A 53,543-nucleotide genomic window follows, 5' to 3' on the forward strand; every position below is an offset into this window, starting at 1 on the left:
ACTCGCCCCGCGCGACCGCCAGTTGGTGACGCTCGGCATGCTCACCGCGCTCGGCGGCTGCGAGGCCCAGCTCGACGTGCAGCCCTTCGGGCCTCCGCACGGTCGCGCTCTCGACACCGGCGCGCCCCTTCGGCTCACTCGCCGACAGCCGGACAACGTTGTCAGTGCTGCTGCGCAAGGACCAGTAGGGAGTCAAGTTGTCAGTGATGTCAAGGCTGTTGGATGTGGTGTCCGGGTTGAATGTCGGGCGACTATCTGCGCATTACTCCCGACGCGGGAGGTGACGCCCCGTTGATCTTCTCCGGGGGAACGTGCGAACGCCTCACATTTCCGCGAGGTCTCAACTCGGAAAAGACCCACGGGCAAACCAGCATTCGATCTTGCTCAGCCGACCAGAAATGGACTATACCTGTCGGCACCTGCCTGGCCGAGCGACGGCTGCGGACAGGTACGTATCGGGGGGGAATCGGGCGGGGGTGGCCAGTGTCATCGGCCGTGATCGCCGTGTCGTCCCGCTGAATCCCTCATGCACGACCCCAGCTTGACCTAACCGCGGTGCCGGGGAGGATCCGGTTCACCGCCTGAGTCCTGGAGAAGGCGAGGACTTGAGCATGGGATCCACTTCCGCCGAGAACAGCAACCCCGAGGGTGTCGGCCGCCGTGATCTGATCAAGCGGTCGGCGGCACTAGGTCTGATCTCCGTGCCGACGATGAGCTTCCTGTCCGCGTGTGCGAGCAGTGACAGTGGTTCGGAGGACAAGGCCGAGGCCGGCAAGAAGACGACCAAGAATCCGCTGGGCGTCAACGAGACCGCCCCGCTCGCGGTCGTCATCTTCGACGGCGGTTTCGGTACGAAGTACGCGACCGACGCCAACGCCGAGTACAAGAAGGCGTACCCCAAGGTCAAGATCGATTTCCATAAGACCCAGAAGATCCAGTCCGAGCTTCAGCCCAAGTTCAACGGCGGCACGCCGCCCGACCTGATCGACAACTCCGGTGCCCAGCAGATGGACATGGGCGTCCTCGTCGGCAAGAAGCAGCTCGCCGACCTGACCCCGCTCCTCGACGCCCCGTCGGTCGACGACCCGGCGAAGAAGGTCCGCGACACGCTGCGCCCCGGCATCGTCGAGATGGGCCAGTTCGACGGCGACCCGGTGTGGATCATGTACTACGCGTACACGGTCTACGGCGTGTGGTACTCGCAGACCGCCCTCGACAAGCTCGACGCGACGTACCCCGAGGACTGGGACGCGATGCTCGCGCTGTGCGCGAAGGCAAAGAAGCAGGGCATCGCCGGCTGGACGTACGCGGGCAAGTACCCGTACTACCTGCCCTTCTCGCTCTCCCCCTTCATCGCCAAGATCGGCGGCCGGGAGGTACTCGACAAGATCGACAACCTGGAGCCCAACGCCTGGAAGGACCCGGCCGTCAAGGCCGCGTTCGAGGCCTACTACGAGCTCTACAAGAAGGGTTACATCCTCAAGGGCACCCCGGGTATCGACCACATCCAGTCGCAGACCGCCTGGGCCAAGGGCGAGGCGCTCTTCATCCCGAACGGGTCCTGGGTCGAGAACGAGTCCGCGAGTGTGATCCCGAAGGACTTCAACCTGGCCGTCAGCGGTCCGTCCAGCCTCGACAGTTCCGACAAGATGCCGTTCGGCACCATCTGGGCCTGCGGCGGCGAGCCCTTCATCGTCCCGACCAAGGCGGCCAACCCCACGGGCGGCATGGAGCAGCTGCGCATCATGCTCAGCGAGGCCTCGTCCAAGAACTTCACCAGCCAGGTGAAGTCACTGACCGCCTTCAACGGTGGCACCGACGGCATCACCCTGACCCCGGGTCTCAAGTCCGGTGTCGCGGCGCTGGAGAAGGCGGGCGACAACGTGGTCAACCCGCGGATGCAGGACTGGTACGTGAAGCTCCAGAAGGAGCAGATCGGTGTGTCCGGACTCGGCGAGATGATGGCAGGGCGACTGACCCCGGCCGAGGCCATCAAGAAGATCCAGGGCTACGCGGACGCGGCGGCCAAGGACCAGTCCATCAAGCACTACAAGCACCAGTAGCGGCGCGTGCCCATGCGTCATCAGCGGCGGCGGCATCCGCGAATCGATCGGGGTCGGTAACCATGCAACACGGCAAGTACCGGTTCATCGTGGGGTTCTTGGTGGCCCCCCTGGCGTTGTACGCGATCTTCGTGATCTGGCCCTTCATCCAGGCGATCTACTACTCGTTCACGGACTGGACCGGTCTGAGCCCCGACTTCAAGATGGTCGGATTCGCCAACTACACCAGAATGCTGAAGGACGACATCTTCTGGAAGTCGTTGCAGCACAGCCTGCTGTTCGCGGTGTTGCTGCCGCTGGTGACGCTGGGCCTCGCACTGTTCTTCGCCTTCATGCTCAATGTCGGTGGGCGGCGCGGAAAGGGCGCCTCCATCACCGGGGTGCGGGGCTCGGGTTTCTACAAGATCGCCTATTTCTTCCCGCAGGTGCTGTCGATCGCGATCGTCGCCCTGCTTTTCCAGTTCGCGTACAACCCGAACGACGGTGTGTTCAACGGGACGTTGAAGGCCGTCGGCCTCGGAAGCATTCAGCCGGACTGGCTGGGGGACCCGAATCTGGCCCTCTGGTGCGTCATGACGGTGCTCCTGTGGAGCACGGTCGGATTCTTCGTCGTGCTGTTCTCGGCGGGAATGGCATCGATTCCGAAGGATTTCTACGAGGCCGCTCTCCTCGACGGAGCCAGCCGATTCACCACCTTCTTCAAAATCACCCTTCCGCTGCTCTGGGACACCGTGCAGTCGGGATGGGTCTACATGGGAATCCTGGCCCTCGGCGCCGAGGCGTTCGCCGCCGTGCAGATCATGACCGTGGGCCCCGGCGGTCCCGACTACTCGACCACGGTCCTTCCGCTGTACGTGTACCAATCGGCGTTCCGTGACGCGAACGCCGCCTATGCGACAACGATCGGTGTCGCGCTCCTCGTCGTCACGCTGCTGTTCGCGGCGGTCGTGATGCGACTGGGCCGGCGCGAGCGGCTGGAGTTCTGATGCTGTGTCTTCCCGGGGGCCGACCCCCGCACCCCCGGCCGAAACGCACGTCGGACCTGGCGCCCGGCGCTCCCTTGCGAGGTGAACAGCGGTGAAGACGACCGACACCCCTCCGTCCGCCGACCCGGTCGAGGACCGCCCCCGGGTGATGAAGACGAAGGCCGCGCCGGAGAAGGCGAAGAGCAGTGAGGGCGGTGTCCTCAACGCCTTCTCGCACGGCATTCTCATCATCTGGGCGATCATGGTCGTCCTGCCGCTCCTGTGGGCGGTGATGACGTCCTTCAAGGACGACGACTCCATCTTCAGCTCGCCCTGGTCGCTGCCGGACAAGCTGCACTTCGACAACTGGTCGCGTGCCTGGTCGCAGGCGCACATGAGCGACTACTTCGGCAACACGCTCATCGTGGTCGGCTTCTCGCTGGCCGGCACGCTCGCACTCGGCTCGATGGCGGCCTACGTACTCGCCCGCTTCGACTTCCCGGGCAACCGCTTCATCTACTTCCTCTTCGTCGGAGGGATGAGCTTCCCGGTCATGCTGGCCCTGGTGCCCCTGTTCTATGTGCTGAACAACATGCGCCTGCTGAACACGCTCCCGGGCCTGATCCTCGTCTACATCGCCTACTCGCTGCCCTTCACGGTCTTCTTCCTGACCTCGTTCTTCAGGACACTGCCGACCTCCATAGCCGAGGCGGCATTCGTCGACGGGGCCTCGCACACCAGGACGTTCTTCCAGATCATGCTGCCGATGGCCAAACCGGGTCTGATCAGCGTCGGCATCTTCAACTTCCTGGGCCAGTGGAACCAGTACATGCTCCCGACGGTGCTGAACACCGACCCGGACAAGAAGGTGCTCTCCCAGGGCCTCGTGGAGCTGGCGACCAGCCAGGGGTACAAGGGCGACTGGTCGGGTCTGTTCGCCGGCCTGGTGATGGCGATGCTCCCGGTGCTGGCCGCGTACATCATCTTCCAGCGGCAGGTCGTGCAGGGGTTGACCGCGGGCGCGCTGAAGTAACGACCGGGCCCGTTGGTAACAACTTGTGAGTGATCCGGTGTGACGTGGACCACGGGGCGGCTCCGCGGGCCTGGGCCCGAAAACGGGCAACTGCCCGTGCGGGGTGCCGGTGACAGCGGGCTCCGGCAGGCCACGACCCCGGTTCACGCCATGCGCGGGTCCCCTGCACGTGTGTTCATCCACGCCGGATGCAGCTCAACCTCTTGACGGGAGCTAACCCAAACGGCTCAGCTTAGAGTTCACTAGTTGGACATAGGCGGGGCCTCGCCGTGGCGGCCTCGCGCGGGAGGTCGTCGTGGAGACTCCGGGGTCGCAGTCGTCGCTGCACAGAGCCAATCTGGAGCGCGTCGTGCGTGCGGTGCGCCTTGCCGGTTCGCTCACGCAGGCGGAGATCGCGAGGACGACGGGCCTGTCGGCCGCGACCGTCTCCAATATCGTCCGGGAACTCAAGGACCGCGGGACGGTCGAGGTCACACCCACTTCGGCGGGCGGCCGAAGAGCCCGCAGCGTGTCCCTGAGCGGTGACGCCGGGATCGTCATCGGAGTCGACTTCGGGCATACGCATTTGCGCGTCGCGGTCGGAAACCTCGCCCACCAGGTGCTGGCCGAGGAGGCGGAACCGCTGGATGTGGACGCCTCCGCCGCACAGGGCTTCGACCGGGCGGAGGAGCTGGTCAGCCGCCTGATCGCGGCGACCGGAGTGGACCGTTCCAAGATCGCGGGCGTGGGGCTCGGCGTGCCGGGTCCGATCGACGTCGAGTCGGGCACCCTCGGGTCCACCGCGATCCTGCCGGGCTGGACCGGCGCGAAACCCGCCGAGGAGCTGCGGGGGCGCCTCGGAGTGCCCGTACACGTGGACAACGACGCGAATCTGGGCGCGCTCGGCGAGCTGGTCTGGGGGAGTGGGCGCGGGGTCAAGGACCTGGCGTACATCAAGGTCGCGAGCGGCGTCGGTGCCGGGCTGGTGATCAGCGGCAAGATCTATCGCGGCCCCGGCGGCACGGCGGGGGAGATCGGCCACATCACCCTGGATGAATCCGGCCCCGTCTGCCGTTGCGGCAACCGGGGCTGTCTGGAGACCTTCGCGGCGGCGCGCTATGTGCTGCCGCTGCTCCAGTCCAGTCACGGCACCGATCTGACCATGGAGGGTGTCGTCAGACTGGCACGGGACGGGGATCCGGGCTGCCGTCGGGTGATCGCCGACGTAGGCCGTCACATCGGGAGCGGGGTGGCGAATCTTTGCAATCTGTTGAACCCGAGCCGGGTGGTTCTCGGTGGTGATCTGGCCGAGGCCGGAGAGCTCGTTCTGGGGCCCATCAGAGAGTCGGTGGGCAGGTATGCGATCCCCAGCGCGGCACGCCAACTCTCGGTGCTGCCAGGGGCACTTGGGGGTCGTGCGGAAGTGCTCGGTGCGCTTGCTCTCGCGCTGAGCGAGATGGGCGATTCGACCCTCTTGGACGGCTCGCTGTCCGGGGCCACCCCTGTCTTCACTTAGAGAACGCAAGGCGCCGTTGCCATCTCGTTAAGTATTTACTTCTTGACGTCGCACGCGTGGCCGAGTTGACTCCAAACCACCTCGGCCGCAGCGTTGCGGCCCTGTCAGGGAGGCACCCCTCAATGAACGCAATGATGCGTAGAGTCGTGATCGGTACCGCGGCGGTTTCCATGGCCCTTTCCGTGGCTGCCTGCGGCAAGGCCGGCGATGACAGCAGCGACTCCGGCAGCGACTCCAGCAGCAGCTCCGACAGCAAGACCATCGGCCTGCTGCTCCCCGACAGCGTGACCGCGCGCTACGAGAAGTTCGACAAGCCGTTCTTCCAGGCCAAGGTCGAGGAGCTGTGTGCCGACTGCAAGGTCGAGTACGCGAACGCGGCGGGCGACGCGGCCAAGCAGGCCCAGCAGGTCAGCAGCATGATCACCAAGGGTGTCAAGGTGATCGTGGTCAGCGCCCAGGACTCTGCCGCCATCAAGTCCTCCATCCAGACCGCTGTCGACAAGGGCATCAAGGTCATCGCGTACGACCGTCTCGCCCAGGGCCCGGTCTCCGCGTACATCTCCTTCGACAACGTCAAGGTCGGCGAGCTCCAGGGTGAGGCGCTCCTCGCCTCCCTCGGCTCCAAGGCCACCGCGAAGTCCAAGGTCGTCATGATCAACGGTGACGACGCCGACCCGAACGCCGGGCAGTTCAAGAAGGGCGCGCACAACGCCCTCGACGGCAAGGTCGACATCGCCTACGAGCAGTCCGGCCTCTGGAAGGACACCGTCGCCTCGCAGAAGATGTCGGCGGCCATCACCCAGCTCGGCGCCAAGAAGATCGCGGGCGTCTACGCCGCCAACGACGGCATGGCCGGTGGCATCGCCACCACCCTCAAGGGCGCCGGTATCAGCGGTATCCCGCTGACCGGTCAGGACGCCGAACTGGCGGGCATCCAGCGCATCGTCGCCGGCACCCAGTCCAGCACCGTCTACAAGGCCTTCAAGCCGGAGGCGGACGCCGCCGCCCAGCTCGCGGTCAACCTGCTCGAGGGCAAGGACATCAAGTCCCTGGCCAACCAGACGCAGACCAGCGGCTCCGGCGACAAGGTCCCCTCGCAGCTGCTGACCCCGGTGTCGGTCACCACGGACAACATCATGGACACGGTGGTCAAGGACAAGCTCTACACCGTCGCGGAGATCTGCGCCGGCGACTACGCCAAGGCCTGCAAGGAAGCCGGCATCGAGTAGCAGTACTCGAGCGACGACCGCCCGGCGGTCCCGCCAGACCCCTCCGACGTCCGCCCCGGCCTTCATACCCCGCTGTCGGGGCGGGCGTCGGACGGAACCCGTTGCCAAGTGCAGCGGATTCCCCCATGTTCTCTTGTACATCTGTGCACTTAGCACACCCCTCCGCGCCTGTCCCCAAGCGCGGCATCCCCGCCGGTCAGGCGGCGAAGGAGATGGTTCACGTGTCCGCTACGCCCGTGTTGGCGTTGCGCGGAGTCTCCAAGCGATTCGGTGCGGTCCAAGCACTCACCGATGTCGAGTTGGAGGTTCACGCCGGAGAAGTGGTCGCCCTGGTGGGCGACAACGGCGCAGGTAAGTCGACCCTGGTCAAAACGATCGCGGGTGTGCATCCCATCGATGAGGGCGTCATCGAGTGGGAGGGCAACCCGGTCAGCATCAACAAGCCCAACGACGCTCAGGGACTCGGCGTCGCGACGGTGTACCAGGACCTCGCCCTGTGCGACAACCTGGACGTGGTCGGAAACCTTTACCTCGGGCGCGAGTTGCTGCGCCGCGGCGTCATCGACGAGGTGTCGATGGAGAAGAACGCTCGGGAACTCCTGAACACGCTCTCCATCCGCATCCCGAGCGTGCGCATCCCGATCGCGAGCCTCTCCGGTGGCCAGCGCCAGGTCGTCGCGATCGCGCGCGCCCTGATCGGTGACCCGAAGGTCGTCATCCTCGACGAGCCCACCGCCGCCCTGGGTGTCGAGCAGACCGCGCAGGTCCTCGACCTGGTCGAGCGGCTGCGCGAGCGGAACCTCGGCGTCATCCTCATCAGCCACAACATGGCCGACGTGAAGGCGGTCGCGGACACCGTCGCCGTCCTGCGCCTGGGCAAGAACAACGGCTCCTTCCCGGTGAAGGACACCAGCCACGAAGAGATCATCGCCGCGATCACGGGAGCCACCGACAACGCGGTGACCCGTCGTGCGGGGCGTCGCAGCACGGAGGCGGCAAAGTGAGTGACACGTCCAAGACCGTGAAGCCGGACCCCGAGGTGGAGCACCAGAACACCGTGGCTCCCGCCGACGACCCCACGGCCGCACCGGTGTCCGTCGTCGATCCGCGACTGCTGGTCCGCGACGAGGGCCTGAAGGGCTACTTCACCGAGTTCAAGCGCAAGGTGAAGGGCGGTGAGCTGGGCTCACTGCCGGTCTTCATAGGCCTGATCGTCATCTGGACGATCTTCCAGCTCCAGAACGACCGGTTCCTCAGCGCCGACAACCTTTCCAACATCAGCTACTACCTGTCGGCCACCGGCATGCTCGCCATCGGCCTGGTGTTCGTGCTGCTGCTCGGAGAGATCGACCTCTCCGTCGGATCGGTCAGCGGCTTCGCGTCGACGCTCTTCGCCGTGTTCGTGGTCACCCACGGCATGAACGCCTGGCTGGCGCTGCTCCTGACCATCGTGACCGGTGTCGGTATCGGCGCCCTGCACGGCTGGTTCTTCGCCAGGATCGGTGTACCGGCCTTCGTCGTGACACTGGCGGGCTTCCTCGGCTGGAACGGCCTGATGCTGTGGCTGCTCGGCTCGAGCGGCACCATCAACATCCCGTCCGAAGAGGGCCCGGTGCACATCCTGGGCCAGAGCTCCTTCTTCATGGACCAGGCCATCATCGGCGCCTACGTGCTGGCCGGCCTCGGCGTCCTCTCCATGCTCGTCGGCTCGTTCGGCGAGCAGCGTCGCCGCCGTGCCGCCGGAGTCCCCTTCCGGCCCACCAGCGAGATCGTGCTGCGGGTCGGCGCGCTCGCCGTGGCGTCCTTCGCCGCCGCGGCCGTGCTGAACAACGCCGCCGGTGTCTCCAACGCGCTGGTGATCTTCCTCGCGGCGCTGGTGATCGTCGACTTCGTGCTGCGGCGCACCCCGTACGGCCGCAAGGTCTTCGCGGTCGGTGGTGGCATCGAGGCGGCTCGCAGGGCCGGTATCAACGTGTCCATGATCCGCATCACCGTGTTCGCCATCTCGGGCGGATTCGCGGCGGTCGGCGGCATGTTCTTCGCCGGGCAGACGGCGAGCGCGACCCTGAACGCCGGTGGCGGCAACACCCTGATGCTGGCCATCGCGGCCGCGGTCATCGGTGGCACCAGCCTCTTCGGCGGCCGGGGCAACGTGTGGTCCGCCTTGCTGGGCATGCTGGTCATCCAGTCCATCCAGACCGGCCTGGACCTGCTCAACATGAACACGTCCATCCAGTACATGATCACTGGTGCGGTTCTTCTCGGTGCGGTGGTCATCGACTCGGTGTCCCGCAAGAGCCAGAAGGCCTCCGGGCGCGCCTGACCGCGTCGTAGGGGTGCGGGTCGTTCTGTTGGCGCCGGTCCGTTGTGGCTGGTCGCGCCCACGCGGCGCAGCCGCATGATGAACACAGCCCCGCGCCCCTGTGGGCCGGCCGCAGCGCCGCCCCTCTGATCCTGTGCCCGGTACCAATGGCGGTACCGGGCACAGTCATGTCCTGGTGTGTTTCTTGTTGCGCCGAACGTGTGGCGTGGATCGCCGGGCCCGGGACTTGATCGCACAGGCGGAACATTAGACTCGACAAGCCCGCCAAGCTCGAACAGCTCTACTGCAAGGAGGCACGGGTGCCGCTGCTGACCCGCATCAGGGGACCGCGCGATCTGGACCGGCTCAGCCTGGAGCAGCTGGACCAGCTGGCCGACGAGATCAGGACCTTTCTCGTCGACGCGGTCTCCAAGACAGGCGGCCACCTCGGCCCCAACCTCGGTGTCGTGGAGCTCACCATCGCGCTGCACCGCGTCTTCGAGTCGCCCAAGGACAGGGTGCTGTGGGACACGGGCCACCAGTCCTACGTCCACAAGCTCCTCACCGGCCGCCAGGACTTCTCGCAGCTGAAGATGAAGGGGGGCCTGTCCGGCTACCCCTCGCAGTCCGAGTCCGAGCACGACGTGATCGAGAACTCGCACGCCTCCACCGTCCTCGGCTGGGCCGACGGCCTGGCGAAGGCCAACGAGGTCCTCGAGAAGGACGACCACGTGGTGGCCGTCATCGGTGACGGCGCTCTCACCGGCGGCATGGCCTGGGAGGCGCTCAACAACATCGCGGACGCCAAGGACCGTCCCCTGGTGATCGTCGTCAACGACAACGAGCGCTCGTACGCCCCCACGATCGGTGGCCTCGCGAACCACCTGGCGACCCTGCGCACCACGGACGGCTACGAGCGTTTCCTGGCCCGGGGCAAGGACCTGCTGGAACGCACGCCCGTCGTCGGCAAGCCGCTCTACGAGACCCTGCACGGCGCCAAGAAGGGCCTCAAGGACTTCATCGCCCCGCAGGGCATGTTCGAGGACCTCGGCCTCAAGTACGTCGGCCCGATCGACGGCCACGACATCGAGGCCCTGGAGTCGGCGCTCGCCCGCGCCAAGCGTTTCGGCGGCCCGGTGATCGTGCACTGCCTCACCGAGAAGGGCCGCGGCTACCAGCCCGCCCTCCAGGACGAGGCGGACCGCTTCCACGCCGTCGGCAAGATCCACCCCGACACGGGCCTGCCGATCGCCTCCTCCGGCGCCGACTGGACCTCCGTCTTCGGCGAGGAGATGGTCAAGCTCGGCCAGGAGCGCAAGGACGTCGTCGCCATCACGGCCGCGATGCTCCAGCCGGTCGGCCTCGACAAGTTCGCCAAGGCCTTCCCCAAACGGGTGTACGACGTCGGCATCGCCGAGCAGCACGCCGCCGTCTCCGCGGCCGGCCTCGCCACCGGCGGACTGCACCCCGTCTTCGCCGTCTACGCGACCTTCCTCAACCGCGCCTTCGACCAGGTGCTGATGGACGTGGCCCTGCACAAGTGCGGCGTCACCTTCGTGCTGGACCGTGCGGGCGTCACCGGCACCGACGGCGCCTCGCACAACGGTATGTGGGACATGTCGATCCTCCAGGTCGTCCCCGGCCTCAGGCTGGCCGCGCCGCGCGACGCCGACCAGGTCCGCGCCCAGCTGCGCGAGGCCGTCGACGTCGACGACGCGCCGACCGTGGTCCGCTTCTCCAAGGGTGCGGTCGGCCCGGCCGTGCCCGCGGTGGGCCGGATCGGCGGTATGGACGTGCTGCGCGCACCGCACTCCGCCGTGCCCGACGTGCTGCTGGTCTCCGTCGGCGCGCTCGCGCCGATGTGCCTGGAGATCGCCGACCTCCTCGACAAGCAGGGCATCTCCACGACCGTCGTCGACCCGCGCTGGGTCAAGCCCGTCGACGAGGCCATGGCCCCGCTCGCCGAGCAGCACCGGGTGGTCGTCACCGTGGAGGACAACTCCCGCGTCGGCGGCGTCGGATCGACGATCGCGCAAGCCCTGCGCGACGCGGGCGTGGACGTTCCGCTGCGTGACTTCGGTATCCCGCCGCGTTTCCTCGACCACGCCTCCCGTGCCGAGGTCATGACGGAGATCGGTCTGACGGCGCCGGACATCGCCCGCCAGGTCACCGGGCTCGTCGCCAAGCTCGACGGCCGGTTCGACCGTACGACCCCGCAGATCGTGGACTCGGTGGAGCCCGCGCGCGACTGACGTACTCCCCGCAGGTCCAATGGGCCGGTTTTTCCACCCCCTACGGGTGGAGGAACCGGCCCATTCGCGTGAACCCGTACATGTCGGGGCGGACGGAGCGCCGGTCGTCTCGATCATGTCGAGGACGACAAGCGTGGGAGGTACCCGTGAGCAGCACCCTCTTCAGAACGAAGAAGGTCGAACAGTCGATCTTGGACACTGAGGAGCCGGAGCACGCACTCAAGAAGTCGCTGTCCGCTCTGGATCTCACCGTCTTCGGCGTCGGTGTGATCATCGGCACCGGCATCTTCGTCCTCACCGGCAAGGTCGCCAAGCAGAACGCGGGCCCGGCGGTGTCGCTGGCGTTCATCGCCGCGGGCATCGCTTGTGGCCTGGCCGCGCTCTGCTACGCGGAGTTCGCCTCCACGGTCCCGGTGGCGGGATCCGCGTACACCTTCGCCTACGCCTCGCTCGGCGAGCTGCCCGCCTGGATCATCGGCTGGGACCTGGTCCTGGAGTTCGCGCTCGGCACGGCGGTGGTGGCCGTCGGCTGGTCGGGGTACGTGCGCTCGCTGATGGACAACGTCGGCTGGCATCTGCCGGCGGAGCTCGGCGGACGGGAACACGCCACGGGGTTCGGCTTCGACATCCTCGCCTTTCTGCTGGTGCTGGTGCTCACCGCCATCCTGGTCGTCGGGGTGAAGCTCTCCGCCCGGGTCACCACGGTCGTCGTCGCCATCAAGGTCACCGTCGTCATGATCGTGATCATCGCGGGCGCCTTCTTCATCAACGGTGACAACTACAAGCCCTTCGTCCCCGAGGCGCAGCAGGTGGAGGCGGGCAGCGGTCTCAAATCCCCGCTCCTGCAGGTGATGTTCGGCTGGGCGCCCACCAACTTCGGCGTGCTGGGCATCTTCACGGCCGCCTCCGTCGTCTTCTTCGCCTTCATCGGTTTCGACGTCGTGGCCACCGCCGCCGAGGAGACCAAGAACCCGCAGCGGGACATGCCGCGTGGCATCCTCGGCTCGCTCCTCATCTGCACCACGCTCTATGTCCTCGTGTCGATCGTCGTCACGGGCATGCAGCACTACAGCCAGCTCTCCATCGACGCCCCGCTCGCCGACGCCTTCAAGGCGACCGGGCACCCCTGGTTCGCGGGCACCATCGGCTTCGGCGCCGCCGTCGGTCTGACGACGGTCTGCATGATCCTTCTCCTCGGCCAGACCCGGGTCTTCTTCGCGATGAGCCGCGACGGGCTGCTGCCGCGGTTCTTCTCCCAGGTCCATCCGAAGTTCCGCACCCCGCACCGGCCGACCATCCTGCTGGGCGTGATCATCGCGATCGTCGCGGGCTTCACCAGCCTCAGCGCACTCGCCGAACTGGTCAACATCGGTACGCTCTTCGCCTTCGTGGTCGTCGCGATCGGCGTCGTCATCCTCCGCCGTACCCGCCCTGACCTGCACCGCGCCTTCCGCACCCCGATGGTGCCGTGGGTCCCGATCCTGTCGGTGGCCGCCTCACTGTGGCTGATGCTGAACCTGCCCACCGAGACCTGGCTCCGGTTCGGGATCTGGATGGTCATCGGCGTCGCCGTCTACTTCCTGTACGGGCAGACGCACAGCCGTCTCGGGCGGCACGAGGAGACGACGGTGGGCGAGGTGCTGAAGCGGCCGGGCCCGGGCGAGGAGTAAGACCGACCGGCAATGGGAGGGCGGCGCCGCCCTCCCATTGCCGGTCGGTCTAATCTCCGCTTTGCTGACCCGGCCCCGTATGTCCCGCTTCGATAGGGACTGCGGGGCCGGATAGCGTGCACCGTATGCTCGCCGAGCTCCTGGAATCACCGCGCTCCGTAGTCGAGTCACGCGTGTCGGGCCGCGGCTACTGGAGACGGCTGCTGCCCGTCCTCGCGGTGCTGGCCTGTCTCACCCGGGCCCCCTCCTTCGTACGACCGCTGTGGAACCCGGACGAGGGCTATCTCGCCGTACAGGCGCGGATACTCGCGGACGGCGGGGAGCTGTACCGGACGGTCGTGGACCGTAAGCCGCCGCTCGTGCCATGGCTGTACGAGGGGGCGTTCGCGGTGTTCGGCTCCGGGTCGCTGACATCGGTACGGGTCCTCGCGGCCGTGGCCCAGCTGGTGACCGCCGTGCTGCTGGCGTCCCTGGCCCGGCGCCGCTGGGGTGACCCGGCCGGGCGTACGGCGGGTGTGCTGTATCTGCTGGCCTCGATCGGGCTCAACCCCGAGGACGCGCAGGCGGCGACCTTCGAGGTGTTCACGCTGCCGTGCACGGCGTGGGCCATGTGGTGTGCGGACAGGCGGCGTTGGGGAGCGGCGGGAGCCGCCGTCGCCTGCGCGTTCCTGGCGAAGCAGACGGGTGGGGCGGTGCTGGTGCCGGTGGTGTGGCTGCTGTGGCGGTCCCGCGAGCCGGACGCCGGGCGACCGGTGGCGTGCCCGGCGGGGAAGTCGAGGGGCTCGCTCGCCGAGTGGCTGAAGGGGGTCCGGGACTCGGGGGTCCTGCGGCTGACGGCGGGCGCTGTGCTACCCGTCCTGGGCGCGGCCCTGCTGACCGACCCGGCGGGATTCGTCTTCTGGACGGTGACGGGTTCGGGGGCGTACGCCTCCTTCACGGGCTCCGAACTCCACGTTCTGGTAAGGGCGTTGACCAACTCCGCGATCCTGGCGGCGGCCTGCGCGGGGCTGCTGCCGCCGGTCGTCCGGGTGCTGCGTATCGCCCGTACGGGCTCGGCGGACCTGTGGCTGTGGCTGGCCGCGTCGGTGGCGGCCGTCATGGTCGGCTTCCACTTCTTCGGCCACTACTACCTCCAACTCATCCCACCCGTCGTCCTGTTGGCCACCGGTGCGGTGCAGATCCTGCCGCGGGAGCGGCGGGCGTCGGCGATCCTGACGTCGGTGTGCTGCTGCGCGGTGTTCCTCGCGTGGGGCGTTCTGGCCCCGCGCTCCGAACTGGCGCACACGCAGCGCGTGGCGGAGGCGGTACGCGCGCGCAGCGCGCCGGGCGACCGGGTTCTGGTCTGGGGGATACACCCGGAGACGTACTGGCTGGCGGACCGCACCCCGGCGAGCCGCTATCTGACGGCGGGCTTCCTGACGAACTACAGCGGCGGGCGGGACGGGCCGCAGGTGGGGGAGAAATACGCGATCGACGGCGCTTGGGCCGTCTTCCGCGACGAACTCGCCGCCAACCCACCCGTGTTGATCGTCGACGACTGCCGCGGCAAACCCTTCGGGCCGGAACGGGTCCCTACCCTGCGCCGTTTACTGGCCGCGCACTACGAGGAGCTGACGACGGTGGACGGGGCCGTGTTCTACGTCCGGCCGGAGCGGGCGGGGGAGGAGATCTGGTTTCCACGACGCGGTGAGGGGGCTCTCTGACACGGCAGCCGGGAGGCCGACGTGTCGCGCGCGGACGGCGATCGTCCGCGGGTGCTTCAGGGTTCGCCTCGGACCGTACGCGGCCCGGCGACCTCGGCACCCGACTCGGTGACCCTGCGCCGCAGTTCGCGGTCCGCGGTCACCACCAGGCAGGGGCGGCCGCGGGCCTCGGCGGCAAGCTCGGTGATCCGGTCGTCCCCGCTGCCGGTGGCCGCCTCGACCCGCACCCCGGGCACGGACTCCACGCCCCGGGCGGCACCCTCGACCACGAGCACGATCTCCAAGGCACCCTCCCGACCGGGGATCCCGTCCGCCGCCAGCCGGTCCCGCAGCCGCTCCGTGGCACCCCGGCGGTCGCGCCACCAGCCGTCGGGGACGGAGCCCACGACGTTGGCGGCGTCGATGATCACGAGGGTCGTCATGGCGCTTTCTCCTTGACCGTGAGCCGTAGACGGGGCAGGCCCGGAATCCACTGTCACCCGTCCGTCCCACCGGCCGACACGAGAACCGTGTCATAGCCGTGTCAGGAAGAGGACGAAGTCCCACCGGTGGCCGGGGACTTCTTCGCCGACTCCGGAATCGTCGCGTCCGTGCGGATCGCCTTCCACAGCGTTGTGGCCTGCGGCTCGGCCGCCACCACCCGGTTCGGGTCGGTCTTGTCGTAGGCCACCGGCAGCATGATCGTCTCCATGGTTGCCGGGTCCACGCCGTTCATGCTGCGGCTGAAGCGGGCCAGTTTGGTCAGGGAGGCGAGTCCCGAGTCGGTGGTGAGCGACTCGGTGAGGTTGTTGGCGATCTTGTACGCCTTCGTCGGACTGCCCAGCAGATCCTGCTTCTTGATCTCGGAGAGCAGGGCGATCATGAACTCTTGCTGGAGACCGATGCGTCCGAGGTCGCTGCCGTCCCCGATGCCGTGCCGGGTCCGTACGAACTGGAGGGACTCGGTGCCGTTCAGCTTGTGGGTGCCGGCCGTCAGGTCCAGGCCGCTGGAAGTGTCGTGAATGTCCTGGTCGACGGTGACGGTCACCCCGCCGATGGCGTCCACGAGTCCCTTGAAGCCGGCGAAGTCGATCTCCACGAAGTGGTCCATCCGCACACCGGACATCTCCTCCACGGTCTTGACCACACAGGCCGGACCGGCCAGGGAGTACACGGAGTTGAACATCACGCGCTCGGCCGAGGCGAGCTTCGAACCGTCCGACTTGGTGCACTCGGGGCGGGTCACCAGCGTGTCGCGGGGGATGCTGATGGCGACGGCCTTCGTACGGCCCTCGGGTATGTGCATCACCAGGGCGGTGTCGGAGCGCGCCCCCGAGACATTGCCCGTGTTCAGGGCGGCGTTGGCGCCGGCGCGCGAATCGGATCCCAGGACCAGGATGTTCTGACCGGAGGTGGGCAGCTTCTCGGGTCGGTCGTCGCCGAGCGCCTTGTCGATGTCGACGCCCTTGATGTTGCCGTTGAGGTCGCTGTAGAGCCAGTAGCCCGTGCCGGCTCCGGCCAGCACGAGCACCGCCAGCGAGAGCAGGATCCACCGGCCCGTGCGGCGACCGCGACGTGGTGGTTTGCGGCCCTTCGGGGACCGGTGCGACCTGCTCGGGCTCTCGACGGCTTGAGTCGTCATCGCGTTGAAGTCCTCGTTTTCTCGCGCTGGGGCCAGGGGCGTTCGGGGCCCGGGCCTGTGGCCTGTGCACGCGTCGCCGTCGGGGTAGTTGGACCTGCCACCGACTTGGACAAGACCTGCGACACCCTCCGGGCGTTGTACGCCGGTGATCCACATCACAGGATGCGCCCTCGATGAGGTCGCTATGTCCCGTGATGTCCCCACTCTCGGCGCGGTGTTGAGCCCCCCTGGCCTGAGTCCGGGGGAGTGTAACTGGTGTGCATATGATGTGAGAATTCCACGTCCCCGCGTTGAGGCCGGGAGAGTTCTTCAGGGGGTTTCGTCATGCGGGGTCGATCCATGCGCACCGTGGAGCGGCGTCGCTCCGCCTCGTCCGGCCCGGATGCCGCGTCGCGCGCCGTTGCCGGTACGGCCGAGGGTTCCTGGCTTGTGCGCGGCAAGGACGGCAGGCTCACGGCGTACGTCCCGTGCCGGGGCGGGCTGCTGCGCTGGACCGAGACGCGGCCCGGCGGACCCGAGTGGTCCCCACCCGTCTTCCATCCGGTCGCGGACCTCACGCATCTCGCCGTCGCTCAGGGTGCCGACACGTATGTGCACTTCCTGGGGCGGCGCGAACGGCGGCGACCGGACGGCCGGGTCGCCGTGGACGTCGTACACGCGATCCAGTACCAGACGGGACGTGCGGTCACCGAGTGGCGCTCGCTCGGCAACCCGCACCGTGAGCCGGAGAAGGTGCTGCGGTTCGGTGCGCCGGCGGCTGCCGTGGACGCCACCGGCGCGGTGTACGTCTTCGCGCGGAACGCGGGCGGCGGGTTGATGCTGCGCCGGGAGAGCAAGACCGGCAAATGGGCGCCCTGGGTCGACCTGCAGGGCACCGACGTCCAGGACGGGCTGACGGCGACGGCCATGTCGAGCGGCCATGTCGAGGTGTTCGCTCCCGCTCGTGAGGCGGCCCTGCACTGGATCCAGCCGAAACCCGGAGGTCCGCTGGAGCGGTCCCATGATGTGCGGCCGGCCCCGCTGCCGGGGTCCGTCGCCGTGCTGGAGACCGCACCCGGCCGGCTCACCTACTTCTGGACCGACCCGGCGACGGGGCTCGTCTGCCATCGGCGCGGCGGTTGGACCGTTCCGCTGGGCGGCAGTCCCGGGGACGGCCCCAACGCGGTGCTGCGCACGGTGCTCGACGGGTACGACTGCACGGTGATCGCCCATCGGGGCGCGAGTGGCAGTGTCCTGGTCGGCGTCTGTGGTACGGAGTCCGAGTCGGCCGGGCTGTGGTGGGTGGACACGGCGGTCGCCTGTCTCGGAGCGCCCGCTCTTGCGTGCGACGCCCACGGCAGGGTGGTCATCGCCGCGCTCGATCCGGACGGCGCCCTCCGTGTGGCCCGACAGGCTCCCGAGCCGGGGCTGACCTTCCTGGACTGGGTGCGCGTCTGACGCGGTGCGCCGGGCCCGGCTGCTTCCACTGTGTGACGATTCGTCTTCGAAGGTGTGTGCTTTCTGACAGAAGTTACACAGAGATGGATTACTTCTGGACAGTTTGAGAAACAGATGTAAATATTCTGTCCGATCGGTAGGCGCAGGTTAGGCGTAGGCAAGACAGGGGCAAGTCAGGGGAATTGCCCGGGCAGGGAAGACTGCGCGACCGATCCCGGCGATCACCACACAGGGGGTGTGGTGGCCGGACCGGGAGGGGAGTCGGAGTCGCCGCCGGGGGGCGGTGGGCCGATGCCCGCATGGGGTGGCGGTGACGCCGACAAACGGCTGGGCGGTCTGCGCCCGCCTTGATCTGGATGGTGCGGAAGTACAGGTGAGCCTCAACAATCCCGAGGCGAGCGCGCTCGTGTCGACATATCGATCCTTGGTGCCCGTGGGGGCCCGGCGCCGGATCGTGCGGCGGGTGCCACGCCCCTTGCGCACCACGGTGATGCGCTCGCTGGCGTTCGCCGACGTGGTGCGCTCCGCCGTGGTGATCCGGGCGTTGGGCGGGCGGCGTACGGCCGGTCGGCACACGCCCGCCGGCCGACTCCGTGTGGTGCGGGTGGGCGGCAAGCACATCCGGGCCGTGGAGGTGTCCGGGGCTACCGCCTGGGCCGCTCGGGCGCGGAACCTGAACATCCTCGTCTCCGTACTCGACGAGGCCGAGATCGACTACTTCTGTGTGCGCGGCACCGCGTCACTCACCCCGTGCGTGGCCGTCCCCGCAGGTCAGCGGGCCGACCTGGAGGAGGTGCTGCAGATCGCGTTCGGGTGCAATCCCGGATACGTCGGCACCTTCGCGCCAGGGCAGATGCGCCCCGGCGCCTCCGCCGCGAACTGGCGCGCGCTGCGCGGACAGCGCGTCCTGCGCGTCGCGTGGAACGTCTGCGACCCCACGGGAAACCTGGTCTTCGGTCAGGAGTCCGGCTGCGACATCGAGTTCTGGACGGAGCAGGACGGCTACCTGGTCGCGCCGCGCCCCAACCGCGTGGTGACCGAGATACCGGTGGACGCGGGCCGCTGCCAGGTGGAGCAGAATCGCTTCAGCGCAGTACCGGCCGTGTACACCACCGGCCATGCCCGCACCGTGCCCGAGTTCGTCGCCGCGCTCCCCGACGACCACCTCTTCCCGATCGACGTGGTCTACACCTGGGTGGACGACTCCGACCCGGTGTGGCGGGCGAGCAAGGAAGCGACTCGCCGCCAGCTGACCGGCGCCTCGGGGGAACCCCTGCACGAGCAGGCGGCGAACGACTCCCGGTACACCAGCCGGAACGAACTCATGTACTCGCTGCGCTCGATCCACCAGTACGCCCCATGGGTGCGCAACATCTTCCTCGTCACGGCCGGTCAGGTGCCGTCGTGGCTGAACACGTCCTTCCCCGGGCTCAGGGTGGTGGACCACCGGGAGATCTTCGCCGATCCCACCGCGCTGCCGACGTTCAACTCCCACGCGATCGAGAGCCAGCTGCACCACATCCCGGACCTCTCGGAGCACTTCCTCTACCTGAACGACGACGTTTTCTTCGGCCGTCCCGTGCAACCGGGGCAGTTCTTCCATCCCAATGGACTGACCAAGTTCTTTCAGTCGAAGGCCCTGATCCCGTCCGGCCGGGCCAGCACCGGGGACCTGCCCGTGAACGCGGCCGGCAAGAACAGCCGCGGGCTCATCGCCCAGCAGTTCGGCACCGTCATCTCCCAGAAGATGAAGCACACGCCCCACACCCTGCGGCGCAGCGTGCTCGCGGAGATCGAGCAGGTCTACGCGCAGGCGCACCGGGTGACCCAGCACTCCCGCTTCCGGTCACCCAACGACGTGCCCATCGCCTCCTCGCTGCACCACTACTACGCCTACCACTCGGCGCGGGCCACGGTCGGCGACATCCGCTACGTCTACGTCGACCTCGCCGACCCGCTGTCGCAACGCCGGCTGAACACCCTCCTGGCCAAGCGCAACTTCGACACCTTCTGTATGAACGACACCGTCACCGCCGCCGACCCGCAGGCCCAGAACCGTATGGTCGAGAACTTCCTGAACGCCTACTTCCCGGTGCCCAGCCCGTACGAGACCGCCTCCGGCATCGTGGCGCCGCGGCCGGTGCGGGCCACCGAGTTGGGACGCATCGGCTCATGACCTCACGTACCACCGGCCCCGCCACGACAGGTGGCGGGGCGGGCGCCCCGCGGCGCCGACTGCGCGCCCGCGCCGTCGCCCTGCGCACCTGGCTGATGTCGCGTCTGTTCGTGCCCCTGCGCAAGAAGCGCAAGGCACACCTGCGTTACGCCGCCATCCTCGACGGCCAGACCGTGAATCTGCACGCGGTGCTGCCGCCCTCCGCCGGTCTGCCCGACCGGGCGGAGATCGTCCTGCGCCGCGGCCGCCGTCGCCACCACAGTGAGGCGCGCGTCTACGAAGGCCCCGCCGGCGAGATCCTGGCCGACGCCGCGGTCCTGCTGGGCGCGGAACTCGGCGGCGCACCGGTCGAGGCCGGACGATGGAAGCTGCGGCTGCGTGTGCACTCCGGACGCCGCTCGCGCTCGCTTGCGCTGCTCCTGCTGAAGCCGCCCGTCCCGTACGAAGGGCCGACCAAGCCGATGGCGGCGTCCCCGGTGTCCGGCGCGCGCCACCGGCTCGGACAGTCCGTCACCGGCAACGCCCGGGTCGTCAGCGCCGCTGCCCGGCCCGCCGTCGAGGTGACCAAGGTGCACATGACCCATGCGGGAATCACCGTCGACTTCCGCGTGCTGGGCACACGGGTCGACGAACCATGGGTGGAGTTCGTCGCCTCGAAACACCGGATCGAGCAGACCGTCGGCGTCATCGAACCGGGCGGTTTCCGGGTCGACGTCCCGCTCGACGCGATGGCGCCCAGGCGCGGCCGACCCCAGCACTGGGACGTCGTACTGCGCGACGGGAGCGGACAGTCGATGCGCCTCGGGCGACGACTGCACGACGTACGCAATCCGCTGCGCGTCTTCGCCATGCCCAGCATGGCCATCACCCCCCAGGGCCACCCGCCCCTGATCGTCCACCCGCGCTACACCCCCGCAGGAAATCTCCGAGTCACCTGCACGCGCATGCCCGAGGCAGGCTGAACCGACAGATGAAGATCACTTTCCTGCTGACCACGGCCGATGCCGTCGGCGGGACCGAAAGAGCGGTGTTCAACCAGGCCGCGGAGCTGGCCACCCGGCACGACGTCCGGGTGCTCAGTGTCTTCAAGAGCAAGTCGGCGCAGTTCTTCACCCCGGACGAACGCGTCCGCGTCGACTACCTCGTGGACCTCACCGGACGCGCCCCCCGCCCGCTGCGCCCGACCAAGGTCGACGACTCGGTATGGGCGGGCCTCGCCGCACAACCCAGCCACATCGTCGACCGGTCCTGGGAGGCGGCCTTCAACCGGTTGTCCGATGTCGAACTCGAACTCGCCCTCCAGGACACCGACACCGACATCCTGATCACGACGACCCCCGCCCTGATGGCGCTGGCCGTCCACCTGGCCCCGGCCCATGTGATCACCGTCCACCAGGAGCACCGGGTCTCCGAACTGCGCGGAACGAGCGGTGAACCACTGCGCCGGTACGCCGCCCGGCTGGACGCCCTCGCCGTGCTCAGCGAGCGCACCCGGGAGTGGTTCGCCGAGACCCTCGGGGCGGCCGCACCCCGGCTGGAAATCGTGCCCAACGCCCTGCCCAGCGGCTTCCGGCCCAGGTCGACCCTGCAGACCCGCACGGTGGTGATCGCGGGCCGGCTGGTCTCGGAGAAGCAGATCGACCACGCCGTCACCGCCTGGGCGACGGTGGCCCAGTACCACCCGAACTGGCAGCTGCGGATCTTCGGTGACGGGCCGCTCAGCGGTGCCCTGCGCCGCCAGATCGACATGCTCGGTCTGCACGACTGCGTCCAGCTCAACGGCAACTCCAAGCATCTCGCCGAGGAATGGGCCAAGGCCAGCATCGCCCTGCTCACCTCACGTAACGAGGCGTTCGGGCTGGTGCTCGCCGAGGCGCACGCGGCGGGCGTCCCGGTGGTCTCGTACGACTCGCCCAACGGGCCGCGTGAAGTGGTCATCGACGGGCAGACCGGGATCCTCGTACCGCCCGGGGACACCGACGGCCTGGTCTCGGCGCTGCTGCTCCTCATCGAGGACACCGAGCTGCGGAAGCGGATGGGGGGCGCCGCCCTGGCATCGGTCAACCGTTTCTCACCCGGCGTGGTGACCGCGCAGTGGGAGCGGATCTTCCACGAACTCCTCGCGGAGCGTGACACCGGCCGCCGTGCCGTGGCCAAGGCCGAACGGCAGGCCGTGCACGCCTTCTACAGCGGCCCCGACGGCAGTGTGGCCGCCGCGTCCCCCGCCCCGGCCAGCACGGTGCGCTCCACGGACCAGCGCGCGCTGGAGGAACGCCTCCTCAAGAAGAAGCGCGACCTGGTGCGCGACGGCGGCCAGCTGTGCCGTCTGCTCGACTGGCAGTCTCCCTGGGACATCGTGCAGGAGAACCTGGCGCTGGCCGCGAACGCGCTGGAGGGGGCGGACATCCCGTACCTCGTGGTGCGTGATCACCTCGTACGGCACACGATCGCCGTGCACGCCCTCCACAAGGAGGCGGTCCTCAAGGCCCTCGCTGACCGGTACGCCGAGGAGGCCGTGTACACCGCGGTGCTCAACGAGGGGCAGCAGACGGTGGCCACCGTCCTCGCCGGACTTGTCGCGCATCACTGCGACTCCGCGACCTCGGGCATCCGGGTGTACCAGAACGTCGTCTCGCAGTCGCGCATCCTGCGCCTGGGGGCCGTCTACGGCTGCACCATCTCGTTCTGGGAGAACGATCCGGAGGACGAGACCTACCTCAAGGCCCCCGCGCGCACCCTCATCGGCGACCGGGTGCCGAACAGCGCCATGCACCGGGGCAATCTCACCCTGGGCGGACGCCCCTACCCGACGATCGGCGCCTTCGGACAGGTGCTGCACGGCGATATCGCCTTTCCCGTGGACGCCGTCTACACCTGGGTGAACGGCGCCGACGTCGCCTGGCTGGAACGGAAGAACGCCGTCCTGGCCGCCATGGGCATGGAGACCGAGGACGCGGCCACCAGCGCGGCCCGGTTCCGGGACCGCGACGAACTCCGCTACTCCCTGCGGTCCATCGACATGTACGCCCCCTGGATCCGGAACATCTACCTCGTCACCGACCAGCAGGTGCCGGACTGGCTGGACCTCTCCCATCCCCGCGTACGGGTCGTGGACCACACGGAGATCTTCGGTGACCGGGGTGCGCTTCCCACGTACAACTCGCACGCCATCGAGAGCCAGTTGCACCGCATCGACGGCCTGGCCGAGCACTTCCTCTACTTCAACGACGACGTGTTCGTCGGCCGGACCGTGCGTCCCGACATGTTCTTCCTCGGCAACGGGCAGGCGAAGCACTTCATGTCGCCCACGGCCGTGCCCATGGCCGCAGCGTCGTCCGAGGACGAGTTCAACATCAGCGCCGCGAAGAACAACCGGGCCCTGATCGAGCGGTCCTTCGGGCAGACGCTGGTGCACTCGTTCCTGCACGCACCGCACCCGCTGCGGCGCAGTGTCCTGGCGGACATCGAGAGCCACTACCAGCAGGCGGTGGCGGTCACCGCGGCCAACCGTCTGCGCAGCCACAGCGATGTGTCCATCGCGTCCTCGCTGCACCACTACTTCGGCTTCCACACCCTGCGCAGTGTGCCCGGAAGCATCTCGTGCGGATTCGTCAACGTCGGGCTCAGCGAGCACAAGTCGCGACTGAACCGGATCCTCACCGTGCGCCCGCACGACGTGTTCTGTCTGAACGACTACCACGACGGAGACGTCCCGGCGGACGAGCAGGACGCGATCCTCGCCGCCTTCCTGCCGAGCTACTTCCCGGTGCCGAGCCAGTTCGAGACCGGATCACCGCGCAATCAACGTGCTCACGCGGGCTATCTGCCGGGATGGCCGCTGTGACCACACCGTTTCCCGGCGTCGGGAGGAGCAACAGCGTGAACAGTCCCGCGTCCGTGTTGCAGATCGTGGCCCATCCGGACGACGACCTTTACTTCATGAACCCCGCCACCTTCCAGGGCCTGAAGGCCGGCACTCCCACGACCACGGTGTACCTCACCAGCGGTGACGCGGGCGGGCTGAACCCCAGGCCGTGGCAGCTGACACCGCCGCAGGAGGACCGCGCGGCGTACGCCAAGGCACGGCAGAACGGCATCAAGGCCGCCTACGCCGCCATGCTGTTCGGCGATCGTACGAGGGCCTGGACGTCGGGCACCCTGTCCACGGTGGGCGGAGCGGTCGCGGAGGTCTACTCGCTCGCCGACGCGCCCTGGGTCACGCTGATCTTCCTCAACATCCGTCAGCACGGCACACCGGAGGGGCCACCCCGCAGCCTGCACGTCCTCTGGCACGAGGAGACCGACCAGGTTCCGACGCTGGTGGTCAGTGGCGGTCTTGTGCACGAGCAGTACGGGTACACGCGCGCCGGTCTGGTGGAAACGCTGATCCAGATCATGGGCATCGTCCGGCCGACGCTGGTGCGCACCATGGACCCCGACCCCGACCGTCTGGTCCACGACGAGAAGTTCCCGCAGCGGCACGACCACGGCGATCTGTCCGACCACTGCGACCACACCGCGACCGCCCTCTTCTCCTGGCTCGCGCTGGACCGGTACCAGGGGCCCGCGGAGAACCGTACGTTCGCGGTGGAGGCGTTCCGCGGCTACTACAACGAACGGTGGCCGCACAACCTCAGCCCGCAGGCCGTCTCGCTGAAGGAGTTCTTCCTCAACGTCTACGGCGTGGCGGACGGTTACGACTGCGGTGACCCGGCCGGCAGCGGTGACTACGCGGTAGGCCTGAACTCCCGGCGGACGGGCTGGGTGCAAAGCACCACCCCACGCCATCCGAGCGGGGCGAACTGGCTGCTCACCGACCGGCGGGGCCGGCTGACGGCCTTCGCCGTCGTCAACCAGCAGGCCGCGGTATGGCTGGAGTCGGCGCCCGGCAGCGACCAGTGGCGCGGACCGTTCTTCCTCGGCGGCGGGCCGCTCGCGCCCTCTCTCGCGGTGAGCCTCACCCCGGACGGCCGGTGGCAGATCTTCGCCGAACGCCTGTCCTACCTGGCCGCGGACGACGCGCACTCCAGGGAGATCGTCCTGCTCGAACAGGCCGAGCCCGACGGCGCGTTTCCCGGCTGGATCACCCTGGGCAACCCGTCCGCGGGCGATCCGCAGCGCGACCGTCACCTCGGCGCTCCGGCGGTGACCCGGGACGGCAAGGGCCGACTGCATCTGTTCGTGCGCAACGCGGGTCAGGGACTGCACAGCCGCATCCAGGAGACCGACGGCTCCTGGGGCGAGTGGACCGATCTGCGCGGACACGACCTTCAGGAGGGCCCCACCGCGATCACCGCGCACAACGGCCATGTGGAGGTGTTCGCCGCCAGCCGGGAAGGGGTGTTCCACTGGTCGCAGAGCTCCCTCGACGAGCCGTTGAGCAGGGCCCCGAGGTTTCGGCTCACCGTGCCGAGCGGACCGGCCGCGGCCGTCGTCCAGCCGACCGGACAGGTCATGACCGTCTACCGGCAGCCCGACTCGGGCCGCCTCCTGATGGCGGAGGAGGACGCCCCCGGGGGACGCTGGGCCCAGCCGGCGACCTCGATCGGGGGCCGCGGCGGCTTCGGCGCGATCGCCTGCGCGGCGGGACCGACTCCGCAGTCCGGAACACTCGTCGCCACACGCGGTGACCTGGGCGGAGTGGCCTACCGCTTCCTCCCCGGCGACCAGCCCTGGCAGGAACTGCCCACGACCGTCCTGGGCGGCACGACCGTCGGCGCGCCCGCCGCCGCCTTCGACGCGCTGGGCCGCGCCACGATCGCCGTCCTCGGCGCGGACGGCCGCCTGGCCGTCTCCCGCCAAATCGCCCCCGGGTCCATCGAGTTCGGCCCATGGCTGGTCGTGTGAGTCCCTGACGCACGAAGAGGGCCCCCGCCGTGGCGGGGGCCCTCACTCGTGTTCTTCGGGAGGTTACGCGGGAACCGAGGCCACCCCGGCCTCGAGGAACCGCTTCCCGGTCACCCGCTCGGAGACGCCCTCGCGGTCCAGGTACGGCGTGATGCCGCCCAGGTGGAAGGGCCAGCCGGCGCCGGTGATCAGGCAGAGGTCGATGTCCTGGGCCTCGGCGACGACACCCTCGTCGAGCATGAGCCCGATCTCCTGGGCGACGGCGTCCAGGACGCGGTCACGGACCTGCTCCTCGGTGAGGACGACATCGCCCTGCTTGAGGAGCGCGGCGACCTCCGGGTCCAGCTCCGGCTTCCCGGAGTCGTACACGTAGAAGCCGCGCTTGCCCGCCTTGACGACGGCGGCGAGGTTCGGGGAGACCGTGAAGCGGTCCGGGAAGGCCCGGTTGAGGGTCTCCGACACGTGCAGACCGATCGCCGGGCCGACGAGCTCGAGCAGCACCAGCGGGGACATCGGCAGACCCAGCGGCTCGACCGCCTTCTCCGCCACCTCGACCGAGGTGCCCTCGTCGATGACGTTCTGGATCTCGCCCATGAAGCGGGTGAGGATGCGGTTGACGACGAACGCCGGGGCGTCCTTCACCAGGACCGCGGTCTTCTTCAGCTTCTTGGCGACACCGAAGGCCGTGGCCAGCGAGGCGTCGTCCGTCCGCTCGCCGCGGACGATCTCCAGGAGCGGGAGGATCGCGACCGGGTTGAAGAAGTGGAAGCCCACGACCCGCTCGGGGTTCTTGAGCTTCGACGCCATCTCGGTGACCGACAGCGAGGAGGTGTTGGTGGCGAGGATCGCGTGCGCCGGGGCGACTGCCTCGACCTCCGCGAACACCTGCTGCTTGACGCCGATCTCCTCGAACACGGCCTCGATGATGAAGTCCGCGTCCGCGAAGCCCTCGGCCTTGTCCAGCACACCGGTGACCAGGGCCTTGAGGCGGTTGGCCTTGTCCTGGTTGATGCGGTGCTTGCCGAGCAGCTTGTCGATCTCGGCGTGGACGTAGCCCACACCCTTGTCGACGCGCTCCTGGTCGATGTCCGTCAGCACGACGGGCACCTCGAGGCGCCGCAGGAAGAGCAGCGCGAGCTGCGAGGCCATCAGGCCCGCGCCCACGACGCCCACCTTGGTGACCGGACGCGCGAGGGACTTGTCCGGCGCACCCGCCGGGCGCTTGCCGCGCTTCTGGACCAGGTTGAAGGCGTAGATGCCGGAGCGCAGTTCGCCACCCATGATCAGGTCGGCGAGGGCCACGTCCTCGGCGTCGTAACCCTTCTGCAGGTCACCGTCCTTGGCCGCCTCGATGATGTTCAGCGCGCGGTACGCGGCCGGGGCCGCTCCGTGCACCTTGCCGTCGGCGATGAACCGGCCCTTGGCGACGGCCTGGTCCCAGGCCTCGCCGCGGTCGATCTCCGGACGCTCGACCGTGACGTCGCCCTTGAGGACGTTCGCCGTCCAGATCAGCGACTGCTCCAGGAAGTCCGCGCCCTCGAACAGGGCGTCGGCGATGCCGAGGTCGAAGACCTGCTGGCCCTTGAGCTGCTTGTTCTGGTTGAGCGAGTTCTCGATGATGACCGAGACAGCCTTGTCCGCACCGATCAGGTTCGGCAGGATCGTGCAGCCGCCCCAGCCCGGGACGAGACCCAGGAACACCTCGGGGAGCGAGAAGGCCGCGATGGCCTTCGAGACGGTCCGGTACTTGCAGTGCAGACCGACCTCGACGCCACCGCCCATCGCCGCACCGTTGTAGTACGCGAAGGTCGGCACCGCGAGCCCGGACAGCCGCTTGAAGACCTCGTGGCCGCCCTTGCCGATGGCGAGCGCGTCGTCGTGGTTCTTCAGGAGCTCTACGCCCTTGAGGTCCGCGCCGACCGCGAAGATGAACGGCTTGCCGGTGACGCCGACACCGACGATCTCGCCGGCCGCGGCCTCCTTCTCGACCTGGTCGATGGCGGCGTTCAGGTTCGCCAGCGACGCCGGGCCGAAGGTGGTCGGCTTGGTGTGGTCGAAGCCGTTGTCCAGCGTGATGAGCGCGAAGCGCCCGGCGCCGAAGGGCAGGTCGAGGTGACGGACGTGTCCGGACGTCACGACCTCGTCGGGGAACAGCTCGGCCGCACCCTTCAAAAGCTCAGCGGTGGTGCTCACTTGTCCCCCTCGAAGTGCGGGTTTTCCCAGATGACCGTCGCGCCCATGCCGAAGCCGACGCACATGGTGGTCAGGCCGTAGCGGACGTGTCGCTGCTCCTCGAACTGGCGGGCCAGCTGCGTCATCAGACGGACGCCGGAGGAGGCCAGCGGGTGGCCGAACGCGATGGCGCCACCGTACTGGTTGACGCGCGGGTCGTCGTCCGCGATGCCGTAGTGGTCGAGGAAGGCCAGGACCTGGACGGCGAAGGCCTCGTTGACCTCGAAGAGGTTGATGTCCTCGATCGACAGACCGGCCTTGGCGAGGGCCTTCTCGGTCGCCGGGATCGGGCCGTAGCCCATGACCTCCGGCTCGACGCCGGCGAAGGCGTAGGAGACCAGGCGCATCTTGACCGGCAGGTTGTTCTCGCGCGCGAAGTCCTCGCTCGCGATGATCGACGCGGTGGCGCCGTCGTTCAGACCGGCCGCGTTACCGGCGGTGACCCGGCCGTGCACACGGAACGGCGTCTTCAGACCGGCGAGGTTCTCCAGGGTCGTACCCGGGCGCATCGGCTCGTCGGCGGTGACCAGGCCCCAGCCGGTCTCACCGACCTCCGCGTTGGTGTTGCGCACCGAGATCGGCACCAGGTCCTGCTGGATCTTGCCGTTGGCGTACGCCTTCGCGGCCTTCTCCTGCGAGCGCACGGCGTACTCGTCGGCGCGCTGCTTGGTGATGTGCGGGTAGCGGTCGTGCAGGTTCTCGGCGGTCATGCCCATGAAGAGGGCGGACTCGTCGACCAGCTTCTCGCTGACGAACCGCGGGTTCGGGTCCACGCCCTCGCCCATGGGGTGGCGGCCCATGTGCTCGACACCACCGGCGATCACGGCGTCGTACGCACCGAAGGCGATGGAGCCCGCGGTCGTGGTGACGGCGGTCAGCGCGCCCGCGCACATGCGGTCGATGGAGTAGCCGGGAACCGACTGGGGGAGCCCGGCGAGGATGCCGGCCGTACGGCCCAGCGTCAGACCCTGGTCACCGATCTGCGTGGTCGCGGCGATGGCGACCTCGTCGATCTTCTTGGGGTCCAGGCCGGGGTTGCGGCGCAGCAGCTCCCGGATGGCCTTGACGACGAGGTCGTCGGCGCGGGTCTCGTGGTAGATGCCCTTCGGGCCCGCCTTGCCGAACGGGGTGCGGACGCCGTCGACGAAGACGACGTCCCTGACGGTACGAGGCACGATGGCTCTCCTCCAGATGCGGGATGGCACTACTGCGCGACGCACACGCCCTGAGCGCGCGCTCACCTCCCCATGCTACTTACGAGTAACCACCCTGCCCAGCCCCGGGCCCGGGAGCGGCGAACGTCACATGAAAAACCCATGGTCGTGCAGCCCCCGTCAGGGGCGCGGGGCTGAGACATATGCGGCGCCGCCGTGTGGGCGCGACCGGCCACTCACCACCCGCACCCGACGTCACGACCTCGGCGGCGCGGTAGACCCCCGAGGCGTCAGAACAGGGGTAGGCACCGGATGCGACTCCGCCCCCTCCCCGGTGATCAGCCCGAACAAGGTCCGCGCCACATCCGCCCCGAACCCGTGCACGTCATGACTCATCGCAGACAACGTCGGATGCGTCAGCCGGCACAACTGTGAGTCGTCCCAGGCCAGCAGCGACACATCTCCCGGCACCGACAGCCCCATCTCCGAAGCCACCGACAACCCCGCCACCGCCATGATGTCGTTGTCGTACACGATCGCCGTCGGCCGGTCCGGGGGAGCGGCGCTCAACAGCGACCGCGTCGCCCGCGCCCCCGCGTCCCCCGAGAAGTCGGTCGCGACCTGCCACGCCCCGGCCAGCGCCAGCGCCCCCGCGGCTTCGTCGAACGCGGCCGTACGGATGGACGTATGCCCCAGGGCCGCCGCACCCCCGACCCGGGCGATCCGCCGATGCCCCAGCGCCGCCAGATACCGAACGGCCTCCGCGACGGCGGTGGCGTCGTCGGTCCAGACGGAGGTGAGGCTGCCGGTCAGGGACGGGTGCCCGACGGCGACGACCGGCATCCCGAGCCGCTCCACGGCCGCCACCCGCGGATCGTCCGCCCGGAAGTCCACCAGGATCGACCCACTCACCTGCTTCCCCTTCCACCAGGCGTCCTGGAGTCCGACCTCTTCCTCCAGATTCCGTACGAGACGCAGCAGCAGCGAGCACGAGTGCTCGGTCAACACGCTCTCCACGCCGGAGATGAACTCGATGTAGAAGGGTTCGAGGCCGAGCAGCTTGGCCGGCCGGCAGATGGCGAGCCCCACCACGTCCACCCGTCGGCCGGCCAGCGACCGCGCGGTGAGATTCGGCGCCCAGCCCAGTTCCTTGGCCGCCGCGAAGATCCGGGTCCGGGTGGCGTCGGACAAACCCGGCTTGTGGTTGAAGGCGAGCGAGACCGCCCCCTTGGACACTCCCGCACGCGCGGCGACGTCCTTGATGGTGACGCGGGGCGGGGGCGCTGCTGTCATCGGGTCGGCTCCACGCAGTACAGGGCGGACCGTGCGGCCGCCGCGTCGGGAGTCTCCCAGCCGCGCACCCCGATGGTCACCCGCTCGCCGGGGAGCAGCGTGACCAGTCCGGTGTCGGCCTCGGCGGCAGGGTCCAGCCGGTCGGCCTGCAGCAGCAGATCCCGTACGAGAGTGTGGGCGGTCACCGTCACCGCGCCCGGCGTCACAGCGACGTCGAACCGGGGCCGGGCGTACGGGACTTCGCGGTCCGGCACCGGAAAGTGCAGGGCGCGCAGCCCGTCCGCGTCGGCCACCAGGAACTCCTTCGGGCCGACCGGTCGCAGCTCCCCCGGCACGGGCACATCGGCGACCGTGCGTGCGGCGACCGACAGACTCACCGTCGTCTCGCCCACCACGACGCCCTCGACGGACATCCGCCGCAGTGTGAGCGACTCGGACCACGGTTCGGCGGCCTGATTCACCGCCGCCAACACCAGTCCACCGGCACGGGGTTGGAGGGTCAGTAACCGGTCGGCGTACAGTCGCCGCAGCTCGTGCCAGAGCGGCTTGGCCCGCCCGTCCCCGTCGATCGCCGCCCACGAGGTCACCGGCCAGCAGTCGTTGAGCTGCCAGACGATGGTCCCGGCGCAGACGGGCCAGTGCGAGCGCCAGTGCTCGATGCCGGTGGCGACGGCACGGGCCTGGTTGACCTGGGTGAGGTAGTGCCACCGGTCGAAGTCCCCTTCAGGCACCGGGAAATGCCGGGCGAGCCCCCGCTCCAGCTTGCCGTTCCCGTCGTCCGCCTTCTGGTGGTGCAGCATGCCGGGCGAGTCGGGCGCGAGCACCTCGCCGGGCAGCGCGCGCCGCAGCGTCGCGTACGCGGGCGGCGCCTGCCAGCCGAACTCGGCGACAAAGCGCGGGACGTGAAGCCGGTAGTCACCGTAGTCGGCCCGGTTCCACACCTCCCACGAGTGATGCGTGCCGTGCGCCGGGTCGTTCGGGTGGCGCTCCCAGGAACCGGACCAGGGGCTGCCCGCCGCGTACGGCCGACCCGGGTCCAACTCCGCCACCACGCGGGGCAGTAGCCCCAAGTAGTAGCCCTCACCCCATGAATTCCCGGCCAGCCGCCGCTCCCAGCCCCAGTCCTTGAAGCCCCACAGGTTCTCGTTGTTGCCGTTCCACAGCACGAGCGACGGGTGCGGCATCAGTCGTACGACGTTCTCCCGGGCCTCGGCCTCCACCTCGCCGCGCAGTGGCTGTTCCTCCGGATAGGCCGCGCAGGCGAAGGGAAAGTCCTGCCAGACCATCAACCCCAACTCGTCGCAGGCCTCGTAGAAGTCCTCGCTCTCGTAGATCCCGCCACCCCAGACCCGTACGAGATCGACCCCCGCGTTCGCCGCCCGGGTGAGCCGGGTGCGATAGCGCTCGCGGGTGATCCGGGACGGAAAGACATCGTCCGGAATCCAGTTCACGCCGCGCGCGAAGACCCTCACGCCGTTCACGACGAAGGTGAAGCCGGTGCCGTGCGCGTCGGGACTCCGATCCAGCTCGACGGTCCTGAAGCCGATGCGCCGATGCCAGGCGTCAAGCGGACCCTGGGCATCGGAGAGCGTCAACTCAACCTCGTACAAAGGCTGTTCGCCGTATCCCCGGGGCCACCACAGCTCGACGTCCGGTACCTCCAGACGTACGACCCCGCTCGTGCCGTCGAGCACCGCGCGCACCCGCACCCCGCCGACCCGGGCCTCCATCGTGAGGTCGGCCTCGACCCTGGTCCGCTCCACCTCGACGTGCAGGGTCACCTGGCCCGTCGATCCGCGCACCGTCACCACCGGCCGTACGCGGGCGATCCGCGCGGTCGACCAGTGCTCCAGCCGCACCGGCCGCCACAGCCCGGCCGTCACCAGCGTGGGGCCCCAGTCCCAGCCGAACGAGCAGGCCATCTTCCTGAGGTACTGGAAGGGCTCGGGGTACGCGTTCGGCCGCTCGCCCAGGAGCTCGCGCACCGCCTCGGCCGCGGTGTAGGCGGAGCCGAAGCGCACCGACAGCGGGCCCTGGAGTGCCGTGACGTCGAAGCGGTACGAGCGGTGCATGTTCCGTACGGAGCCGAGGAGTTGACCGTCGAGACGGATCTCGGCGGCGGTGTCCAGACCGTCGAAGACGAGGTCGGTCTGCTCATGCCCCGCGGGGGCGGGCACGTCGATGTCGTACGTCCAGTCGCGCCGCCCCACCCACGCGACCTCGGCCTCGCCGCGTCCGAGGAACGGGTCCGGGATGACCCCCGCCGCCAGCAGATCCGTGTGCACACAGCCCGGGACCGCGGCCGGCAGCGCGGCTCCCTCGTACCGCAGGGTCCATCCCTCGGTGAGCGGTGTGACCTCCAGCATGCGCACTCCCTAAACCGGTTGAGCGACAAGGTGCCCAGGATTGCGAAACCATTCGGAATCGTTGGCGAAATAAGGACTTTACCGGTTCAGTAACGGCTGTCAGAGTGCCGAATCAGCCAACCGACGCGAACGGAGCTGGTGCAGATGAACCGCCGCAAGTCACTCGCCGGAACACTGCTCGCCGCCGTACTGCTGGCCGCGGGCTGCACCGGGAGCGGAGGCACGTCGAAGGGCGCGGACGCGAAGGCTCCCGACGATCCGGGGACGGTGTCCGGGACGATCCAGGTCCTCACGCACCGGACCGACCTCGTGCAGGACGGCACGATGAATAAGTACGCGGCCGAATTCAACAAGATCTATCCCAAGGTCAAGGTCGAATTCGATGGCATCACCGATTACGAAGGTGAGGTCAAGATCCGCATGAACACCGAGAACTACGGCGATGTGCTGATGATCCCGGCCGTGATCAAGAAGGGTGACTACCCGAAGTTCTTCGCCTCGTTGGGCACCAGCGCCGAGCGCAACAAGAAGTACCGCTTCACGGACTTCACCACGGTCGACGGCAAGGTCTACGGACAGAGCCCGATCGGCGTGACCCCGGGATTCCTCTACAACAAGAGGGTCTGGCAGGACGCCGGGATCACCGACTGGCCCACCACGCCCGCCGAGTTCATCGACGACCTCGAGGCGATCAAGGCGAAGACGACGGCTGTCCCGTACTACACGAACTTCAAGGACATGTGGCCGCTGACGTCGTGGACGTCCGTCAACGGCTCGGTCGGCTGCGACACACAGGCGACGACGGCGCTGGCCGAGGGTGACCCCTGGGCCAAGGGTGCCGATCTGCGCGTCGGGGACACCCTGCTGTACGACATCGTGCACGACGGGCTGGCCGAGAAGGACCCGACGACCACCAACTGGGAGGGTTCCAAACCCAAGTTGGCGAAGGGTGAGATCGCCACGATGTGGCTGGGCTCCTGGGCGATCACCCAGTTCCGGGCCGCGGCCGAGGAGGCCGGCACCGACCCGGCCGACGTCGGCTTCATGCCGTTCCCGGCCCAGGTCGACGGCGCATTCTGCGCGGTGGTCTCTCCGGACTACAACCAGGCCGTCAACGTCCACTCGAAGCACAAGGAGGCGGCCCGCGCCTGGATCGACTGGTTCACCGACAAGTCCGGCTACGCGGACGACAATCTGACCCTCTCGCCGGTCAAGGGCGCCCCGCTGCCGTCGGTTTTGAAGCCGTACGACGATGCGGGCGTGAAGTTCATCGAGCTGGACGACACTGCGGGCGCCACGGTCAAACTGATCGACAACGAGTCGGAGGTCGGCCTCTACGCGCCCGACTACCGCCAAAGCCTCGTCGACCTGGCCCACGGCGCCAAGAAGGGCAAGCTCGACGACTTCCTGAACGACCTGGGCAAGCGCTGGACCGAGGCGGCGAAGACCGTGGGGTCCTGATGACCGGCACGGTGCACAAGGCGCCGCCGACCGGGGCGGCGCCTCCCGTACGGCCGCCGCGAACCCCGCGCACCCCACGCCTGGCCCGGAGCCTGACCCCCTGGCTCTTCCTCGCTGTCCCGCTCGCCCTCCTGATCACCTTCACCTACGCGCCGGTCGCCAACATGATCGCGTACAGCTTCACCGACTGGGACGGTGTCAGCCCCCAGCTGCACTACACGGGCGCCGAGAACTACGTCGAACTCGTCACCCGCCCCGAGCTGTTCCAGGTCTTCTTCGTCAGCGGCTACTACCTCGCCGCGTCCGTCGTCCAGATCGCCGCCGCGCTCTACTTCGCGACGGTCCTGAGCTTCAACGTCCGCTTCCGGAACTTCTTCAAGGGCGTGCTCTTCTTCCCGTACCTGATCAACGGGGTCGCGATCGGTTTCGTCTTCCTCTACTTCTTCCAGGACGGCGGCACGCTCGACTCGCTGCTGAGCCTGCTGGGCATCCACTCCGACCGGGCCTGGCTGGGCACACCGACGTCCGCGAACACCTCGCTCGCCGGGGTCTCCGTCTGGCGCTACACGGGCCTGAACTTCGTGCTGTTCCTCGGCGCGATCCAGTCCATCCCGGGGGAGCTGTACGAGGCGGCGGAGCTGGACGGCGCGAACCGCTGGCACCAGTTCCGCTACATCATCGCGCCCGGCATCAGACCCGTACTCAGCCTGACCGTGATCCTGTCGATCTCCGGCTCGCTCTCGGCCTTCGAGGTGCCGTTCATCATGACCGGCGGCGCGACCGGCACCGAGACCTTCGTGATCCAGACGGTGAAGCTGGCCTTCCAGTTCAACAAGACGGGGCTCGCGTCCGCGGCCGCCGTCGTGCTGCTGCTGATCATTCTCGGGGTGACGTGGGTGCAGCGCCGCCTCGTCCCGGACGACAGGGTGGATCTCGTATGACGCGCCGAGGACTGGCCCGCACCGCCACGTACCTGTCGCTGACCGTCGCCTCACTCGTCGTCCTGCTCCCGCTCGTCGTCGTCTTCCTGACCTCCCTCAAGTCCTCGAAGGAGATGGCGAACGACACCGGCGCGCTCACGCTCCCGGACGACTTCCTCAACTTCCACAACTATGTGACGGCGTTTCAGGACGGCGGGATGCTCAGGTCGTTCGGCAACACGGCCTTCATCCTGCTCTTCGCGATCACCGGCACGGTGGTCATCGGGTCGATGACGGCCTACGCGATCGACCGCTTCACCTTCCGCTTCAAGAAGCTGGTGGTCGCCCTGTTCCTGGTCGCGACGCTCGTGCCGGGTGTCACCACCCAGGTGGCGACCTTCCAGATCGTCAACAGCTTCGGCATGTTCGACACCCGCTGGGCGCCGATCGCCCTCTACATGGGCACGGACATCGTGTCGATCTACATCTTCCTGCAGTTCGTGCGCTCGATCCCGATCTCGCTCGACGAGGCGGCGCGGCTCGACGGAGCGAACGCGTTCACGATCTACCGAAAGATCATCTTCCCGCTCCTCAAGCCCGCCGTCGCCACGGTCGTGATCGTGAAGGGGATCACCGTCTACAACGACTTCTACATCCCGTTCCTCTACATGCCGTCCGAAGATCTTGGCGTGATCTCGACGTCGCTGTTCCGTTTCAAGGGCCCCTTCGGAGCCCACTGGGAGACGATCTCGGCAGGAGCGGTCCTGGTGATCGTCCCCACGTTGATCGCGTTCCTGTTCCTGCAGCGTTTCATCTACAACGGGTTCATGCGCGGAGCGACCAGGTGAGCGGCCTGTCCGGCGGATCAGGCCGGAGACGCGGGTGGGCGCGACCGGCCACAACCGACCCGCGGCCGCCGCCCCGGCCAAACCGCCTACGGCGCCTTCGCGGACAACGCGGCCACCAGCACCGGCGTCACCTGCTCCACCTGCCACGCCCGTGCCCCGTACCCGGCAAGCGCGGCCCCGACCGACTCCGCATCCGGGACGGCCGGCGGCTCCCAGCACACCCGCCGCACCGTGTCCGGAGCGATCAGATTCTCCTGCGGCATGTTCAGCCGCTCGGCCACCGCCGACACTCCGGCCCGCGCGGCGGACAGCCGAGCCGCAGCGACCGGGTCCTTGTCGGCCCAGGCGCGCGGCGGCGGAGGCCCGGTCACCGGCTGCCCAGGCTGCGGCAGCTCGGAGTCCGGCAGCGCCTTGGCGCGATCAACCGCGGCCTGCCACTGCTCCAGCTGGCGCCGCCCCATCCGGTGCCCGAAGCCGTTCAGCGCGGCCAGGGCGTGCGCATTGGGCGGCAGGGACAGCGCGGCCTCGACGATCGCCGCGTCCCCGAGCACCTTGCCCGGCGAGATGTCCCGGCGCTGCGCGACCCGGTCCCGGGCCTCCCACAGCTCCCGTACGACGGCCATCTGCCGACGGCGGCGCACCTTGTGCATCCCGGACGTACGGCGCCAGGGGTCCTTGCGCGGCGGCGCGGGCTCGGCCTGCGCGATCGCGTCGAACTCCTGTGTGGCCCACTCCAGCTTGCCCTGCCGGTCGAGCTCCTTCTCCAGGGCGTCACGCAGGTCGACGAGCAGCTCCACATCGAGCGCGGCGTAGCGCAGCCACGGCTCGGGGAGCGGGCGCGTGGACCAGTCGACCGCGGAGTGTCCCTTCTCCAGTACGAAGCCGAGGACGCTCTCGACCATGGCGCCGAGGCCCACCCGCGGGAACCCGGCCAGCCGGCCGGCCAGCTCGGTGTCGAAGAGCCGCGTGGGCACCATGCCTATTTCGCGCAGGCACGGCAGGTCCTGGGTGGCGGCGTGCAGCACCCACTCCACACCGGAGATCGCCTCGCCGAGCCCCGACAGATCGGGACAGGCCACGGGGTCGATCAGCGCACTGCCCGCCCCCTCGCGGCGCAGCTGCACCAGATAGGCGCGCTGGCCGTAGCGGTACCCGGACGCGCGTTCGGCGTCGACGGCCACGGGGCCGGTTCCGGCGGCGAAGGCGGCGATCACCTCGGCGAGCGAGGCCTCGTCGGCGACGACAGGCGGAATACCTTCTCGGGGCTCAAGCAAAGGGATCGGCGCCGTTTCGACGTCGTCCGGAGGGCCGCCTCCGGTGGTTCGCAGTGAGCTGTCTTCTGCGGTCTCTTGGGCGTCGGTCACCTGTCAAGGGTATCGGGATGTTCGAGTGCCTGACCTGCATCTTCAGGTCATTGGTCGGTTCACCTGCGAAAACATTGCACAAGTGGAGCTCATGACCGGGAAGTGTCGCTTGTTCCGAGTGCCCTGATTACTCCTTTCGTGGTACCTGTCCGAACTTGGAACCGGGCCCGACCGGAGGCCGCGCGATCGCCGTGGCCATGAACGGCATCCCCGGCGCGCTGCGTGAACGCGCACGGCGCCCTGGACGGCCTCTCGGCAGGTCCGGCGGTCTCGGCTCACGGTCGTCCCGTTTTGCCTGCTCTTCAATTCGCTTTTGACCCACGGGAGTTGCTGCGTCACCGCGGCACCTCTAGGTTCGCGGGAGTTGTCCGGCGTCGGTCTCCGACGATCTTCTTCCGCGCCTGGGAAAGCATGGAACCGTATGGTCCTGAGCCTGAACCGCCGCGTGTTCGTTCTCGGCGCTGTCGCGGTCGTCGTCGCCGCGGTGGTGGTCGTCGCCCGGCCCGGGGCGGAGGAGGCCGACAGCGCGGATGCCGAGGGGAAGCGGGGATGCGTCTCATCGGCCCCGTACGTCGCGGACAGTCGTGGTTACGCCACGTACCGCATACCGGCCATCGTCCGGACGCGCGCCGGGACCTTGCTGGCCTTCGCCGAAGGGCGAGTGGGCGGCAGAAAGGACAGCGGCGACATTGACGTGGTGCTCAAGCGGTCGCGTGACGGTGGCTGCACGTGGGGTCCACTGCAGGTCGTCACGGAGGGCAAGGGCGACACCCGGGGAAATCCGGCGCCGGTCGCCGATCCCGGCACGGGACACCTCGTTCTGGTCACCTCGTACAACAGCGGCGATGTCACCGAGGCGCAGCTGCTGCGCGGCGAGGCCACGCAGGAGCAGGGCCGGCGGGTGTTCGTGCAGACGAGCCGGGACGACGGGGTGTCGTTCTCGTCACCCCGGGAGATCACGTCCACGGTGAAGCGGCCCGGCTGGCGTTGGTACGCGACGGGGCCGGGCCACGCGATCGCCCTGACGCGGGGCGAGAACGCGGGGCGGCTGGTCGTCCCCGCGAACCATTCCGCCGCGCCGCCCGCGGGGTCCACGGACACCGGGCAGGAGCCCAAGTACTTCGGCGCCCACGCGATCTACAGCGACGACGGGGGCCGGTCCTGGCGGATCGGATTCGCGGAGGACGCCTACGAGGGCGTGTACAACGCGAATGAGTCGTCCGCGGCGCAACTGCCCGACGGGCGTCTGTACTTCAGCGCCCGGAACCAAAAGGGGACGAGCCCGGGAAACCGCCTGGACGCGTATTCCAGGGATGGCGGTGCCACCCTTGACCGGGGCTATGAGGAGCAGCCTTCACTGAACGATGTGCCCTTGGTGCAGGGCAGTGTGCTGCAACTGGCCGGCGAGCACGGGAGGCTGCTGTTCTCGGCGTCTTCGGTGCCGACCGACCGTGTGTCGATGGCGGTGTGGAGCAGTGCGGACTCAGGGCGCTCCTTCGAAAAGGTGCTGACTCTGTCCTCGAAGAAAGCCGCGTATTCGGATCTGGTGCGGCTCGATGCCGAGACGGTGGGGATCTTGTACGAGACGGGGGCCGAGGCGGCGTACGAGGAGATCGAGTTCCGCCGTATTCCGCTGAGCCTGCTGACGGCGGGTGGTGAGCAGGTCCGTTGAAGGGCGGCGCGACAGCGCCCGCCGACGGAACGGTCTGTCGACGGGCGCTCGGGTGGGGCGTGAACCAGCCAAGTCGGTGAATGATCAGGCTCAAGAGGGAAGAGGTGCGTGGACGAGGATCAGCGGCGGATCCCCTTCGCGTCCGTGACGGGTGACGGCGGCAGGTTCAGTGAATGATCCCCGTCCGCAGGGCGACCGCCACCATCCCGGCGCGGTCGCCCGTGCCGAGCTTGCGGGCGATGCGGGCGAGGTGGCTCTTGACGGTGAGCGCGGACAGGCCCATCGAGACGCCGATCGCCTTGTTCGACTGGCCTTCGGCGACCAGCCGGAGCACCTCGACCTCGCGGCCGGAGAGCTCGCGGTAGCCGCCCGGGTGGCTCGGGGCACCCGGGGGGCGGCGGTGCATACGGGCGGCGGCAGAACCGATGGGGGCGGCGCCCGGCCGGGTGGGGAGCCCGACGTTCGTACGGGTGCCGGTGACGACGTAGCCCTTGACGCCGCCCGCGAGGGCGTTGCGTACGGCACCGATGTCGTCGGCGGCGGAGAGGGCGAGGCCGTTGGGCCAGCCCGCGGCTCTGGTCTCGGACAGCAGGGTGAGCCCGCTTCCGTCGGGCAGGTGGACGTCGGCGACACAGATGTCGCGTGGGTTGCCGATTCGGGGGCGGGCCTCCGCGACGGACGACGCCTCGATGACGTCGCGCACTCCGAGCGCCCAGAGGTGGCGGGTGACGGTGGAGCGGACCCGAGGGTCAGCCACGACCACCATGGCAGTCGGCTTGTTCGGGCGGTAGGCGACCAGGCTTGCGGGCTGCTCGAGGAGAACGGACACCAGGCCTCCTGGGGGTGCGGGACGGTACCGGCTCTGGGGATGAAGCCGGGACGAACCGTGCTTTCAAGGTCACAGACCTCTTCGGCATCAAACCCGACGACCTTTAGAGAATGATCACGATGTGGTGAGTAACAATCCGTGCAATTCGGACACGCGATCGATCATCCGAAGATCGAACCGAGTCATTCCGAGTCGTGACACGGCTGAAAGTGGTCGTATCGACAAAGACTCGGCAAGGAAACCCGGCAAGCGGGTGGCGTCGCACAAGACCGGCGCCGCACGGGAGACAACAGGACCGGCGCCGCACAGGAGACAACAAGAGTGGCGCCGCACAGGACACGACGTGGACGCGCGCGGGCGCGCAGGCGCTCAGCGCGACTGCGGGCCCCGGCGCTGCGGAAGCGTCACCACCGACGCGTCGCCCGGCCCCGTCGGCGGCAGGCCCGCGATCTGGCAGAGCAGATCGCACCAGGCGGCGAGGTGCGCCGCCGTGTCCGGTACGCCGCCCAGGCCCTCGCGGGGCGTCCAGGAGGCGCGGATCTCGATCTGCGAGGCGGACGGGCGCTCGGCGAGGCCGCCGAAGTAGTGCGAGCTCGCGCGCGTGACGGTGCCGCTCGGTTCGCCGTACGACAGACCGCGGCCCTGCAACGCGCCGGTCAGCCAGGACCAGCAGACGTCGGGAAGCAGCGGGTCGGACGCCATTTCCGGCTCCAGCTCCGCGCGCAGCAGCGTCACCAGCCGGAAGGATCCCTGCCAGGCGTCGTGCCCGGCCGGGTCGTACAGCAGCACGAGCCGGCCGTCCGCGAGATCGTCGTCGTCGGCGACGACCGCCGCCTCCAGCGCGTACGCGTACGGCGCCAGGCGCTTCGGCGGGGGCGTCGGGTCGATCTCGATCTCCGGCCGCAGCCGCGCGCCCTTCAGCGCGTCGACGGCTGCCCGGAAAGGCAACGGAGCTTTCTCCCTCGCATCTTTGTCCCCCTCCTCGGCGTCGTCCATTCCGCCAGTGCCGTCCGACAGTCGTCCTTGAGCCGCAGCCATGCGGGGAAGATTAAGGGGAACGGAGCCCGCGTGCAGGGAGAGACACCCGTGCGCGGTACCACTGTCCGGATCGCGTTGAGTGAACGCGCCTGTTCCGGCGGGCGTTTCGTGGCGCCGGAGCCGGGGTGGGAGCCGTGGACGCGGACGGCGTCGGAGCCCGGGATCCGGATGTCCGTGGGGCGTGCGAGACTTTCCGTCGTGAGTGCCAACCACAGCCCTGCCGGGCAGCAGCCGACAGCCACGTACGAGTCCGCCTTCCTCAAGGCGTGCAGGCGCGAGCCCGTGCCCCACACACCGGTGTGGTTCATGCGCCAGGCCGGTCGCTCGCTCCCCGAGTACCTCAAGGTGCGCGAGGGCATCCCCATGCTCGAGTCCTGCATGCAGCCCGAGCTGGTCGCCGAGATCACGCTGCAGCCCGTGCGCCGGCACCACGTGGACGCGGCGATCTACTTCAGCGACATCGTCGTCCCGCTGAAGGCCATCGGCATCGACCTCGACATCAAGCCCGGCGTCGGCCCGGTCGTCGAGAACCCGATCCGCACCCGCGCCGACCTGGCGCGACTGCGCGATCTGACCCCGGAGGACGTCAGCTACGTCACCGAGGCGATCAAGCTGCTGACGGCCGAGCTCGGCTCCACCCCCCTCATCGGTTTCGCGGGCGCGCCTTTCACCCTCGCGAGTTACCTCGTGGAGGGCGGACCGTCCAAGAACCACGAGCACACCAAGGCGCTCATGTACGGCGACCCGCAGCTGTGGGCCGACCTGCTCGACCGTCTCGCCGAGATCACCTCCGCCTTCCTCAAGGTGCAGATCGAGGCGGGCGCCAGCGCCGTCCAGCTCTTCGACTCCTGGGTCGGCGCCCTGGCACCCGCCGACTACCGCCGCTCGGTGATGCCCGCGTCCACGAAGGTCTTCGAGTCCGTGGCGTCGTACGGCGTTCCGCGCATCCACTTCGGCGTCGGCACCGGCGAGCTGCTCGGCCTCATGGGCGAGGCGGGCGCGGACGTCGTCGGCGTCGACTGGCGCGTCCCGCTCGACGAGGCCGCCCGGCGTGTCGGGCCCGGCAAGGCGCTCCAGGGCAACCTCGACCCCGCGGTCCTCTTCTCCTCGACCGAGGCCGTCGAGACCAAGACCCGCGAGGTCCTGGACGCCGCCGCCGGGCTGGAAGGCCACATCTTCAACCTCGGCCACGGCGTCCCGCCGTCCACGAACCCGGAGGCGCTGACCCGCCTCGTGGAGTACGTGCACACGCAGACCGCGCGCTGACGCCTGCGGCGCTGGCGGCCGCGCACCATGTGGTGAGGACGCGGTCGACCCCAACGGCATTCTGCGGGGGCCGGTACGCGAACCGGTCCCCGCATGGGTGTGTTCACGTCAGGCGACGCCTTTGAGTCCGAGGCGGTCTGTCAGGTCCTCGACGGTGCTGCCGTAGGTCTCGAGGATCTTCACCTCGCCGCCGGCGAGGTCGAAGATCCCGTGGTCGGTGTAGACCCGGCTCACGCAGGCCAGGCCGGTGAGTGGGTAGGTGCAGGCCGGCACGAGCTTGGGGGAGCCGTTCTTGGTGAAGAGCGTCATCATCACGTAGACGTCCCTGGCGCCGATGGCCAGGTCCATCGCACCGCCGACGGCCGGGATGTCGTCGGGGCGTCCGGTGTGCCAGTTGGCCAGGTCCCCGTTGAAGGCGACCTGGTAGGCGCCGAGTACGCAGACGTCGAGATGGCCGCCGCGCATCATCGCGAAGGAGTCGGCGTGGTGGAAGTACGCCGCGCCCGGCAGCTCGGTCACCGGCACCTTGCCGGCGTTGGTCAGGTCCGGATCGATCTCGTTGCCGACGGCGGCGCGGCCCATGTTGAGCATGCCGTTCTCGGTGTGCAGGACGATGCCGGAGCCCTCCGGCAGATGGTCGGCGACCTTGGTCGGGTGGCCGATGCCCAGGTTGACGTACGAACCGGCCGGGATGTCGCGGGCGACGACGGCGGCGAGCTCGTCGGGGGTGAGTGCCATCAGCGGGCTCCTTCGGAGGTGTACCGACGAGGCGGGACCGTCACGATCCGGTCGACGTAGATGCTCGGTGTCACGACGGCCTCGGGATCGAGGGAGCCGACGCGGACCACCTCGGAGACCTGGACGATCGTCCGGGTGGCGGCCGTGGCCATGACGGGACCGAAGTTGCGGGCCGTCTTTCGGTAGACGAGGTTGCCCATCGCGTCGGCACGGTGGGCGCTGATGAGGGCGACGTCGCCCTTGATCGGGTACTCCAGTACATGGTCGCGCCCGTCGATGGTGCGGACCTCCTTGCCCTCGGCCAGCGGTGTGCCCACCGCCGTCGGGCAGTAGAACGCGCCGATGCCCGCACCGGCCGCGCGCAACCGCTCGGCCAGGTTGCCCTGCGGAACGACCTCGAGCTCGATCTTGCCGGCCCGGTACAGCTCGTCGAAGACATAGGAGTCGCTCTGCCGGGGGAAGGAGCAGACGACCTTCCGCACCCGCCCGGCCTTGAGCAGCGCCGCCAGGCCGACCTCCCCGTTGCCGGCGTTGTTGCTGACGACCGTCAGGTCCTTCGCGCCCTGCCGGATGAGCCCGTCGACGAGGTCGAAGGGCATACCGGCCAGCCCGAAGCCGCCCACCAGGACGGTGCTGCCGTCCTCGATCCCCGCCACCGCCGCGTCGACGGTCTCCAGTACCTCGGCCCGGCTCATCGGCCGGCCTCCGTGTTTTCGAGGTTCTCCAGCACAACGGCCAGCGCCTGCCCGACGCCGATGCAGATCGCCGCCACGCCGTACCGCTCGCCGCGCTCGGCCAGCACCTTCGCGAGCGTTCCGAGGAGGCGGGCGCCGGAAGCCCCGAGCGGGTGGCCGATCGCGATGGCGCCGCCCTTGACGTTCACGATGTCCGGGTCGACGCCCCAGGCGTCCACGCAGGCGAGGGACTGCACCGCGAACGCCTCGTTGAGCTCCACCGCGCCGACCTGGTCCCATCCGATGCCGGCCCGCGCGAGCGCCCGCTCGGCGGCCTCGACCGGCGCGAACCCGAACGCCTGCGGCTCCAGTGCGGAGGCGCCCCGGCCGGCGATCCTGGCGAGCGGTGCCAGGCCGATGACGTCCGCCGCCGCCTCGGAGCCCAGCAGGACGGCGGAGGCGCCGTCGTTGAGCGGCGACGCGTTGCCCGCGGTGATCGTGCCGTCTGTGCGGAACGACGGCTTCAGCGCGGCCAGCTTCTCGACGCTGGAGTCGGCCCGGATGCCCTCGTCGCGGGCGAGTCCGGCACCGTCGACGGGGACGACCAGATCGTCGTAGAACCCCTTGTCCCAGGCCTCGGCGGCCAGTCGGTGGGAGCGGACGGCGAACTCGTCCTGCCGCTCGCGCGGGATGCCGAACCGCTCTTGCAGCTGCTCGTTGCACTCGCCCAGCGAGACCGTCCACTCCGCCGGCATGCGGGGGTTCACCAGTCGCCAGCCCAGCGTGGTGGAGACCGCGGTGACATGGCCGGCGGGGAACGCGCGGTCGGGCTTGGGGAGCACCCACGGCGCCCGGGTCATCGACTCCACTCCGCCGACGAGTACGACGTCGGCGTCGCCCACCTCGATGGTCCGTGACCCGATGATGGCGGCGTCGAGGGACGAGCCGCACAGCCGGTTGACCGTCGTGGCGGGCACGGAGACGGGGAGCCCGGCCAGCAGGGCGGCCATCCGGCCGACGTTGCGGTTGTCCTCACCCGCCTGGTTGGCGTTGCCCCACACGATCTCCCCGATCGCGGCTGGGTCGAGACCGGGCGTCTTCGCGAGCACGCCGTTGATCGCGGACGCCGCGAGATCGTCGGGGCGGACGCCCGCGAGGGAGCCGTTGAAGCGCCCGAACGGCGTGCGGGCTGCGGCATAGACGAAAGCAGTCATGCCGACCACGCTAAGCGCGAGCCTTGATACGGTGAAGGACCAATATCTGACCAAATTGAGATGCAGGAAGTCTTAACAGTGAACCTGCGTCACCTCACCTACTTCGTCGCCGTAGCCGAGGAGCGCCACTTCGGCCGTGCCGCCGATCGGCTCCACATGGCGCAGTCGCCGCTCTCCCAGGCGATCCGTCAGCTCGAATCCGAGCTCGGGGTCGAGCTCCTGCACCGCACCACGCGGCGGGTCGACCTCACCGAAGCGGGCCGCGCCTACCTCGCCCGGGCCCGCGCGATCCTCGCCGACGTGGACGAGGCCGCCCACGAGGCCCGGCGGGTCGCGGCGGGAGCGGTCGGCCACCTCGCGATCGGCTGCGTCGGCTCGGCGACCTACAGCTTGCTGCCTGCGCTGTCCCGCCGCCTCGCGACCGAGCTGCCCGGGGTGGACTTCGCCTTCCGCGGCGAGCTGCTCGTGCCCGACCAGGTCGAGGCCCTCAGGACGGGCGAGATCGACATCGCCCTGCTACGACCGCCGGTCGCCGACCTCTCGCTCACGGTCACCCCACTCCGCCGCGACCGGCTGGTGGTCGCGCTGCCCGCCGACCACCCGCTGGCACAGCGGAAACAGATCCGGGTGGCGGACCTGGGACGCTGCGATCTCATCGTCCACTCCGCCGATCGGCGCTCGGTGATGTACGGCGTGGTGCTCGGGCTGCTCAGGGACGCCGGCATCGATCCGCGCATCCGGCACGAGGTCGGCGAGACCTCGACCCTGGTCACCCTGGTGGCCGGCGGGCTCGGCGTCGCGGTCGTACCCGAGCCGGTGACCGCGCTCGCGCTCGCGGGCGTCGCCTACCGACCGCTGGTCCGCCCGTCCGTCACGGTCGACCTTGCCGTCGCACACCGGTCGGACCGTACGGAGCCGCACCTGGGCCGGACGATCGAGGTCATCCGCCGGATGTTCTAGCCCTGCCTGCTATCAACTACGCCCTTGAGGTGGACGGCCGCCCGCGCTTCGACATCGCCGCCCCGGAGCGAATGAACGTGAAGTTCGCCCCCGTCACGGTCGATCCAGAACCCCGATCTCGGGCCGGAAGCCGTTCCGCGGCGCGCAGTGTCGAGGCCCGATTCATCGCCTTCCTCGCTTGACGGACGCGTCACGCGATGCCGTACTGACCCTCGCCCCCTTCGACACCACAGGCTTACCCTCAAAGCCATGCACTCAGCTCCCGCAGCAGCGCCCCTCCCGGCGCACGTGTTCTCGACGGCACATGTGCCGTCGGCGGAGCGGCTGCGGGCCTGGGAGGAGCACAACGCCGCCGCCTTGATCGCTTTGAAGTGCCGCACACCAAGGGGCGAGGATTTCCTGGCGCGGGAGGACAACCTTCAGGTCGGGCGAGTTCATCTGGCTCGCGTTCGGACCACGGCACACGTCGTCGAGCGCCCCGCCGATCTCATCGAACGGCAGCCCACGGGTTCCGTCGCCATCTACCTCTCCCTTCGCGGGGACTCGCTGTTCCAGCAGGCGGGCAGGCGGCAGATCATCCATGCCGGCGACCTCCTGGTCTGCGACGCGGACTGGCACTTCGTCCGTGGATTCGGCAACGGTCTGGACGAACTGGCGGTGCGAGTCGAGCGCCGCGCGCTGCCGGACGTGGTCTGCGGTCCCACACCTGGGGAACCGCTCATCGTCCGGAAAAGCGAGATGAACCCGTACGGTCGAGCGATCACCCGCCTTGTCGGACGTGCCGTCGGCGTCGGGGACGCGACGCGGCCCGACGAGCAGACGATCGTGGACCTCGCGTCCGCGCTCGTGAGCAACGGCGCCACCCGGCGGCCCATCATCCACCGCGCGCTCGCATGCGCCCACATCGAGGACAGACTGCGCGATCCGCGCCTGTCGGCGCCCGAAGTCGCCGACGCGGTAGGCATCAGCGTCCGTCAGCTCACCCGCGTCTTCGCGGAGGCGGGAACGACGTTTCCGCGCTACGTGCTCGGACGGCGGCTCGAGCTCGCCTACAGCTTGCTGACCGGACCGGGCGCCGCGGTGTCGAGTACGGCAACGGTGGCGACCTTGTGCGGATTCAACTCGGCCGCGCACTTCTCGCAGACCTTCCACGCCCGGTTCGGCATCACCGCCGGCGAGTTGCGCCGTACGGCCGCGAAACGGGACTGAACGGACGCGAAACACCACCGAAACGGCCGCGTCATACGGATTTCGGCCGTCCTCTCCACCATTCCGCCAGGCGGGGGCAGGGCCGCGGGCACTCTGCCTTCAGAACACCGCGAGAAGAAGGTGAGACACCACATGCCCGACTTCAACGACGGTCAGCGAGTGACCGAGCTTCCGGCATCGTCGCAGGTGGAGGCCGACGTCCTGATCGTCGGCTCGGGGCCGGCCGGCGCCTCGGCGGCGCTGTTCCTGTCGACCCTGGGGATCGACAACATTGTGATCACCAAGTACCGGTGGACCGCGAACACCCCACGGGCACACATCACCAACCAGCGGGCGATGGAGATCTTCCGCGACATGGGGATCGAGGACCAGGTGCTGGCCGACGCCACCGCCCACGGCCTCGTCGGGGACACCGTCTTCTGCACCTCCATCGCGGGCGAGGAGATCGGCCGCATCCACACCTGGGGCACCAGGCCCGACCGGGAGGCGGACTACCGACTGGCCTCCCCCTGCCTCACCGTCGACATCCCGCAGACCTACCTCGAACCGATCCTCGTCAAGAACGCCACCGTGCGCGGCACCCAGACCCGCTTCTCCACCGAGTACCTCTCGCACACGCAGGACGACACGGGCGTCACGGTCCGGGTGCGCGACCGGCTCACCGGCCAGGAGCACGACATCCGGGCGAAGTACCTCATCGGCGCCGACGGCGCGCGGTCGCGGGTCGCCGAGGACATCGGTCTGCCCTACGAGGGCGCGATGGACATCGCCGGTTCGATGAACATCACGTTCAAGGCCGACATCGAGTCCTACGTCGGGCACCGGCCCTCCGTCCTCTACTGGGTGATACAGCCGGGCGCCAACGTCGGTGGCATCGGCGCCGGTCTGGTCCGGATGGTCCGCCCGTGGAACGAGTGGCTCATCGTGTGGGGCTACGACATCAACTCCGAGCCCCCGGTGGTCGACGAGGCCGAGGCCGTCCGCATCGTGCGGCAGCTGCTGGGGATGCCGGATCTCGAAGTGGAGATCACCGGCACCAGCCTCTGGGGCAACAACGAGATGTACGCCACCCACCTGCAGAAGGGCCGTGTCTTCTGCGCGGGCGACGCGATCCACCGCCACCCGCCGAGCAACGGCTTGGGGTCGAACACCAGCATCCAGGACTCCTACAACCTGGCGTGGAAGATCGCGGCCGTGCTGCGCGGGCAGGCCGATCCGTCGTTGCTGGAGACGTACTCGGCGGAGCGGGCGCCCGTGGCCGAGCGGATCGTCACACGGGCGAACAAGTCGAGCCGCGAGTTCGCCGACATCTTCCAGGCCCTCGGCGTCCTCGACGCGAAGGACGAGGCGGAGATGCAGGCCCGGATCGAGGAGCGGAAGGCCAACACCCCCGAGGGCGTGGCCAAGCGGGCCGCCCTCGTGGCGGCGATGGAGACCAAGAACTACGAGTTCAACGCCCACGGTGTCGAACTCGGCCAGTTCTACGAGTCCACCGCCATCGTCTCCGACGGCACCCGCCCGGTGCCGAGCCGGGACGAGGACCTCTACCACGTCATGTCGACCAGCCCCGGGGCACACGTCCCGCACGCCTGGGTCGGCGACAACGTCACCAAGCTCGCCCTGATGGATCTGGCGCCGTACACCCGCTGGACCCTCATCACGGGCGTCGCCGGTGAGAACTGGGCCGAAGCGGCCGAGAAGGTCGCGCAGGACCTCGGGATCCCGCTCGAAACCGTGGTGATCGGCCCGGGCCGCGAGGTGACGGACCTCTACTACGACTGGGCCAGGCTCCGGGAGGTCGAGGAGTCCGGCGCGATCCTGGTCCGGCCCGACAAACACGTCGCCTGGCGCTCGACGAGCCTCGCCGACGACCCCGCGGCAGCGCTGCGCGGCGCCCTCAGCCAGATCCTCGGGAAGGCGTGAACCATGCGGTTTGCTCACGAGACGCTGCCACAACGGGTCGTCTTCGCCCCCGGTGAGGCGCCGGCCGCGGTGGCGGCCGAAGTGGCGGCGCTGAAGGCGACGAAGGTGATGCTCATCGCCGCGGCGGCGGAGGCGGCCCTCGCCGATCGCGTCGGTGCGGACCTGCCGGTCGCGGTGCGCCACGACGAGGTCGTCATGCACGTTCCGGTCGACGTGGCCGACCGCGCCAGGAAGGCCGCGACGGAGGGCCGAGTGGACGTGCTGGTGTGCGTCGGCGGCGGTTCGACGACCGGCCTGGCCAAGGCGGTCGCGCTGACGACCGGCCTGCCCATCGTGGCCGTCCCCACCACGTACGCCGGTTCGGAGGCCACGAACGTCTGGGGCCTCACGGAAGGAGAGGTGAAGACCACCGGCGTCGACCCATGGGTCCTGCCGCGCTCCGTCGTGTACGACGCCTCGCTGATGCTGAGCCTGCCGGTGGAGATGTCCGTGGCCAGCGGCCTCAACGCCCTGGCTCACTGCGTCGACTCCATGTGGGGCCCCCGCGCCGACCCGATCGACCGGGCCCTGGCGGGGGAGGGCATCCGGGGCCTGGCCCTCGGCCTGCCCGCCGTGGCCGTCGATCCGACCGGGCTGGAAGGACGCGAACAGACGCTCTACGGCGCCTACTTGGCCGCCGTCGCCTTCGCCTCGGCCGGCTCGGGGATGCACCACAAGATCTGTCACGTGCTGGGCGGGATGTTCAACCTGCCGCACGCCCAGACCCACGCGGTGGTACTGCCGCACGTGCTGGCCTTCAACGCCCCGGCCGCGCCGGAGGCCGAGCGGCGCATCGCCCAGGGCTTCGGCAGCCCGACCGCGGTGGCGGGCCTCGCGGCGCTGCGCGAGGCGCTCGACGCTCCGCGCGCGCTGCGCGACTACGGCATGCCCGAGGACGGCATCCCCCGGGCGGTGGCCCCCATCCTCGAAGCGGTCCCTGCCGACAACCCCACTCCGTTGACCGAGGAGAACCTCACCGCGCTGCTGCGCGCGGCCTGGGAAGGAAGTGACCCCGCATGACCCTCAGGTCCCCCCACGACGTCTCGCCCGAGCAGGCCGCCCGCGAGGAAGAACTGATCGCGCGCGTGCAGCACTCCTTCAACTCCTGCCAGGACCCCCGCCTGAAGGAGCTGATGCGGGCCGTCGTCAAACACCTCCACGCGTTCCTGCGCGAGGTCCGCCTCACCGAGGAGGAGTGGAACAAGGGCATCGAGTTCCTCACCGCCGTCGGACACCTCACCGACGACAAACGCCAGGAGTTCATCCTGCTCTCCGACACCCTCGGGGCGTCGATGCAGACCATCGGGATCAACAACGAGGCCTACGGCGACGCCACCGAGGCCACGGTCTTCGGCCCCTTCTTCGTCGAGGGATCCCCGAAGATCGAGCCGGGCGGGGACATGTCCTTCGGGGCCGCCGGCGAGCCGTGCTGGGTCGAGGGGACCGTCTCCGACGCCGACGGCACGCCGATTCCCGGGGCGAAGATCGAGGTCTGGGAGGCGGACGAGGACGGCTTCTACGACGTCCAATACGACGACGACCGGGTCGCGGCCCGGGCGCACCTGTTCACGGACGCCGACGGGCGCTACCGCTTCTGGGGCATCACGCCGACGCCGTACCCGATTCCGCACGACGGCCCCGTGGGAAAGATGCTGGAAGCGACCGGTCGCTCGCCGATGCGGGCCTCGCACCTCCACTTCATGGTCGAGGCAGCGGGGTGCAGGACCCTCGTGACCCACATCTTTGTCAGGGGCGACGAGTTGCTCGACTCCGACACCGTCTTCGGCGTCAAGGAGTCACTGGTCAAGAACTTCGAGTGCCGACCGGCCGGCACGCCGACGCCTGACGGGCGCGTCATCGACGGCACCTGGACGGAGGTCCGCTTCGACATCGTCCTCGCCCCCGCCGACGGCCGAGGATGACGCGCGGCCGCGGCAGGTCCCGGCCTGCGTTCTCATCTGCCGGGTTGGATCCTGCCGCTCTCACCAACCTGGCCGCGCACGCCTGCCGAACAGCAGGCCGCGCGGCTCGGGGGGTGGTGGGGTGCCGGGGCGCAGCGGCCAGGCGAGCAGCATGCCGGTCAGGAAGCCGACGATGTGTGCCGCGTACGCCACGGTGCCCGCGTCGGACACGCCCTCGCCGGACGAGTACACGGCCTGCAGTACGAACCAGAAGCCCAGCACCAGCCAGGCCGGAAGTCGCAACGGCAGGAAGACCAGGAACGGGACCAGGACCCACACTCTGGCCTTCGGGAACAGCACCAGATACGCGCCCAGCACCCCGGCGATCGCCCCGGACGCGCCGATCAGCGGGTCGGACGAGTTGTCGTTGAGGAACGCGAAGCCGTACGCCGCCGCGTAGCCGCAGGCCACGTAGAACAGGGTGAACCGCACGTGGCCCAGGCGGTCCTCGATGTTGTTGCCGAACAACCATGTACTGGACATATGTGCTGGTCACAGCCATGATGCTCGGGCACGGGTCAGCAAGATCTCAGCAAGGGTCATCGTTGCTGACCTCCGGGTTTCACCACGGGGACTGCGACCAGCGCTGTCCCCCAGTCCCCACCGGAAGGACTCGACTCTTGGCTCGACAGCTCGCCCGCGGCATGGGCTCTTTCTTCAAGACGTGCGACTGCGCCAAGCCGACGCGTTGTCCGCACCCGTACACCATTCGGTTCCGGGACGCGGGAGGAAAGCAACGCGAGGAGACCGGCCATGCCACGCAGGATGATGCGATTGAGCGGCTGACAGATCTATACCAGGAACGGAAGAAGACCTCCCCGGCTGTGGCCGCGGCCCGCCGTGACCTCGGGCGGCTAACGATCGAGCAATACTATGAGAAGTGGTTGCCGCGGCAGCGCAAGATGACCGAATATTCGACGGCTCAGCATGTGGGCAGCTACTTCAAGATGCACATAATTCCGGCTATCGGGTCTCGCAAGTTGAACTCAGTGACTCCGAGCGTCGTTGAGGGATTCCTTGACCACCTGGAAACTGAGGGCGTGGGCCGAGGTCATCAGTCGAACATCTACCGGTCCTTGAAATCCCTTCTCAGGGATGCCTACGACAAAGGTGCTATGGCGCATGACCCGGTGAAAGGCGTGCAGGACCCGGAATACGTTCCCGGACTTGTTGCCATTCCGGCACCGGAATACATAGCCAAGGTCTTGCTGAAGGCGGATCCGCTGCTCGCCATGGAGATAACGATGATGGTCGGCTGTGGGCTTCGTAATGGCGAAGCCCGGGCAGTCAACGTAAATAACGTTGTTGCGGACGATGTGTATCGAGTGACTGATCAGATTCATTCGGTTCTGGGAAAGCCCGCGAAATTGAAGCATCGCAAGGCTGGAGAGTTCAGGGAAGTTCCATTGCCGCGTATGGCGAGGGAGGCGATGGAGCGTTTCGCGGAAAAGCACGGCGTGTCGGATGAGGGCTATCTTTTGCGGGGGTCGCGCGGGTACTTCACCGAACCGCTGGAGCGGTATCGTGTAGTGAAGTTGTTCGATGCCCTTCCTCCGACGGAGGGGGTTGGAATGTATAGTTTTCGTCACTTCTTTGCTTCGAATGCCCTGGGGAATGGCATACCGATCACCGACGTGGCTGAATGGATGGGGCATAAGTCCATTGAGGAGACTTACCGCACATACAGGCACTTGATGCCGGGCAGCATCACTAAGGCGGCTGCGATCCTCGATGTGGGGCTGAGGCTGGTTGCTTGACTGGCGCGGGCGGAGATGCTTGGACTCAGTAGTCGGGGCCCTGTGGGTCAAGGCGCGATCGGGGTCTGTGGGCCGTGACGAGGCGCCCTGCAGCTGTATCGCACCGCGTTCGATCGCGGGTGTCTGGGCGGCGTGGCTCGGCCTCAACCGGCTGGACGTGCCCTGCGTTGTGCGCGATGGCGCCCCGGAGGGTGCCCACCTGGCGGCAGAGCGGAGGCTCCCGGAGCTGGCCTGGCAGGCCACCCAGGTGAGCCGGACGCTTCAGATTCGGATGCGCGTGATTCCGGCGGACTGTGAAACTGTGCCCCCGCCGTGAGAGGTCATGTGGCCTTTCCATCGTCGGCCGGCGGGGCCTGGACACCGAAACGCCCCTGCGCCGGCGGGAAGGACCAGGGTCCGCACGGTCACCACTACCTCGACGCCGGAACCCCCACGTGGGCCGTAAGGCGTGGGTCATGTCCCCATCGGAGCACGCCCGCGTCGGGGGGCGCGCGGCTTCCGTTGGGCTGTGGATCGCTGAGTGGAGCGTGTCGCTCGACGTGTTCTCGATGACTCATCATGTGGAGTGTGTGGCGATTCTTGAGCCGGTGGCTAAGGGCTCCTGACCTGCGGTTTTGTGCGTGCGCATTATGTGCAGTGTGGGCGTTACGGGCGATATCTTGACGCTGAAATGACGCTCGTGACGCTCATTTGACGCTCGTTCTGATGGGGTGTCAGGCGTGCTGCTAAGGCCGCCTCTAGTGTCTCGTGATCCTGTTCATGGAACCTTAGGCTTCCGTCATCGTTGAGTCTGGTATGGATCTCTCCTCTGAACAGATGGCAGAACTGCGGG

38 protein-coding genes and 2 pseudogenes are annotated in these 53,543 nt (G+C 68.7%); 27 read left to right on the forward strand and 13 right to left on the reverse strand.

The window, feature by feature from the left end:
• From AB0D57_RS32105 to AB0D57_RS32155, 11 genes and pseudogenes are all read left to right on the forward strand, one after another.
• Nucleotides 1–79: pseudogene (locus AB0D57_RS32105) on the forward strand (carboxymuconolactone decarboxylase family protein); the annotation flags it as partial.
• A 532-nt stretch (nucleotides 80–611) separates the two neighbouring features.
• Entirely contained in the window at nucleotides 612–2,063 is a 1,452-nt protein-coding gene (gene ngcE, locus AB0D57_RS32110) for an N-acetylglucosamine/diacetylchitobiose ABC transporter substrate-binding protein (RefSeq protein WP_362080962.1), read from the forward strand.
• 62 nt (nucleotides 2,064–2,125) lie between these two features.
• Nucleotides 2,126–3,049 carry a sugar ABC transporter permease gene (locus AB0D57_RS32115; RefSeq protein ID WP_362080965.1) on the forward strand — a complete coding sequence of 308 codons (924 nt, stop codon included), beginning with the start codon at nucleotides 2,126–2,128 and terminating at the stop codon, nucleotides 3,047–3,049.
• A gap of 148 nt (nucleotides 3,050–3,197) precedes the next feature.
• Complete coding sequence (locus AB0D57_RS32120) at nucleotides 3,198–4,061, forward strand: carbohydrate ABC transporter permease (RefSeq protein ID WP_362081070.1); 864 nt, start codon at nucleotides 3,198–3,200, stop codon at nucleotides 4,059–4,061.
• A gap of 295 nt (nucleotides 4,062–4,356) precedes the next feature.
• Nucleotides 4,357–5,556 (forward strand): ROK family transcriptional regulator, encoded by a 1,200-nt coding sequence (locus tag AB0D57_RS32125; protein ID WP_362080968.1) that lies wholly within the window; start codon nucleotides 4,357–4,359, stop codon nucleotides 5,554–5,556.
• Nucleotides 5,557–5,678: 122 nt separating this feature from the next.
• On the forward strand, nucleotides 5,679–6,785 hold the full coding sequence (locus tag AB0D57_RS32130; protein ID WP_362080970.1) for a substrate-binding domain-containing protein: 1,107 nt from the start codon (nucleotides 5,679–5,681) through the stop codon (nucleotides 6,783–6,785).
• Nucleotides 6,786–6,997: 212 nt separating this feature from the next.
• Nucleotides 6,998–7,789: an ATP-binding cassette domain-containing protein gene (locus AB0D57_RS32135; protein ID WP_362080973.1), complete on the forward strand. Its 792-nt coding sequence runs from the start codon at nucleotides 6,998–7,000 to the stop codon at nucleotides 7,787–7,789.
• On the forward strand, nucleotides 7,786–9,108 hold the full coding sequence (locus tag AB0D57_RS32140) for a sugar ABC transporter permease (RefSeq protein ID WP_362080976.1): 1,323 nt from the start codon (nucleotides 7,786–7,788) through the stop codon (nucleotides 9,106–9,108). The genes AB0D57_RS32135 and AB0D57_RS32140 overlap by 4 nt, the downstream gene beginning before the upstream one ends.
• Before the next feature lie 299 nt (nucleotides 9,109–9,407).
• The gene (gene dxs, locus AB0D57_RS32145) at nucleotides 9,408–11,339 is read left to right on the forward strand and encodes a 1-deoxy-D-xylulose-5-phosphate synthase (RefSeq protein ID WP_362080979.1); all 1,932 of its coding nucleotides are present in this window, start codon (nucleotides 9,408–9,410) and stop codon (nucleotides 11,337–11,339) included.
• A 146-nt stretch (nucleotides 11,340–11,485) separates the two neighbouring features.
• Nucleotides 11,486–13,009: an amino acid permease gene (locus AB0D57_RS32150; RefSeq protein ID WP_362080982.1), complete on the forward strand. Its 1,524-nt coding sequence runs from the start codon at nucleotides 11,486–11,488 to the stop codon at nucleotides 13,007–13,009.
• Nucleotides 13,010–13,134: 125 nt separating this feature from the next.
• A complete protein-coding gene (locus AB0D57_RS32155) occupies nucleotides 13,135–14,712 on the forward strand; it encodes a glycosyltransferase family 39 protein (RefSeq protein ID WP_362080985.1) in 1,578 nt (525 codons plus the stop codon).
• A 56-nt stretch (nucleotides 14,713–14,768) separates the two neighbouring features.
• Here the strand turns inward: AB0D57_RS32155 and AB0D57_RS32160 are convergent, their stop codons facing one another.
• Both AB0D57_RS32160 and AB0D57_RS32165 read right to left on the reverse strand, forming a co-directional pair.
• Nucleotides 14,769–15,134 carry an NTP pyrophosphohydrolase gene (locus AB0D57_RS32160; protein WP_362080988.1) on the reverse strand — a complete coding sequence of 122 codons (366 nt, stop codon included), beginning with the start codon at nucleotides 15,132–15,134 and terminating at the stop codon, nucleotides 14,769–14,771.
• Between the two features lie 101 nt (nucleotides 15,135–15,235).
• On the reverse strand, nucleotides 15,236–16,333 hold the full coding sequence (locus AB0D57_RS32165; RefSeq protein ID WP_362080991.1) for an LCP family protein: 1,098 nt from the start codon (nucleotides 16,331–16,333) through the stop codon (nucleotides 15,236–15,238).
• Nucleotides 16,334–16,657: 324 nt separating this feature from the next.
• On the opposite strand from AB0D57_RS32165, the gene AB0D57_RS32170 reads away from it, so the two are divergent.
• From AB0D57_RS32170 to AB0D57_RS32190, 5 genes are all read left to right on the forward strand, one after another.
• Nucleotides 16,658–17,770: a hypothetical protein gene (locus AB0D57_RS32170; protein WP_362080994.1), complete on the forward strand. Its 1,113-nt coding sequence runs from the start codon at nucleotides 16,658–16,660 to the stop codon at nucleotides 17,768–17,770.
• Nucleotides 17,771–18,260: 490 nt separating this feature from the next.
• Nucleotides 18,261–19,946: a stealth family protein gene (locus AB0D57_RS32175; protein ID WP_362081073.1), complete on the forward strand. Its 1,686-nt coding sequence runs from the start codon at nucleotides 18,261–18,263 to the stop codon at nucleotides 19,944–19,946.
• Nucleotides 19,943–20,908 carry a hypothetical protein gene (locus AB0D57_RS32180; RefSeq protein WP_362080997.1) on the forward strand — a complete coding sequence of 322 codons (966 nt, stop codon included), beginning with the start codon at nucleotides 19,943–19,945 and terminating at the stop codon, nucleotides 20,906–20,908. Before AB0D57_RS32175 ends, AB0D57_RS32180 begins: the two co-directional genes overlap by 4 nt.
• An 8-nt stretch (nucleotides 20,909–20,916) precedes the next feature.
• Nucleotides 20,917–23,790 (forward strand): stealth conserved region 3 domain-containing protein, encoded by a 2,874-nt coding sequence (locus AB0D57_RS32185; protein WP_362081000.1) that lies wholly within the window; start codon nucleotides 20,917–20,919, stop codon nucleotides 23,788–23,790.
• Nucleotides 23,791–23,825: 35 nt separating this feature from the next.
• On the forward strand, nucleotides 23,826–25,793 hold the full coding sequence (locus AB0D57_RS32190) for a PIG-L family deacetylase (protein WP_362081003.1): 1,968 nt from the start codon (nucleotides 23,826–23,828) through the stop codon (nucleotides 25,791–25,793).
• 63 nt (nucleotides 25,794–25,856) lie between these two features.
• Here the strand turns inward: AB0D57_RS32190 and AB0D57_RS32195 are convergent, their stop codons facing one another.
• From AB0D57_RS32195 to AB0D57_RS32210, 4 genes are all read right to left on the reverse strand, one after another.
• Entirely contained in the window at nucleotides 25,857–27,986 is a 2,130-nt protein-coding gene (locus tag AB0D57_RS32195) for a 3-hydroxyacyl-CoA dehydrogenase NAD-binding domain-containing protein (protein ID WP_362081006.1), read from the reverse strand.
• Nucleotides 27,983–29,200 carry an acetyl-CoA C-acyltransferase gene (locus AB0D57_RS32200; protein ID WP_362081009.1) on the reverse strand — a complete coding sequence of 406 codons (1,218 nt, stop codon included), beginning with the start codon at nucleotides 29,198–29,200 and terminating at the stop codon, nucleotides 27,983–27,985. Before AB0D57_RS32200 ends, AB0D57_RS32195 begins: the two co-directional genes overlap by 4 nt.
• A 234-nt stretch (nucleotides 29,201–29,434) precedes the next feature.
• Nucleotides 29,435–30,472 carry a LacI family DNA-binding transcriptional regulator gene (locus AB0D57_RS32205; RefSeq protein WP_362081014.1) on the reverse strand — a complete coding sequence of 346 codons (1,038 nt, stop codon included), beginning with the start codon at nucleotides 30,470–30,472 and terminating at the stop codon, nucleotides 29,435–29,437.
• Nucleotides 30,469–32,838, reverse strand: coding sequence for a glycoside hydrolase family 2 protein (locus tag AB0D57_RS32210; RefSeq protein ID WP_362081017.1), 2,370 nt, complete (start codon nucleotides 32,836–32,838; stop codon nucleotides 30,469–30,471). Before AB0D57_RS32210 ends, AB0D57_RS32205 begins: the two co-directional genes overlap by 4 nt.
• Nucleotides 32,839–32,982: 144 nt before the next feature.
• Between AB0D57_RS32210 and AB0D57_RS32215 the strand changes: the two genes are divergently transcribed.
• Genes AB0D57_RS32215 through AB0D57_RS32225 form a run of 3 tightly spaced genes read left to right on the forward strand, consistent with a single transcriptional unit; the run spans nucleotide 32,983 to nucleotide 36,067 of the window.
• Nucleotides 32,983–34,299: an ABC transporter substrate-binding protein gene (locus AB0D57_RS32215; RefSeq protein ID WP_362081020.1), complete on the forward strand. Its 1,317-nt coding sequence runs from the start codon at nucleotides 32,983–32,985 to the stop codon at nucleotides 34,297–34,299.
• Nucleotides 34,299–35,240 carry a sugar ABC transporter permease gene (locus AB0D57_RS32220; protein WP_362081023.1) on the forward strand — a complete coding sequence of 314 codons (942 nt, stop codon included), beginning with the start codon at nucleotides 34,299–34,301 and terminating at the stop codon, nucleotides 35,238–35,240. The genes AB0D57_RS32215 and AB0D57_RS32220 overlap by 1 nt, the downstream gene beginning before the upstream one ends.
• The gene (locus AB0D57_RS32225) at nucleotides 35,237–36,067 is read left to right on the forward strand and encodes a carbohydrate ABC transporter permease (protein WP_362081026.1); all 831 of its coding nucleotides are present in this window, start codon (nucleotides 35,237–35,239) and stop codon (nucleotides 36,065–36,067) included. The genes AB0D57_RS32220 and AB0D57_RS32225 overlap by 4 nt, the downstream gene beginning before the upstream one ends.
• A gap of 86 nt (nucleotides 36,068–36,153) precedes the next feature.
• On the opposite strand, the gene AB0D57_RS32230 is transcribed toward AB0D57_RS32225, so the two are convergent.
• On the reverse strand, nucleotides 36,154–37,431 hold the full coding sequence (locus tag AB0D57_RS32230) for a ribonuclease D (RefSeq protein WP_362081029.1): 1,278 nt from the start codon (nucleotides 37,429–37,431) through the stop codon (nucleotides 36,154–36,156).
• A 421-nt stretch (nucleotides 37,432–37,852) separates the two neighbouring features.
• Between AB0D57_RS32230 and AB0D57_RS32235 the strand changes: the two genes are divergently transcribed.
• On the forward strand, nucleotides 37,853–39,103 hold the full coding sequence (locus AB0D57_RS32235) for a sialidase family protein (RefSeq protein WP_362081032.1): 1,251 nt from the start codon (nucleotides 37,853–37,855) through the stop codon (nucleotides 39,101–39,103).
• 166 nt (nucleotides 39,104–39,269) lie between these two features.
• Here the strand turns inward: AB0D57_RS32235 and AB0D57_RS32240 are convergent, their stop codons facing one another.
• Complete coding sequence (locus tag AB0D57_RS32240; RefSeq protein WP_019073943.1) at nucleotides 39,270–39,932, reverse strand: response regulator transcription factor; 663 nt, start codon at nucleotides 39,930–39,932, stop codon at nucleotides 39,270–39,272.
• A gap of 369 nt (nucleotides 39,933–40,301) precedes the next feature.
• Nucleotides 40,302–40,970, reverse strand: coding sequence for a DUF3000 domain-containing protein (locus tag AB0D57_RS32245; protein ID WP_362081036.1), 669 nt, complete (start codon nucleotides 40,968–40,970; stop codon nucleotides 40,302–40,304).
• Between the two features lie 198 nt (nucleotides 40,971–41,168).
• Here AB0D57_RS32245 and hemE point away from each other — a divergent pair, with 198 nt between their 5' ends.
• Nucleotides 41,169–42,236, forward strand: a complete 1,068-nt coding sequence (gene hemE, locus AB0D57_RS32250) for a uroporphyrinogen decarboxylase (RefSeq protein ID WP_362081039.1) — start codon at nucleotides 41,169–41,171, stop codon at nucleotides 42,234–42,236.
• Nucleotides 42,237–42,344: 108 nt separating this feature from the next.
• Here hemE and AB0D57_RS32255 read toward each other — a convergent pair whose 3' ends face one another.
• The 3 genes from AB0D57_RS32255 to AB0D57_RS32265 are packed head-to-tail and all read right to left on the reverse strand — an operon-like array spanning nucleotide 42,345 to nucleotide 44,862.
• Nucleotides 42,345–42,974 (reverse strand): 3-oxoacid CoA-transferase subunit B, encoded by a 630-nt coding sequence (locus AB0D57_RS32255; RefSeq protein WP_362081042.1) that lies wholly within the window; start codon nucleotides 42,972–42,974, stop codon nucleotides 42,345–42,347.
• Nucleotides 42,974–43,669 carry a 3-oxoacid CoA-transferase subunit A gene (locus AB0D57_RS32260; protein ID WP_362081045.1) on the reverse strand — a complete coding sequence of 232 codons (696 nt, stop codon included), beginning with the start codon at nucleotides 43,667–43,669 and terminating at the stop codon, nucleotides 42,974–42,976. The genes AB0D57_RS32255 and AB0D57_RS32260 overlap by 1 nt, the downstream gene beginning before the upstream one ends.
• Nucleotides 43,666–44,862, reverse strand: a complete 1,197-nt coding sequence (locus AB0D57_RS32265) for a thiolase family protein (RefSeq protein WP_362081048.1) — start codon at nucleotides 44,860–44,862, stop codon at nucleotides 43,666–43,668. Before AB0D57_RS32265 ends, AB0D57_RS32260 begins: the two co-directional genes overlap by 4 nt.
• Nucleotides 44,863–44,940: 78 nt before the next feature.
• Between AB0D57_RS32265 and AB0D57_RS32270 the strand changes: the two genes are divergently transcribed.
• The 5 genes from AB0D57_RS32270 (at nucleotide 44,941) to AB0D57_RS32290 (ending at nucleotide 50,915) form a co-directional block, all read left to right on the forward strand.
• Nucleotides 44,941–45,822 (forward strand): LysR substrate-binding domain-containing protein, encoded by an 882-nt coding sequence (locus AB0D57_RS32270; protein WP_362081051.1) that lies wholly within the window; start codon nucleotides 44,941–44,943, stop codon nucleotides 45,820–45,822.
• A gap of 249 nt (nucleotides 45,823–46,071) precedes the next feature.
• Nucleotides 46,072–47,031 carry a helix-turn-helix domain-containing protein gene (locus tag AB0D57_RS32275; RefSeq protein WP_362081054.1) on the forward strand — a complete coding sequence of 320 codons (960 nt, stop codon included), beginning with the start codon at nucleotides 46,072–46,074 and terminating at the stop codon, nucleotides 47,029–47,031.
• Nucleotides 47,032–47,163: 132 nt separating this feature from the next.
• Nucleotides 47,164–48,954, forward strand: a complete 1,791-nt coding sequence (locus AB0D57_RS32280) for an FAD-dependent monooxygenase (RefSeq protein ID WP_362081058.1) — start codon at nucleotides 47,164–47,166, stop codon at nucleotides 48,952–48,954.
• A gap of 3 nt (nucleotides 48,955–48,957) precedes the next feature.
• The gene (locus AB0D57_RS32285; RefSeq protein ID WP_362081061.1) at nucleotides 48,958–50,013 is read left to right on the forward strand and encodes a maleylacetate reductase; all 1,056 of its coding nucleotides are present in this window, start codon (nucleotides 48,958–48,960) and stop codon (nucleotides 50,011–50,013) included.
• The gene (locus AB0D57_RS32290; protein WP_362081064.1) at nucleotides 50,010–50,915 is read left to right on the forward strand and encodes an intradiol ring-cleavage dioxygenase; all 906 of its coding nucleotides are present in this window, start codon (nucleotides 50,010–50,012) and stop codon (nucleotides 50,913–50,915) included. The genes AB0D57_RS32285 and AB0D57_RS32290 overlap by 4 nt, the downstream gene beginning before the upstream one ends.
• 60 nt (nucleotides 50,916–50,975) lie before the next feature.
• Here AB0D57_RS32290 and AB0D57_RS32295 read toward each other — a convergent pair.
• Nucleotides 50,976–51,425 (reverse strand): annotated as a pseudogene (locus AB0D57_RS32295) (rhomboid family intramembrane serine protease); the annotation flags it as partial.
• Between the two features lie 149 nt (nucleotides 51,426–51,574).
• Here AB0D57_RS32295 and AB0D57_RS32300 point away from each other — a divergent pair.
• Nucleotides 51,575–52,711, forward strand: a complete 1,137-nt coding sequence (locus AB0D57_RS32300) for a site-specific integrase (protein WP_362081067.1) — start codon at nucleotides 51,575–51,577, stop codon at nucleotides 52,709–52,711.
• Nucleotides 52,712–53,543: the final 832 nt, after the last annotated feature.

Source organism: Streptomyces sp. NPDC048275 (genome assembly GCF_040652275.1).
In the GTDB taxonomy this organism is placed as follows: Bacteria; Actinomycetota; Actinomycetes; order Streptomycetales; family Streptomycetaceae; genus Streptomyces.

What these genes read in the sequence shown, in the direction of transcription:
- ngcE (WP_362080962.1), top strand. Translation starts at nt 612, where the DNA reads ATGGGATCCACTTCCGCCGAGAACAGCAACCCCGAGGGTGTCGGCCGC.
- AB0D57_RS32115 (WP_362080965.1), top strand. Translation starts at nt 2,126, where the DNA reads ATGCAACACGGCAAGTACCGGTTCATCGTGGGGTTCTTGGTGGCCCCC.
- AB0D57_RS32120 (WP_362081070.1), top strand. Translation starts at nt 3,198, where the DNA reads ATGAAGACGAAGGCCGCGCCGGAGAAGGCGAAGAGCAGTGAGGGCGGT.
- AB0D57_RS32130 (WP_362080970.1), top strand. Translation starts at nt 5,679, where the DNA reads ATGAACGCAATGATGCGTAGAGTCGTGATCGGTACCGCGGCGGTTTCC.
- AB0D57_RS32135 (WP_362080973.1), top strand. Translation starts at nt 6,998, where the DNA reads ATGGTTCACGTGTCCGCTACGCCCGTGTTGGCGTTGCGCGGAGTCTCC.
- AB0D57_RS32155 (WP_362080985.1), top strand. Translation starts at nt 13,135, where the DNA reads ATGCTCGCCGAGCTCCTGGAATCACCGCGCTCCGTAGTCGAGTCACGC.
- AB0D57_RS32160 (WP_362080988.1), bottom strand. Translation starts at nt 15,134, where the DNA reads ATGACGACCCTCGTGATCATCGACGCCGCCAACGTCGTGGGCTCCGTC.
- AB0D57_RS32165 (WP_362080991.1), bottom strand. Translation starts at nt 16,333, where the DNA reads ATGACGACTCAAGCCGTCGAGAGCCCGAGCAGGTCGCACCGGTCCCCG.
- AB0D57_RS32170 (WP_362080994.1), top strand. Translation starts at nt 16,658, where the DNA reads ATGCGGGGTCGATCCATGCGCACCGTGGAGCGGCGTCGCTCCGCCTCG.
- AB0D57_RS32175 (WP_362081073.1), top strand. Translation starts at nt 18,261, where the DNA reads ATGCGCTCGCTGGCGTTCGCCGACGTGGTGCGCTCCGCCGTGGTGATC.
- AB0D57_RS32180 (WP_362080997.1), top strand. Translation starts at nt 19,943, where the DNA reads ATGACCTCACGTACCACCGGCCCCGCCACGACAGGTGGCGGGGCGGGC.
- AB0D57_RS32185 (WP_362081000.1), top strand. Translation starts at nt 20,917, where the DNA reads ATGAAGATCACTTTCCTGCTGACCACGGCCGATGCCGTCGGCGGGACC.
- AB0D57_RS32205 (WP_362081014.1), bottom strand. Translation starts at nt 30,472, where the DNA reads ATGACAGCAGCGCCCCCGCCCCGCGTCACCATCAAGGACGTCGCCGCG.
- AB0D57_RS32210 (WP_362081017.1), bottom strand. Translation starts at nt 32,838, where the DNA reads ATGCTGGAGGTCACACCGCTCACCGAGGGATGGACCCTGCGGTACGAG.
- AB0D57_RS32215 (WP_362081020.1), top strand. Translation starts at nt 32,983, where the DNA reads ATGAACCGCCGCAAGTCACTCGCCGGAACACTGCTCGCCGCCGTACTG.
- AB0D57_RS32220 (WP_362081023.1), top strand. Translation starts at nt 34,299, where the DNA reads ATGACCGGCACGGTGCACAAGGCGCCGCCGACCGGGGCGGCGCCTCCC.
- AB0D57_RS32225 (WP_362081026.1), top strand. Translation starts at nt 35,237, where the DNA reads ATGACGCGCCGAGGACTGGCCCGCACCGCCACGTACCTGTCGCTGACC.
- AB0D57_RS32235 (WP_362081032.1), top strand. Translation starts at nt 37,853, where the DNA reads ATGGTCCTGAGCCTGAACCGCCGCGTGTTCGTTCTCGGCGCTGTCGCG.
- AB0D57_RS32245 (WP_362081036.1), bottom strand. Translation starts at nt 40,970, where the DNA reads ATGGCTGCGGCTCAAGGACGACTGTCGGACGGCACTGGCGGAATGGAC.
- AB0D57_RS32255 (WP_362081042.1), bottom strand. Translation starts at nt 42,974, where the DNA reads ATGGCACTCACCCCCGACGAGCTCGCCGCCGTCGTCGCCCGCGACATC.
- AB0D57_RS32260 (WP_362081045.1), bottom strand. Translation starts at nt 43,669, where the DNA reads ATGAGCCGGGCCGAGGTACTGGAGACCGTCGACGCGGCGGTGGCGGGG.
- AB0D57_RS32265 (WP_362081048.1), bottom strand. Translation starts at nt 44,862, where the DNA reads ATGACTGCTTTCGTCTATGCCGCAGCCCGCACGCCGTTCGGGCGCTTC.
- AB0D57_RS32275 (WP_362081054.1), top strand. Translation starts at nt 46,072, where the DNA reads ATGCACTCAGCTCCCGCAGCAGCGCCCCTCCCGGCGCACGTGTTCTCG.
- AB0D57_RS32280 (WP_362081058.1), top strand. Translation starts at nt 47,164, where the DNA reads ATGCCCGACTTCAACGACGGTCAGCGAGTGACCGAGCTTCCGGCATCG.
- AB0D57_RS32285 (WP_362081061.1), top strand. Translation starts at nt 48,958, where the DNA reads ATGCGGTTTGCTCACGAGACGCTGCCACAACGGGTCGTCTTCGCCCCC.
- AB0D57_RS32290 (WP_362081064.1), top strand. Translation starts at nt 50,010, where the DNA reads ATGACCCTCAGGTCCCCCCACGACGTCTCGCCCGAGCAGGCCGCCCGC.